The 57,671-nt window shown below is 42.7% G+C and carries 49 protein-coding genes and 1 other RNA gene (1 of these 50 running past the window's edge); 29 read left to right on the top strand and 21 right to left on the bottom strand.

Features of this window, described 5'->3' with window-relative positions; genetic code table 11:
- Positions 1 to 405 carry the 5' portion of a two-component system response regulator gene (locus tag B6N13_RS20325; RefSeq protein ID WP_169460426.1) on the bottom strand. 591 nt of this gene lie to the left of the window's left edge, so 405 of the gene's 996 nt are visible here — the first part of the coding sequence; its start codon is at positions 403 to 405; its stop codon lies beyond the left edge, outside the window.
- Positions 402 to 3,767, bottom strand: coding sequence for an MHYT domain-containing protein (locus tag B6N13_RS20320; protein WP_169460425.1), 3,366 nt, complete (start codon positions 3,765 to 3,767; stop codon positions 402 to 404). Before B6N13_RS20320 ends, B6N13_RS20325 begins: the two co-directional genes overlap by 4 nt.
- A gap of 246 nt (positions 3,768 to 4,013) precedes the next feature.
- On the opposite strand from B6N13_RS20320, the gene xylB reads away from it, so the two are divergent.
- On the top strand, positions 4,014 to 5,501 hold the full coding sequence (xylB, locus tag B6N13_RS20315; protein WP_169460424.1) for a xylulokinase: 1,488 nt from the start codon (positions 4,014 to 4,016) through the stop codon (positions 5,499 to 5,501).
- Positions 5,502 to 5,572: 71 nt separating this feature from the next.
- On the opposite strand, the gene B6N13_RS20310 is transcribed toward xylB, so the two are convergent.
- The 6 genes from B6N13_RS20310 to B6N13_RS20285 form a co-directional block, all read right to left on the bottom strand.
- Positions 5,573 to 6,469, bottom strand: a complete 897-nt coding sequence (locus tag B6N13_RS20310) for an AraC family transcriptional regulator (protein WP_169460423.1) — start codon at positions 6,467 to 6,469, stop codon at positions 5,573 to 5,575.
- Positions 6,470 to 6,608: 139 nt separating this feature from the next.
- Entirely contained in the window at positions 6,609 to 8,039 is a 1,431-nt protein-coding gene (locus B6N13_RS20305; protein WP_169460422.1) for a mannitol dehydrogenase family protein, read from the bottom strand.
- A gap of 1 nt (position 8,040) precedes the next feature.
- Entirely contained in the window at positions 8,041 to 9,135 is a 1,095-nt protein-coding gene (gene ugpC, locus B6N13_RS20300) for a sn-glycerol-3-phosphate ABC transporter ATP-binding protein UgpC (RefSeq protein WP_169460421.1), read from the bottom strand.
- A gap of 18 nt (positions 9,136 to 9,153) precedes the next feature.
- Positions 9,154 to 9,984 carry a carbohydrate ABC transporter permease gene (locus B6N13_RS20295; RefSeq protein WP_012068809.1) on the bottom strand — a complete coding sequence of 277 codons (831 nt, stop codon included), beginning with the start codon at positions 9,982 to 9,984 and terminating at the stop codon, positions 9,154 to 9,156.
- 10 nt (positions 9,985 to 9,994) lie between these two features.
- Positions 9,995 to 10,855 carry a sugar ABC transporter permease gene (locus tag B6N13_RS20290; protein WP_012068810.1) on the bottom strand — a complete coding sequence of 287 codons (861 nt, stop codon included), beginning with the start codon at positions 10,853 to 10,855 and terminating at the stop codon, positions 9,995 to 9,997.
- A 105-nt stretch (positions 10,856 to 10,960) separates the two neighbouring features.
- Positions 10,961 to 12,280, bottom strand: a complete 1,320-nt coding sequence (locus B6N13_RS20285) for a sugar ABC transporter substrate-binding protein (RefSeq protein ID WP_012068811.1) — start codon at positions 12,278 to 12,280, stop codon at positions 10,961 to 10,963.
- Positions 12,281 to 12,603: 323 nt separating this feature from the next.
- Here B6N13_RS20285 and B6N13_RS20280 point away from each other — a divergent pair, with 323 nt between their 5' ends.
- Positions 12,604 to 12,879 carry a succinate dehydrogenase assembly factor 2 gene (locus B6N13_RS20280; RefSeq protein ID WP_169460420.1) on the top strand — a complete coding sequence of 92 codons (276 nt, stop codon included), beginning with the start codon at positions 12,604 to 12,606 and terminating at the stop codon, positions 12,877 to 12,879.
- A 40-nt stretch (positions 12,880 to 12,919) separates the two neighbouring features.
- Positions 12,920 to 13,309 (top strand): hypothetical protein, encoded by a 390-nt coding sequence (locus tag B6N13_RS20275; RefSeq protein WP_169460419.1) that lies wholly within the window; start codon positions 12,920 to 12,922, stop codon positions 13,307 to 13,309.
- A 40-nt stretch (positions 13,310 to 13,349) separates the two neighbouring features.
- Here B6N13_RS20275 and nadB read toward each other — a convergent pair whose 3' ends face one another.
- The gene (gene nadB, locus B6N13_RS20270; protein ID WP_012068814.1) at positions 13,350 to 14,945 is read right to left on the bottom strand and encodes an L-aspartate oxidase; all 1,596 of its coding nucleotides are present in this window, start codon (positions 14,943 to 14,945) and stop codon (positions 13,350 to 13,352) included.
- 234 nt (positions 14,946 to 15,179) lie between these two features.
- Here nadB and rpoE point away from each other — a divergent pair, with 234 nt between their 5' ends.
- The 5 genes from rpoE to B6N13_RS20245 all read left to right on the top strand — a co-directional run bounded on the left by rpoE (position 15,180) and on the right by B6N13_RS20245 (position 19,360).
- On the top strand, positions 15,180 to 15,767 hold the full coding sequence (rpoE, locus tag B6N13_RS20265; RefSeq protein WP_048813931.1) for an RNA polymerase sigma factor RpoE: 588 nt from the start codon (positions 15,180 to 15,182) through the stop codon (positions 15,765 to 15,767).
- Between the two features lie 2 nt (positions 15,768 to 15,769).
- Positions 15,770 to 16,453: a sigma-E factor negative regulatory protein gene (locus tag B6N13_RS20260; RefSeq protein WP_012068816.1), complete on the top strand. Its 684-nt coding sequence runs from the start codon at positions 15,770 to 15,772 to the stop codon at positions 16,451 to 16,453.
- 3 nt (positions 16,454 to 16,456) lie between these two features.
- Positions 16,457 to 17,422, top strand: a complete 966-nt coding sequence (locus tag B6N13_RS20255; protein ID WP_012068817.1) for a MucB/RseB C-terminal domain-containing protein — start codon at positions 16,457 to 16,459, stop codon at positions 17,420 to 17,422.
- A complete protein-coding gene (locus B6N13_RS20250) occupies positions 17,422 to 17,889 on the top strand; it encodes a SoxR reducing system RseC family protein (protein WP_012068818.1) in 468 nt (155 codons plus the stop codon). The genes B6N13_RS20255 and B6N13_RS20250 overlap by 1 nt, the downstream gene beginning before the upstream one ends.
- 61 nt (positions 17,890 to 17,950) lie before the next feature.
- Positions 17,951 to 19,360, top strand: a complete 1,410-nt coding sequence (locus B6N13_RS20245) for a DegQ family serine endoprotease (protein ID WP_169460418.1) — start codon at positions 17,951 to 17,953, stop codon at positions 19,358 to 19,360.
- 98 nt (positions 19,361 to 19,458) lie between these two features.
- On the opposite strand, the gene argA is transcribed toward B6N13_RS20245, so the two are convergent.
- Both argA and argE read right to left on the bottom strand, forming a co-directional pair.
- Positions 19,459 to 20,781, bottom strand: coding sequence for an amino-acid N-acetyltransferase (gene argA / locus B6N13_RS20240; protein ID WP_012068820.1), 1,323 nt, complete (start codon positions 20,779 to 20,781; stop codon positions 19,459 to 19,461).
- Positions 20,771 to 21,946, bottom strand: coding sequence for an acetylornithine deacetylase (gene argE / locus B6N13_RS20235; RefSeq protein ID WP_169460417.1), 1,176 nt, complete (start codon positions 21,944 to 21,946; stop codon positions 20,771 to 20,773). Before argE ends, argA begins: the two co-directional genes overlap by 11 nt.
- Positions 21,947 to 22,078: 132 nt before the next feature.
- Between argE and B6N13_RS20230 the strand changes: the two genes are divergently transcribed.
- The 3 genes from B6N13_RS20230 to B6N13_RS20220 all read left to right on the top strand — a co-directional run bounded on the left by B6N13_RS20230 (position 22,079) and on the right by B6N13_RS20220 (position 26,325).
- Positions 22,079 to 23,026 carry a CYTH domain-containing protein gene (locus tag B6N13_RS20230; RefSeq protein WP_169460416.1) on the top strand — a complete coding sequence of 316 codons (948 nt, stop codon included), beginning with the start codon at positions 22,079 to 22,081 and terminating at the stop codon, positions 23,024 to 23,026.
- A gap of 43 nt (positions 23,027 to 23,069) precedes the next feature.
- A complete protein-coding gene (gene glnE, locus B6N13_RS20225; protein WP_169460415.1) occupies positions 23,070 to 26,000 on the top strand; it encodes a bifunctional [glutamate--ammonia ligase]-adenylyl-L-tyrosine phosphorylase/[glutamate--ammonia-ligase] adenylyltransferase in 2,931 nt (976 codons plus the stop codon).
- A gap of 115 nt (positions 26,001 to 26,115) precedes the next feature.
- Positions 26,116 to 26,325 carry a hypothetical protein gene (locus B6N13_RS20220; protein WP_072839518.1) on the top strand — a complete coding sequence of 70 codons (210 nt, stop codon included), beginning with the start codon at positions 26,116 to 26,118 and terminating at the stop codon, positions 26,323 to 26,325.
- A 110-nt stretch (positions 26,326 to 26,435) separates the two neighbouring features.
- Here B6N13_RS20220 and sbmA read toward each other — a convergent pair whose 3' ends face one another.
- Positions 26,436 to 27,710 (bottom strand): peptide antibiotic transporter SbmA, encoded by a 1,275-nt coding sequence (gene sbmA, locus B6N13_RS20215; protein WP_169460414.1) that lies wholly within the window; start codon positions 27,708 to 27,710, stop codon positions 26,436 to 26,438.
- A gap of 214 nt (positions 27,711 to 27,924) precedes the next feature.
- Between sbmA and B6N13_RS20210 the strand changes: the two genes are divergently transcribed.
- Complete coding sequence (locus B6N13_RS20210) at positions 27,925 to 28,788, top strand: PhzF family phenazine biosynthesis protein (RefSeq protein WP_169460413.1); 864 nt, start codon at positions 27,925 to 27,927, stop codon at positions 28,786 to 28,788.
- A gap of 55 nt (positions 28,789 to 28,843) precedes the next feature.
- Here the strand turns inward: B6N13_RS20210 and B6N13_RS20205 are convergent, their stop codons facing one another.
- Positions 28,844 to 30,067 (bottom strand): aspartate aminotransferase family protein, encoded by a 1,224-nt coding sequence (locus B6N13_RS20205; protein WP_348981559.1) that lies wholly within the window; start codon positions 30,065 to 30,067, stop codon positions 28,844 to 28,846.
- 66 nt (positions 30,068 to 30,133) lie between these two features.
- Entirely contained in the window at positions 30,134 to 34,951 is a 4,818-nt protein-coding gene (locus B6N13_RS20200; RefSeq protein ID WP_012068827.1) for an NAD-glutamate dehydrogenase, read from the bottom strand.
- Between the two features lie 295 nt (positions 34,952 to 35,246).
- On the opposite strand from B6N13_RS20200, the gene B6N13_RS20195 reads away from it, so the two are divergent.
- The 5 genes from B6N13_RS20195 to B6N13_RS20175 all read left to right on the top strand — a co-directional run bounded on the left by B6N13_RS20195 (position 35,247) and on the right by B6N13_RS20175 (position 39,500).
- On the top strand, positions 35,247 to 36,266 hold the full coding sequence (locus tag B6N13_RS20195) for a GlxA family transcriptional regulator (RefSeq protein ID WP_169460412.1): 1,020 nt from the start codon (positions 35,247 to 35,249) through the stop codon (positions 36,264 to 36,266).
- 153 nt (positions 36,267 to 36,419) lie between these two features.
- On the top strand, positions 36,420 to 37,187 hold the full coding sequence (locus B6N13_RS20190) for an ATP-binding cassette domain-containing protein (protein WP_169460411.1): 768 nt from the start codon (positions 36,420 to 36,422) through the stop codon (positions 37,185 to 37,187).
- Between the two features lie 76 nt (positions 37,188 to 37,263).
- Entirely contained in the window at positions 37,264 to 38,022 is a 759-nt protein-coding gene (locus B6N13_RS20185; protein WP_012068830.1) for a transporter substrate-binding domain-containing protein, read from the top strand.
- Positions 38,023 to 38,096: 74 nt separating this feature from the next.
- Entirely contained in the window at positions 38,097 to 38,786 is a 690-nt protein-coding gene (locus tag B6N13_RS20180) for an ABC transporter permease (RefSeq protein WP_012068831.1), read from the top strand.
- 3 nt (positions 38,787 to 38,789) lie between these two features.
- Positions 38,790 to 39,500, top strand: coding sequence for an ABC transporter permease subunit (locus tag B6N13_RS20175; protein WP_012068832.1), 711 nt, complete (start codon positions 38,790 to 38,792; stop codon positions 39,498 to 39,500).
- An 89-nt stretch (positions 39,501 to 39,589) separates the two neighbouring features.
- On the opposite strand, the gene B6N13_RS20170 is transcribed toward B6N13_RS20175, so the two are convergent.
- Positions 39,590 to 39,928, bottom strand: coding sequence for a P-II family nitrogen regulator (locus B6N13_RS20170; RefSeq protein ID WP_012068833.1), 339 nt, complete (start codon positions 39,926 to 39,928; stop codon positions 39,590 to 39,592).
- Positions 39,929 to 40,106: 178 nt separating this feature from the next.
- Between B6N13_RS20170 and B6N13_RS20165 the strand changes: the two genes are divergently transcribed.
- On the top strand, positions 40,107 to 40,475 hold the full coding sequence (locus B6N13_RS20165; protein ID WP_169460410.1) for a hypothetical protein: 369 nt from the start codon (positions 40,107 to 40,109) through the stop codon (positions 40,473 to 40,475).
- A 70-nt stretch (positions 40,476 to 40,545) separates the two neighbouring features.
- On the opposite strand, the gene hemE is transcribed toward B6N13_RS20165, so the two are convergent.
- The 3 genes from hemE to B6N13_RS20150 form a co-directional block, all read right to left on the bottom strand.
- Positions 40,546 to 41,646 (bottom strand): uroporphyrinogen decarboxylase, encoded by a 1,101-nt coding sequence (gene hemE / locus B6N13_RS20160; protein WP_012068835.1) that lies wholly within the window; start codon positions 41,644 to 41,646, stop codon positions 40,546 to 40,548.
- 154 nt (positions 41,647 to 41,800) lie between these two features.
- On the bottom strand, positions 41,801 to 42,613 hold the full coding sequence (locus B6N13_RS20155) for a DUF2927 domain-containing protein (RefSeq protein WP_248280395.1): 813 nt from the start codon (positions 42,611 to 42,613) through the stop codon (positions 41,801 to 41,803).
- A complete protein-coding gene (locus B6N13_RS20150; RefSeq protein ID WP_012068837.1) occupies positions 42,570 to 43,106 on the bottom strand; it encodes an NUDIX domain-containing protein in 537 nt (178 codons plus the stop codon). Before B6N13_RS20150 ends, B6N13_RS20155 begins: the two co-directional genes overlap by 44 nt.
- Before the next feature lie 274 nt (positions 43,107 to 43,380).
- Here B6N13_RS20150 and astE point away from each other — a divergent pair, with 274 nt between their 5' ends.
- The 8 genes from astE (at position 43,381) to traF (B6N13_RS20110) (ending at position 51,961) form a co-directional block, all read left to right on the top strand.
- A complete protein-coding gene (gene astE, locus B6N13_RS20145) occupies positions 43,381 to 44,397 on the top strand; it encodes a succinylglutamate desuccinylase (RefSeq protein ID WP_169460409.1) in 1,017 nt (338 codons plus the stop codon).
- Positions 44,398 to 44,504: 107 nt separating this feature from the next.
- Positions 44,505 to 45,509: a zinc ABC transporter substrate-binding protein ZnuA gene (znuA, locus tag B6N13_RS20140; RefSeq protein WP_169460408.1), complete on the top strand. Its 1,005-nt coding sequence runs from the start codon at positions 44,505 to 44,507 to the stop codon at positions 45,507 to 45,509.
- Positions 45,510 to 45,624: 115 nt separating this feature from the next.
- Entirely contained in the window at positions 45,625 to 46,611 is a 987-nt protein-coding gene (locus tag B6N13_RS20135; protein ID WP_211172954.1) for a KpsF/GutQ family sugar-phosphate isomerase, read from the top strand.
- Positions 46,612 to 46,685: 74 nt separating this feature from the next.
- Positions 46,686 to 47,552 carry a 3-deoxy-8-phosphooctulonate synthase gene (kdsA, locus tag B6N13_RS20130; protein WP_169460407.1) on the top strand — a complete coding sequence of 289 codons (867 nt, stop codon included), beginning with the start codon at positions 46,686 to 46,688 and terminating at the stop codon, positions 47,550 to 47,552.
- A 3-nt stretch (positions 47,553 to 47,555) separates the two neighbouring features.
- On the top strand, positions 47,556 to 48,137 hold the full coding sequence (locus B6N13_RS20125; protein ID WP_169460406.1) for an HAD-IIIA family hydrolase: 582 nt from the start codon (positions 47,556 to 47,558) through the stop codon (positions 48,135 to 48,137).
- Positions 48,137 to 48,931 (top strand): 3-deoxy-manno-octulosonate cytidylyltransferase, encoded by a 795-nt coding sequence (gene kdsB, locus B6N13_RS20120; protein WP_012068843.1) that lies wholly within the window; start codon positions 48,137 to 48,139, stop codon positions 48,929 to 48,931. Before B6N13_RS20125 ends, kdsB begins: the two co-directional genes overlap by 1 nt.
- A 205-nt stretch (positions 48,932 to 49,136) precedes the next feature.
- Positions 49,137 to 50,408, top strand: a complete 1,272-nt coding sequence (traF, locus tag B6N13_RS20115; protein WP_169460405.1) for a conjugal transfer protein TraF — start codon at positions 49,137 to 49,139, stop codon at positions 50,406 to 50,408.
- 104 nt (positions 50,409 to 50,512) lie between these two features.
- Positions 50,513 to 51,961, top strand: a complete 1,449-nt coding sequence (gene traF, locus B6N13_RS20110) for a conjugal transfer protein TraF (protein WP_048813936.1) — start codon at positions 50,513 to 50,515, stop codon at positions 51,959 to 51,961.
- A gap of 85 nt (positions 51,962 to 52,046) precedes the next feature.
- On the opposite strand, the gene B6N13_RS20105 is transcribed toward traF (B6N13_RS20110), so the two are convergent.
- From B6N13_RS20105 to B6N13_RS20095, 3 genes are all read right to left on the bottom strand, one after another.
- Positions 52,047 to 52,631 carry a 5-formyltetrahydrofolate cyclo-ligase gene (locus B6N13_RS20105; protein WP_169460404.1) on the bottom strand — a complete coding sequence of 195 codons (585 nt, stop codon included), beginning with the start codon at positions 52,629 to 52,631 and terminating at the stop codon, positions 52,047 to 52,049.
- A 4-nt stretch (positions 52,632 to 52,635) separates the two neighbouring features.
- A non-coding RNA gene (gene ssrS / locus B6N13_RS20100) (6S RNA) lies at positions 52,636 to 52,813 on the bottom strand.
- A gap of 129 nt (positions 52,814 to 52,942) precedes the next feature.
- A complete protein-coding gene (locus tag B6N13_RS20095; RefSeq protein WP_012068846.1) occupies positions 52,943 to 53,242 on the bottom strand; it encodes a cell division protein ZapA in 300 nt (99 codons plus the stop codon).
- 144 nt (positions 53,243 to 53,386) lie between these two features.
- Here B6N13_RS20095 and prfB point away from each other — a divergent pair.
- From prfB to hisC, 3 genes are all read left to right on the top strand, one after another.
- Positions 53,387 to 54,482, top strand: a protein-coding gene (gene prfB, locus B6N13_RS20090) for a peptide chain release factor 2 (protein WP_157035939.1) whose coding sequence is annotated in 2 segments (ribosomal slippage) — positions 53,387 to 53,458 and positions 53,460 to 54,482 — 1,095 coding nt in all. Because the reading frame shifts where the segments join, the coding sequence is not laid out codon by codon here.
- 48 nt (positions 54,483 to 54,530) lie between these two features.
- Positions 54,531 to 56,033, top strand: a complete 1,503-nt coding sequence (lysS, locus tag B6N13_RS20085) for a lysine--tRNA ligase (RefSeq protein ID WP_012068847.1) — start codon at positions 54,531 to 54,533, stop codon at positions 56,031 to 56,033.
- Between the two features lie 108 nt (positions 56,034 to 56,141).
- Positions 56,142 to 57,203, top strand: coding sequence for a histidinol-phosphate transaminase (hisC, locus tag B6N13_RS20080; RefSeq protein ID WP_169460403.1), 1,062 nt, complete (start codon positions 56,142 to 56,144; stop codon positions 57,201 to 57,203).
- The last annotated feature ends 468 nt before the right edge of the window (positions 57,204 to 57,671 follow it).

The following is a 57,671-nucleotide window of genomic DNA, read 5'->3' as shown; positions in this document are numbered from 1 at the left end:
TAGCAACTCATCCGCTCTAATTAATGACAGGTGTGTTTTAACACGAGCTAAGACAATAGCTGGTATGATGGGCTTGACGATGTAATCAACTGCACCAATTTCAAAGCCTTTTGCTTCATCGATACTGTCTTTCAATGCTGTTACAAATATCACCGGAATATGAGCGGTTGCGGGGTTTTGTTTTAGACGTTCGCAGACTTCTAAGCCCGTCATATTTGGCATCATGATATCGAGTAATATGAGGTCTACCGGCTCTTTTTCTACCAATTTTAATGCGTCTTGTCCTGATCGAGCAAAAGATAAACGGTATCGAGCGGCTTGTAATACTTGCCTTAGAACTCGTAAGTTTGACGGCTCGTCATCAACCAATAGGATGCGAGGTGCAGGTTTACTTCCGATTCTCATTTGGTCGGCTCCTGTATCATCAATGCTTTTAGGTTGGTAAGGCTGTTTATAGCGCTATCGAATTCAAAATTTGAGATAGCCTTACTCGCTGCAATGGCTTGTGTTTTCATGTATTGAGGGGCGTTGCTAATAAGTAAAGCGATGTTTTCGTCATCTACTTCGCCTGAGTTCGCGGACAGAATAAGCGCTTCGATAAGCGCTATTAATTGTGTGGTAGAAAATTCATTTTGGGTGCAGGCATCTGATATCTCGGAGTGAATACTGTATTTTTCTATTAACAACTGTAACTCTTCAAAAAAGTAAGCTAATAAAGAAGCTAAACACTGCACGTTTTTTGAGAATTGATCATGGTCTTTTGTTTGTGCGGCACGCTCTATACTCGCCATGCGATTAGATATATTTAACAATGCAAGATTACCTGAAGAGCCTTTTATAGCATGAGCTAAAGCGTAAGCCTCTTGGTATTCTTGGTTGTCTAAATGAGTTGTTAGTCTATTGACTAAATTTGCGTTAGTTTCTGCAAACCTAGATAGCTCTGTAATGTAAACAGGCAGGTCGTTCCACAGTGATAGCCCTTTATCCATGTGGATTTGCGGATTTTTATGATTAACTTTCTGATGATCAAGTCTTTTCAGATCAATCTGTATGGGAACTTCATTTAAAACTCTTGCCATTTCAGTAATCAAAGCCTGAATATCAATGGGTTTATTGGCAAAGCCATCCATCCCGGCTTGCTGGGCATCTAATTTATCTTCGATTAGTACGTTTGCAGTCAAGGCAATGATCGGAGTGTGAATAAGTTGGTTTTCTTTTTCATAGCTGCGGATAATTTGAGTGGCAGTTAAGCCATCCATCTTCGGCATCTGAATGTCCATTAGAATGATGTCAGGTTTGATCATTTTAAATTGTTCAACAGCATCAATACCGTCTTTTGCAAAAAATATGGCATGGCCATGTCGTTTAAGCAAAATAGTCAGCAGCGTTAGATTTTGTTCAACATCATCTGCTAGTAGTATTTTTTTGGGAGTGATAATAGACAGTTGAGATGTTTTTGTATCGGATGGCGCTTCAGTTTCAGTGAGAGGTAGGTCAAAAAAGAAGCAACTGCCCACTCCTGCTTCGCTAGTTACATGGATTTGGCCGCCCATTAGAGTCACTAATTGCTTAGATATGCTGGTGCCTAAGCCTGTGCCGCCAAAACGACGACTCATGGAAGCATCTGCTTGTGTAAATGGATCAAAAATGTGAGTTAAACGTTCTTCTGGTATGCCTATTCCTGAGTCTGTAACTGAAAAGCGTATTTTGCCATCTTGTAGTTTCAATACATTTAAAGTCACGTGACCTTTTTCAGTGAATTTGACTGCATTGCCTAAAATATTCATAAGCACTTGGCGGATACGATCTTCGGCGCCTAAATACGCTACGGCAACATCTTTTTCTATATTAAAGTTTAGCTCTAGACCTTTATTTCTGGCTTGTAGCCACAGAGTTGAAATAACTGTATCTACAGAGTTGGCAAGTACAAAAGGTTGTATGTCTAATTCAAGTTTGTTTTTTTCTAATTTAGCACTGTCGAGTATATCGTTAAGGAGGTGCAACAGAGAACGAGCGGATTTACTAATTATTGATAAATGTTTTTTGTTTTCACCTGAGATTTCTGATTCTAATAAAATATCGGAAAAGCCAATGATAGCGTTCATTGGTGTGCGAATCTCATGGCTCATGTTAGCCAAAAAAGAAGCCTTACTTTCTACGGAAGCTTCAGCTTTTGCTTTGGCTTGACGAAGCTCGTCTTCCATTTCAACACGTTGTGAAATATCCAATATAACACCATCAATCCATTCAGGTTTACTGTGTTTGTTTAGAATAACCGAACCGTTTTCTAACACCCAAACATAATGACCATCCTTGTGTCTCAAGCGATATTCTAATTTATAGCTTTTACGTGTGTTCGTTGCCTCTTTTATGGTGGAAGCAACGTTTTCCTCATCATCTGGATGAACAAGTTTGGCAAAAGAAATTGTTTTACTATAAAACTCAGATGTACTCCACCCAGTCACATCGTAAATAGCATCACTCACGAAGATAGTCGTCCAATGTTCGTCCATTAAACAGCGAAAAGAGGCACCGGGAATATTTTTGATCAAAGAGCTAAATTGTTTCTCGCTTTTTTTGATGGTTTCTTCCAGCGACTTTCGAGTTGAAATATCGGTGATAAAACCAACAAATAATGTGTCGCTGTCAGGAATATCAACTTTTCCAACACCTAGTCTAATGGGGAAGATATGCCCCGTTTTGTTGATTGCATGAATTTCTCTTTCTGTTCCAGCAATGGTAACTTCGCCTGTATTGCGAAATGCGGCTAAAGAACGATTAAATTCGTCTGTGTATTTTTGAGGAAATAAGGCCCCAAAGTGCTGATTGATAATTTCTTCTTCCTGCCAGCCAAAAATTTTTGTGGCTGCCTTATTAAACTCTTTAATGATGCCTAAACTGTCTATGGAGATGATGCCATCTACAGCTGTGTCTAAAGTTGTTTTTAGACGTACTTCACTGGCTGTTTTTTCCAATAACAGTTGGCGGTAACGTAATTGCGAAGCGATGTTTGCAGCTAGAATGGAGAGTAATAAAGTGATGATTGCCACAACGAACGAAAGCTCATCGTTAGTACTGTCTTGTATGTGATGCATTTCAGCTTTGCCGGATGAAATGAACCTTGCCCCTGCCATGCCCGCATAGTGCATACCAGAAATAGCGGCCCCCATAATAAGCGCGCTGATGCAGCTGACCCATTTAGTACTCAAATTAGCCCAAACTTTTCTGACATAGTAATGAGTCGATAAGGCAATAAAAGCGAGAACAACGGCAATGACTAGTGATGCTAAGAACCACGCTGGGTCATATTTCAGTTCAACGTCCATTTTCATGGCTGCCATGCCAATATAATGCATTGCGCCAATCCCTCCACCGACAAGCACACCATTAATGAGTAGTTGCCAGATACTTAGGTCACTTCTAATAAATCGTTTCAGAGTGATATAAGACGCTAAAATAGCGGGTATCAGAGAGATGGCTGTTAACAATGGGTCATAAGAAATTCCATGTCCCATATTAAATGCCAGCATGCCGACAAAGTGCATGCTCCAAATGCCACCAGCCATGATGAAAGAGCCTGAGACAAGCGCAATACTTTTGTATTTTTCAATAACAATATGTTGTGCAATGGACGCAAAATGTAACGCAAAAAAAGAAGCCACCGAGGCGAGCAATATAGAAAGAGCAACAAGTAGGTAGTTGTAGTCACCCATAGCCAGATGAGCGTTATCTATATTGGTGACAAAAAAACTATTTAGTGAATACATTAACTCTACTTCTTTCCTGAATTAGGTCACGGGGCCGTGAGAAAACATTAAGGTTGTTTATTTTGCCATCTACGCGTCAAAAACTAACGATTTTTATTCTCTAATTGTACTAAAAAGGCCAATTCTCAGAATTGTATTGACACTATTCTCTATTGTTTCGAGTATAAAAAGTAATGGTTAGAATGGTGTAGCATGCCATATAAAAAATAAAACAAAACGCTATTTTTAAAGAAGAAGAGTAACAAAATGTATTTAGGTCTTGATCTTGGAACCTCAGGTTTAAAAGGCGTCGTTATAGACGATAAAGGTAACGTTTTGGCGCAGGAGTCTTTGCCGTTAACGGTTGATAGCCCACAGGCTACTTGGTCGGAGCAGGACCCCTTGTCATGGTGGCAGGCTTGTAAAGACGTTGTTGAGCAATTGCAGCAACGCTTGGATTTAAGCAAGCTCAAAGCACTGGGGCTTTCAGGGCAAATGCATGGAGCAACGCTATTGGATGCTAAAGGCCAAGTATTACGACCTTGTATCTTATGGAATGATGGCCGGAGTCAAGCACAGTGTGAAGCCATGATGACGCAGTTTCCTGACTTGATCGAACGTTCAGGCAACCTATTTATGCCAGGTTTTACCGCTCCTAAAATCCGTTGGGTAGAAGAGAATGAGCCAGAGGTATTTGCTCAATTAGCTTATGTTTTGTTGCCAAAAGATTATTTGGCTTATCGACTCACGGGAAGTATGTCGACCGATTGCTCAGATGCAGCAGGAACCCTTTGGTTAAATCCTGAAACCCGTCAATGGGATGATGCATTATTAGCAGCAACGGGTTTAACACAGGCCAATATGCCTAAAGTGCATGAAGGCTGTGATGTAGTTGGTGTTTTATCTGAAGAGATTGCTCTGGAATTAGGTCTTTCTAAGCTGCCAGTGGTGGCGGGCGCTGGTGACAATGCGGCGGGGGCTGTGGGAATGGGAGTCACCAACCCAGGACAAGGCTTTATTTCGTTAGGTACGTCTGGTGTGTATTTTACTGTGAGTGAATCTCATAAGGCGAGCCCACAGAATACCGTGCATGCTTTTTGTCATGCTTTGCCGAATCGCTGGCATCAAATGGGAGTGACTTTGAGTGCCGCGAATTCTTTAGCTTGGTTTGCCAAGCTGGTGGATAAGTCCGTTGCCGAATTATTGGATGCCCTTGAAGACAGTGAGATCGAGCAAACAACCGTCTTGTTTTTGCCCTACCTTAGTGGCGAGAGAACCCCGCACAATGACCCATTCGCCAACGGACAATTTGTTGGTTTAAGCAATACGACGAACGTTGAAGCCATGACCTTGGCAATATTGGAGGGTGTGGCGTTCTCTTTGTTGGACTGCCAAAACGCCTTAGACAGTGCGAAGAGTCGAGTCGACGAGCTGTCACTGATTGGCGGTGGTGCTCGTTCTGCTCTGTGGCGTCAGATCATTGCCAACGTCTTGAATAAGCGTTTGATTTATCGTGATGGTGGAGATGTTGGGCCGGGTTTAGGCGCAGCACGTTTGGCGCTATTAGGAGAGCAACAAAGCCAAGGCCGAAACATTGAGTCGCTGATTGAAGAATATTGCACCATGCCAGAGGTATTGGCCGTACACGAACCAGACGACAGGTTAAGATCTTATTATCAGAATAAGTACGATGTGTACCAATCTTTCTATCAATCAACAAAAGCCTTGAATCAAAAGCTGATGCAACTTTCTTAAAGGTCGTACAACGTCATAAAAAACGCCGCGAGATAAACTGGCGGCGTTTTTTATGGTAGGACGTGTTGGCTTTATGAAACGGGCGCCATTCCTTCGATATGGACATTGCTTTGGGTGCGAAAGTCTCTTGGTGTTACCCCTTTTAGCTCATGAAATCTGCGGTTAAAGTTAGCGACATTATTGAAACCAACCTGAAAACAAATAGTGGCGATTTGTTGATCGGTCTCCGTCAGCAGGCTGCACGCGCGACTCACACGCACTCGATTCACAAATTCGATAAAACGGTTACCTGTCGCTTTTTTAAAGAAGCGTGAAAAATGGCTGTCTGACATGCCGATCAAACTTGCCACGCTCGATAGCGTAATGTCTTGGCTGTAATTCTGAGACACGTAATCGACCACGGTATTGATTTTGCGTTGCAAGGTTTCGCTGGATTTTAAGTCGATTTGTACCGTAGAAAGTAAGCGGTAACTCCGGCTCTGGGCCAGTTTTTGCAATAAAGGAAGCGCTAGGATGAGCCTTGATAAACCAGTGGAATCACGAACTTTTTGAAATACGTCTTTCAGGTACTCATGATCCTGATCATAAAATTCAATGCCAGACTTTGCCCTTGCCAGCATAGGTAGAATCTCGGCGAGCTCGGGGATTATTTTCATGCCATTGGAAAAGGATTCGTGATCAAAACGAATGACCATGTCTCGTAGTTGAACCTCTTCCTGATCTTTTTGGCATATCCAATTATGGGGGAGGCGAGGGCCAGTTAAAATGAGTTGGCCAGGTGAGTAATTACCTATGTAATCTCCCACAAAGACTTTTCCCGAAGTGGCGACGATAAAATGCAGTTCATAGTCATCGTGAGCGTGCCAACGAATGAGATCGCACGGATAGCCGTGCTCTAGATAACGAATGGTTTCGTTGTCTTCAACAATTTCATATTCTGGCGTGATGCGTTTGGCTGTGTTTTGCATAATCTTCTCGCTCAGCAGATAACAGTATCACTCACTGCTTGTTATTATTTTTAATAAAATATACTCAAGAAACCAAGGAAGAGACAGCTTTCTTCCCCTTGCTTTCTTGAGTTTAGCCCTCTCATTGAGAGATCACCATCTAAGCATAGTTTGCCATAGTCGTTTGAATGGCTTTGGTTAGCTCGGTCACAAAGTCGGGATACTCTGTTGGCACATTGCCCCATAAAAAACGATCGGTCGCAAAAGCCTGAATGCCAGCCTCATCATTACTAAAAGCCGTTAACGACGCTTTATTGGGCTCATGATAAGGTGTCTTTAGCTTGCCTTGATTCGACAGTTGGATAAAGACAAACCATCCAGCGATACCTTGTATCGTTTTTTTTGGTATGCGTCCGTTACGGTAAGCACCTTCCAATGTCGGGAAAACAAAGATCGGAAATTTCGCATAGCCATCGGTGCAAATACGCTCCACAGTATCACCAATATTGGCGTTGCTAAAGCGCTGGGCAATAATGTCAAAATAGGCAGGCAGATCAACCACAGAATCCCCAATGGCAGGAATCGAATCTTGCAGAATGAAGTCGGTGAAATACTGCTTTAATTCCTCGTCACGCATGGCTTCATCAAAGTAGGTGAGACCTTTCAATGCCGCTTGGTAGGTAACACAGGTATGACCGGCGTTTAGAATGCGAATTTTCGCTTCTTCAAAAGGTACAACATCTTGCACGAATTGCACGCCAACCAGATCAAGAGACGGTTTTTTACCGGCAAATTTGTCTTCAACTACCCATTGAATGAAGTCTTCGCCCATGACAGTCATATGGTCATCGATACCGAAGCGAGAGCGAACATCGTCTACATGTTTCTGACTGGGTTTGGGAGTAATTCTGTCTACCATAGAGCAAGGGAAAGACACGTTTTGTCTTACCCACTGCGCTAGAACTGAATCTTGTTTAGCCTCTAAAAACTGCATTAGGCCAGTTTCGAGTAGTTCACCGTTATGACGCAAGTTATCACAGCATAATAAGGTGATTTTGGCTTTGGATGTTTCGCTACGTAATTTAAGCCCAGCGTACAAAAAAGCGTAAAGCGTATTGCGAGCCCCTGCGATATCCGCTTTGATGGCTGGATGCTCAAGCATCAAACGGCGGTTTTCATCTAGGTAATAACCGCCTTCCGTAACGGTGGATGTCACCAACTGTGTTTTAGCGTCGGCGAGGGTGGAGTCCACCTTTTCAGGTTCTTGTGCGCCATCAATCTGTTGAACGATAGAACGAATATGCTCGTATTTTGTCTCCCCATCGGCGGCCATGGTTTTTAAAACATATTCGCCTTTTTGTTCAACAAAACGCGCAAAGGCTTGACTGTCTTGTGGGCGAATATTGACGCCAGTGATGCCCCAGTTTTGTTGTCCATCATGCGCAAGCAAACGGTCAATATACACAGCTTGGTGAGCGCGATGGAAAGCGCCTACTCCCAAATGGACAATGCCAGCTTCAATCGTTTCTTTTGAGTAATCTTGAACAGATAATTGCTCCCTATTTGAGGAAGCTTGTAAGTAATTAGCCATATTACACTTCCTCTGGAATCACAGAGATGACGCGATCATTTTTGTTGAACAAAATCATTTCAGAAATATCAATTTTCAAACTGACTTCTTGTCCGTCTTTGAGTTCTGTTCGAGCTGGCGCTTTAATGATAATGGTTTGATCACTAGATAATTGCAGATGGGCGTATGCTTCAGAGCCCAGGTGTTCAACTAACTCGATGCGTCCAGTTAAGTCACCACCACTTTCGACTAAGGACATATGCTCTGGGCGAATGCCGACAACAACAGAATCGGGCAATGGCCCTTTTAAACGATTGGCAGGGAAGTGAATTTGTTGACCAAGTAATTCAATGGCGAGAGTCTCTTCTTGGCGAATAATTTTATTTGCCGCAATTAAGTTCATTTTTGGCGTGCCAATAAACTCGGCAACAAAACGGCTGTTTGGTTGACGATAAAGTTCCAGTGGCGTGCCTACTTGTTCAATCTGACCAGCATTCAAAATGACCACGCGATCAGCCAAGGTCATGGCTTCAACCTGATCGTGGGTTACGTAAATCATGGTTGTACCGAGTTTTTTGTGAAGGCGAGCGAGCTCTAAACGCATTTGTACACGAAGCGCGGCGTCTAGGTTGGATAGCGGCTCATCGAACAAGAAGACTTTCGGTTGACGCACAATGGCGCGACCAATGGCAACACGTTGGCGTTGACCACCAGACAGTTCTTTTGGTTTACGTTCTAATAAGGCGTCAAGTTGTAAAGACGCCGAAACTGAACGTACTTTTTCTTTGATTTCAGCATCAGATACTTTCGCAAGACGAAGGGCGAAGGAAAGGTTATCGGCCACCGTCATGTGTGGATACAAAGCATAAGACTGGAACACCATAGCAAGGTCGCGTTTTGACGACGCCACTTCGGTAATGTCTCTGCCGTCTAGTTCTATGCTTCCGCCAGTGCTGGATTCTAAGCCTGCAATAGTCCGTAGTAATGTGGATTTACCACAGCCAGATGGCCCAACGAATACGACGAATTCACCTTCAGTAATACTTAGATTAATGCCGCGCAATGCGTGGTAGCTGTCGTAATGTTTTTGTAGATCTGTGATCGCTAAGTAAGTCATAAAAAAACTTCCTAATAATTATTTTACGGCGCCGAACGTTAAGCCTTGGACCAATTGTTTTTGACAGAACCAACCGAAAATAACGATTGGCGCGCAAGCGAGTGTGGATGCGGCGGACAATTTTGCCCAAAACAGACCCTCAGGGCTGGAATAAGAGGCAATCATCGCGGTTAATGGCGCAGCATCGGATGCGGTTAGATTGAGAGACCAAAAAGCCTCGTTCCAACAAAGCACGATAGATAAAAGAGCCGTTGACGAAATGGCGCCAACAGAAAGTGGCAATACAACTTTGACCACTTCATCCCAAGGCGTGGCGCCATCCATTCTCGCGGCTTCGAGGATTTCTTTTGGCAAATCTTTGAAGTAGGAAAACAGCATCCACACGATAATAGGCAAATTCATCAGAGTGAAAATGATCACCAGAGCGGTTTTAGAATCCAACAATCCATAGTCTCGGCACAGGATATAAATAGGCACTAATACACCTACTGCTGGTAGCATCTTTGTAGAGAGCATCCAAAGCAAAATGTCTTTTGTGCGCTTTCCTGGGAAAAACGCCATGGAATAGGCCGCCGGAATGGCAATCACCAGAGCGATTATGGTTGAGCCAAAGGACGTGACGACTGAGTTCCATGCATGATGGATATAGTCACTACGTTCTTGAACGATTCTGAAGTTATCCAGCGTCGGCTCAAAAAACAGTGATGGTGGTACGGATATCGCCTGCAATTCAGTTTTGAACGAAGTGATAAACATCCAAAAAATCGGGAAAAATAACACCAAGGCTACCGTCCATGCGAACAGTCCGGTAAGTATGGTTTTGAGTTTGCGTTGTTGATTAAGAGTCATCGTATTCACCTCACACCGTTAAGTTTTTGCCAACGGCACGAATTAAGAAAAAGGCCACGATATTGGCAAGCAACACGGCAAACAAACCACCGGCAGATGCCACACCAACGTCATATTGCAGAAGCGCTTGGTTATAAATTAGATACGCCAAGTTAGTACTGTCGTAACCTGGGCCACCACCAGTGGAAACGAAAATCTCAGCAAAAACGGCCAGTAAGAAGATGGTTTCTATCATCACGACCACGGCGATTGGGCGTGCAAGATGCGGGATAGTTAAATAGCGGAAGATATGCCAGCCTGTTGCGCCGTCCATTTGAGCCGCTTCTTTCTGCTCTGTGTCTTGGGATTGCAGAGCAGTGACAAATACTAAAATAGCAAAGGGAAGCCATTGCCAGCTAACCATAATAATGACAGACATAAGCGGATAACTAGAGAGCCAATCTATTGGCTCAAAGCCAAGTGATTCTGATATCCACGCAAAAATGCCGTAGACCGGATTCATCATCATGTTTTTCCAAATCAAAGCATTGACTGTTGGCATGATGAAAAATGGAGAAATCAGCAATACTCGCACAATGCCTTGGCCGAAAAACGGCTTATCAATCAAAGCGGAGAGCATCACACCTAAAACTACCGTGATGATCAGGACAGAAAGTAACAGAATTAAGGTGTTCGATACCGCAGGGATAAAACCAGGGTCGGTAATAAAGAATTCAAAGTTCATCAAACCGACGAAGTTATTCTGACCTGGGTACAATAAGTTGTAACGGATGGTGGAAAAATAAATGGTCATGGATAATGGGATGATCATCCAAACCAAAAGCATGATGACTGATGGTGCCATTAATAAGCGAGTGATTGAGCGCTTCATGTTGAGTTTCTCTTATTATAAGCAGGGGAATCTGTTCTTAAATAGAACGAATCAAAAGTAAGAAATAGGGCGAAGCCCTATTTCTTTGTAGAGCTTAATAGATAGTTAGTAATAACCCGCTTGACGCATTTGACGATCTGCAGAGGTGTTTGCAGACTTCAAAGCTTGATCGACAGTCATAGAGCCAGACAATGCACCTGAGATCATTTGCCCTGTTGTAGTACCAATTGCTTGGAACTCAGGAATGGCAGCAAACTGAACACCAACATAAGGAGAAGGTTTTAATGTGCTGTCATTTGGATCAGCGGAGTTGATGGCTTTTAATTCCGCATCAGCAAAGACTGCAGCTTTTTGGAACTTAGGGTTGGCGTAAGTGCTGGCTCTTGTACCAGTTGGTACCGCTGCCCAGCCATTTTTTTCACCTACTAGCTTGATGTATTCTTTGGAAGTAGCCCAACGTACGAATTTTTGCGCAGCGTCGGCGTTTTTAGTCGCAGCCGGAATGCCCAATGCCCATGACCAAAGCCAGTTCGCCCCTTTTTCAGTCACCGCATAAGGTGATTGGGCAAAGCCGACTTTGTCAGCAACTTTACTCTGTTTAGGGTCAGTAACGAAAGAAGCTGCGATAGTGGCATCAATCCACATGCCGCATTTACCTTCATTGAATAACGCTAGGTTTTCATTGAAGCTATTACTGCTTGCGCCTGGAGGTCCGTATTTATTAAGTAGATCAACATAGAAGTTAACGGCATTTTTCCATTCAGCCGTTTCTAGCTGAGGCTTCCAATTTTCATCAAACCAGCGAGCACCAAAAGAGTTTGCCATGGCAGTCATGAATGCCATGTTGTCCCCCCAGCCGGCTTTGCCACGTAAGCAAATACCGTAAATGCCTTTCTCTGGATTATTGACGGCAGCAGCCACATCACGAATGTGTTCCCAGCTGTCTCTATCGTGGATTTCCATACCAGCCGCTTTTACTAAGTCCTTGCGATACATGACCATGGAGCTTTCACCGTAGAATGGCGCCGCATACATAGTGCCTTTGTAAGACAAACCGCCACGAATGGACGGAAGAATGTCTTTTACATCATAGCTACCACTGGTGTCGACGGCTTGCAACCAACCACGTTCACCCCAAATTGGCGCTTCATACATACCAATGGTCATGACGTCATAAAGACCGCTTTTGTTGGCAATATCTTGAGTCACGTTTTGACGAAGAACACCTTCTTCCAAAGTCACCCATTTAACTTTGATGTCTGGATTGGCTTTTTCAAATTCAGGTGTAAGTTTTTGCATTTCGATCATGTGGCCATTATTTACAGTAGCCACTGTGATCTGAGTTGCTGAGAAGGCGCTAGCAGCAGTCATAGCTGCTGTGATAGATACCGCATAAGTTAGGGTATTCTTGGTAAAGCGTTTCATAGGTTTCCCCCAGTTTGGAGTTTCTTTGTTTTTATAGTCGTACCTAATTCTCGATAATTGCTCATCAAGTGATCATTAATATAGGCTATGTGATAATTGACCTGTTAATACATAAATTGCCAATAAATGTACTATTTTGTTTCATTTTTTGATTATTGTTAGAAAATGAGTCAATTTAATACTCTTCTGCAGGCTTTTAACTGGCGCTATGTCTATGTCTAATAAGGTTTTGCGTGATAAATGTCAGTGAATGATGCTAAGGCATTTTCGTTTTTTTTGTATAAGTGGCTATAATGGCGGCATTCTAAATCAAGGGTAATATCATGACTGAAACGAAAGATTCATTGAGTTTTAAACGCCTTAAAATGCAGTGTCGCCGTGGCATGTTGGAGCTTGATGTTCTACTAGAGCCTTTTTTGGCGGAAGTGTATTTGACATTGGAGGAGGAAGATAAACAGCGTTTTGTTAATTTGCTGGCGCTTGAAGATCAGGACCTTTTCCCATGGTTTATGCAAAGTGCTGTGCCTGAGGACCCAGATCATGCGCGCATTGTTAATATTATTTTGACCCGTGTTCAGCCTGAAAACTACCGAGCTTAAGTGCTCATGGATCGGCATCGGGCTTTGGCTATTTGTGGTCGTGGCTTATGTTGCTCTATTGCAGATTTATTGGATGCCTGCCTTTTGGCGGGTATTGCTTTATCTGAGTGTTGGCTTAGGTGGATTGGTGCTACTCATTCGTATGTTTCGCCAACCTTCACGACAGATAAGCATCGATGAGCAAGGCACTTTTCTGTTTGATCGAGGGAGCTATGAAAGGTTGCTTTTCATCCGCGCTAATGGCGTTCAGCTTATCGCTAAAGTGGATCGAGGACAGACTTTTTTGGATAGAATTTGGCCCAAATATCGAGTGATATATCGAGATAGTATGCCGAGGAATCAATACAAAATACTGCGTTCATATGCAGCACAGCAAATTTTGCTGCGCCGCAGTGAAGAAGCTAAAAAGCACTCTGCCTCAAAAGCTTAGCGTTAAAAATTTATAGGCTCTAGCTATTTAAAAACGCAGCTTAGTCGGTGTTTTTTGGTGTCAGTATTGTCGGGTAACTCGTAGTTAGTTTGTCTGGGTAATCTAATGTGAAGTGCAAACCACGACTTTCTTTTCGAGACATGGCTGAACGTATAATTAAATCTGCTACCACTGCGAGATTTCTTAGTTCGAGCAAGTCATTAGAAATTTTATAGTTAGCATAAAATTCTTGGATTTCTGACTGCAGTAAATCAACCCGGTGTTTGGCTCTTAAGAGGCGTTTATCTGTTCTCACTATGCCAACATAATCCCACATAAAGCGTCGTAATTCTTGCCAGTTATGGGTAATTACTACGTCTTCATCTGAGTTTGTTACTTTGCTTTCATCCCAGTCAGGAATCTCTATGTTATTGGTATGTAAATGGTTTTTAGTGATATGACGAGCTGCAGAACGAGCAAAAACAATACATTCCAATAAAGAGTTACTCGCAAGGCGATTTGCTCCATGCAGTCCAGTATAAGCGGTTTCACCAATGGCATAAAGGTTCTCAATATCGGTTGTGCTATGACGATTAACAACCACACCGCCACAAGTATAATGTGCAGCTGGGACGACAGGGATTGGGCCTTTTGTCATGTCATGACCGTATTCTAAACAGCGTTTATAAATCGTTGGAAAATGATCTTTAATGAACTCAGGGTCCTTGTGAGAAATATCCAGCAATACATGATGAATCCCGAGGCGTTTCATTTCGTGGTCAATTGCGCGGGCAACAATATCTCGAGGTGCTAATTCTTCTCTCTTATCAAATTTCGCCATAAAGCGTGTGCCATCAGGTAATAAGAGTTTACCGCCTTCGCCACGAACAGCTTCTGAAATCAAAAAGGTTTTGGCTTTGGCGTCGTAAAGACAAGTAGGATGAAATTGATTGAATTCCATATTTGCGACTCGACAACCAGCTCGCCACGCCATAGCAATACCATCGCCAGATGCGGTATCTGGATTGCTTGTATAAAGGTAAACCTTGCTGCTGCCGCCGCATGCTAATGATATAAAGCGGCCATGAAATACTTCAATCACATCATCGTCTAGATTTAAAGCATAAACACCAACCGCTCTATTTGGACCTGTGATACCGAGTTTTTTAGTCGTAACGACATCAATGGCCACACGATCTGGGAAAAATTCGATATTTGGGTGATTGCTTGCGTTCTTAATGAGCGTTTTGGAAATCGCCAACCCTGTTGCATCGGCGCTATGAATAATGCGTCTGTGGCTATGACCGCCTTCTTTTGTTAAATGGTATTCCTCGCTTTCACCATAACGGGTGAAAGGAACGCCTTGATCGATTAGCCAATCAATACTTTCTTTAGAATGTTCAACAGTAAAGCGAATGGCTTCCGGATCACCAAGTTCGACCCCTGCGTCTATGGTGTCGTTAATGTGCGAATCAATTGTGTCTTTATCCGACAATACAGCAGCGACACCGCCTTGAGCATATAAAGTGGATCCTTCGCGTATATCTGCTTTTGTCAAAATTGCTACGCGGAACTTATCTGCCAGCTCAAGAGCAAGCGTTAGCCCCGCGGCTCCCGCGCCAATAATGACGATGTCGTGTTTATAATGTCGGCTCATGTTATTGATCTAATTATGTCTAAAAAATTAATGTTACTATTGTTGTCAACAAATAGTGAACACTTTCTGAGATCACATTTTAAATATTCATCATAATTCATTATTTAGAGTGTGTTGTTATTCCTCTAAATAGACGATTTGATAATGAAAGATGGGAACTCGCTGGATTGAATGTTGTCTTCTCTTGTAAGTAAGCAAGGGCGCAGACGAATAAGGTTTTTATATGAGGTGCCTATGCAGCACGAAACGTCTTCTGATCAGGCGTTAGTTGAGAAAGTACAGCAGGGTGACAAGCGGGCATTTGATCTGCTTGTTATCAAATATCAATATAAGGTCATTGGTTTAATTGGACGTTATGTACAAGATAGAAGTGAAGTACTGGATGTAGCTCAAGATAGCTTTATTAAGGCGTATCGTGCGATAGGGAGTTTTCGTGGGGAAAGTGCTTTTTATACTTGGTTGTATCGCATTGCGGTAAATACAGCGAAAAATTATCTAGTGAGTCGTTCTCGTCGCCCTCCAGAATCAGATGTTGAACTGGACAATGAAGAGGTATTCAGCGTGTATGAATCCTTAGCGGATATAGACACGCCTGAAGCAAAGCTAAATAGTGATCGTCTTGAAAAAGCGATTCATTATGCAATCCAACATTTGCCGGAAGAATTGCGGAGTGCATTAACATTACGCGAATTCGATGGTCTGAGTTACGAAGATATTTCATTGATCATGGACTGCCCAGTTGGAACAGTTCGATCACGTATTTTTCGCGCTAGAGAGGCGGTAGAAAAACACATACGTCCATTGATGGATACAGGAGAGTAAATATGACAGCTTTAAACGGCAGTTTCCCAAAAAATGATTGCTCCCGAGAAAATGACAGTACTCGAGAAAACGATAGCTTCAACGAAAACGACAGTTCCCAAGCTATGCTTTCTAGCTTGTCGGCTATGTTTGATGGTGAAGCAACAGAACAAGATCTAGAGCTCCTAATAGATGGAGATAGTGCTGAGTTAAGTCGTCAGCTAGAGGCTTATCATTTAATCCAGCAGGCGCTTCATAAAGATTCATCCGTTGCGGTTGGGCTTGAAGATAGTTTGATGTTACGAATCCGTGCTGGAATCGATGTTGATGCTTCATTTCCAGAAGAGCAAAACACAAACAATTTACTGCCTTTTGTTTTACCAAGTGAAAACAATATTGCTCGTCCAGTGTGGCGCGTAGCCTTATCTAGCGTTGCTGTGGCTGCGAGTGTTGCATTTGTGGTGATCTTTGGCGGTAATGCGCTATTAACCCCTGATGCAACTGCACCTAATTTAGTTGCGGAGGTTCGCTCTTCATCAAGCAATATGGCTGTAACTCCATTGGCTGAATTGGATAAAGATGCTTTGCAGATAGATAACGTTAGATTGCAGCATTATCTTCGACAACACGCTGAGCAAGCGGCAATGACGGTTGGGCAGGGAATGATACCTATGGCTCGAGTCGTTAGTTATCCCGTAAAAGAGTAATTTATGAGATTATTTTCGCCATTACATATTTTTTTCACACTAGTATGCCTTACTATTTCAGGTATAAGCGTAGCCAGTAACACGACGCCTGATGCATTGCATTTACTAAGAAGTATGACACAGTCGTTTTCTACACTGAGTTACGATGGTGTGTTTGTGCACTCTGAAGCAATGAATATGAATAGCATGCGTGTTCGTCATGATTTGATGGGCGGAGTAGAATATGAAAGTCTGGTGGATTTAGACGGTGACAAGATTGAAGTCTTGCGTATTGATGACAAAATCATTTCTGTCTATCCAAATGCGCTTGTTGCGAATATGCGAGCTCCATTGGTACCGCCTTTTAAGCGCTTTAAAGATGTAGAAAGTGATCGGCTTATTAAAGGCTACGATATGATAGTCGATGACCATACAAGCCGAATTGCGGGCCGTAAAGTTATTTCCGTGAAGCTTGTTCCAAAGGATCAATATCGATATGGGCATCAATTTTGGTTAGACGAAGAAAATCACTTTCTTTTAAAACATGACATGATGAAAACCGATGGTAAATTATTGGAGCGAATTCAATTTGCCTCTGTTAATTTTGCTCCTGACTTGAAAGATAAAGATTTTGTCCCAAAAGAAGGTAGTTACGCTGAACCTGTTGTTGAAACTCAGCCAAGACGAGTTAAAAATCTTTGGCAATTCGACTGGTTACCGGAAGGTTTCTCTCTGGTTTGGCCTGAAGCTAGATCTTTAAATCACGGTACCAGTATGTTGCTGTTATCTGATGGAATGGCGACCGTATCTATTTTTGTTGAGCCGACGATGAAGTCCAAAACAATGTCCATTTTAAATATGGGCGCGACCATCGCTGGTGAACGTAGTATAAAAGTAAAAGATCAGTTGTATTTGTTGACTATGGTTGGCGAAGTGCCAGAACCTACCATCGAAAAACTGATGACTGTATTTATGCCAAGGCAAGATTAATGATTGAAGAAACTGGAAGAGTATTATCCATAGAAGATGGCTTCGCTAACGTAGAAACGATACGTACTAGCAGCTGCACTTCGTGCCGGGCTCGTCATGGCTGTGGGCATCATGCTATTGCTCAAGTGTCTTCCTCTAATCGAATGCGTATGCGAGCCATTGATCCCTTGTCTGTTGAAGTTGGACAAAGTGTTGTCGTTGGAATTCCTGAAGATACTTTATTACAAGCTTCTGTTTGGATGTATCTGATTCCATTACTTGGTCTGGTTGGTGGCGCTGTTATTCCGTCTTTGTGGGGCGGTGAATCAGGCATTGCAGTTATTTTTTCTATTATTGGTTTTGTTGGTGGTTTGTTATTAGCAAGAAACAAGTCAAAACAAGAAATGAACAATCTTGATTATTATCCCAAGATTTTAAGAATTGAATCGCTTAACGATGATCATATCCCTTTGGTTGCGACATCTTAAGCGTCTAAATGTCTTCACCTGGCACTGTAATGAATTTGGTACGTCTTAAGGAGACCAATCAATGAACAGATTGCTTAAACAAGTTAGCATGGTTGTCGTTAGTAGTTTTATGATGGCTTCGATGCTTACTCATGCGGCTTCACTCCCTGACTTTACTGAGTTAGTGGAAAAAGCCTCCCCCGCTGTTGTGAATATCAGTACGGAACAAACTGTTACCACAAAAACGGCTAACGAAGGTGGTCAGCAATTAGGGCCAAATAGTGAAGAACTCAATGAGTTCTTTAAACACTTCTTTGGTCAACAGCCTTTCGGTCAACAAGCACCGCCACAGCAGGGACAGCGTAGTTCATTGGGATCGGGTTTTATCATTTCCCATGATGGTTATGTGTTAACCAATAATCACGTTATTGATGGCGCGGATGTGATTCATGTTCGCCTTAATGATAGACGTGAATATGTCGCAAAATTGGTTGGTACGGATCCTAGAACCGATTTAGCTCTACTTAAAATCGAGGCGGATGACCTGCCTATTGTCAAAATGGGTGATTCAGACAAGCTTAAGCCGGGTCAGTGGGTATTAGCGATTGGTTCTCCATTCGGCTTTGACTACACGGTGACCGCAGGTATCGTCAGTGCAACAGGACGAAGCTTACCATCTGATAACTATGTACCATTTATCCAAACGGACGTAGCGATCAATCCAGGTAACTCTGGTGGTCCTTTGTTCAACCTAGACGGTGAAGTCGTTGGTATTAACTCACAAATTTACACTCGTTCTGGTGGTTTTATGGGCGTGTCGTTTGCGATTCCCTCTAAAGTTGCCATGTCGGTTGTGGATCAACTGAAGAGCGATGGTAAAGTATCTCGCGCTTGGCTGGGTGTGTTGATTCAGGATGTAAACAATGAGTTGGCTGAGTCATTTGGCTTAGATAGATCAAATGGTGCATTGATAAGCCGTGTATTACCTGATTCTCCAGCTGAAAAAGCAGGCCTAAAGTCAGGCGATATTATCCTAGAGTTCAACGGACAATCCATTGCCCATTCTGGTGAGCTGCCTTATATAGTTGGGCAAATGAAAGCGGATGAAAAAGTGGATGCTAAAGTGTATCGAGATGGTAAAGAGCAAACCATTTCTGTGACGCTAGAGGCACGGCCAAATGACCCGAAAGTAGTCGCTCAATCTCAGCAGGATCAAAACCGTTTAGGTATGATTGTAGGAGAAGTGCCTGCGGACATGGCGAAAAAATTTGAAATTGACAATGGTGTTGTGATCGAGCAAGTACTTGGCGGTACAGCGGCCCGTAATGGTTTGCAGCAAGGTGATGTGATCACCATGTTAAATGGCAAGCGCATTACCAGTGTTGCGGAGTTTGCCAAAATTGCCAAAGATATTCCAAGTGGTCGTTCAGTACCAATGCGAGTCATTAGACAGGGCTACCCAATGTTTATTCCATTCAAAATAATGGATTAATCATTAGAAATTGAAACAAGTGAAATGAAAAAATGAAAAAAGCGACCATTTGGTCGCTTTTTTCATTTTAATTACAGGTGTGCATCACAAGCGAATATCTAAAGCTGCTTTGAGAAGATTTTAGAGTTACGTTGGTAGTTGTACAGCGCTTGCTTTTGCGTTGGTAAACTTGCCAATGTTGTTTCGCTAAATCCTCGTTCAATAAACCAATGAGCAGTTCGTGTGGTTAACAAGAAAAGCATGGTTAGATTTTGACGCTTGGCGGCTTGTTCTATACCTTTTAGTAAGCGTTCACCACGGTTAGAGCCCCTATAATCTGGCGAGACAGCCAAACAAGCTAGTTCACCAGAGTTCTCTTGTTCAAATGGATAAAGTGCCGCGCAAGCGACAATAGCACCATCACGTTCGATGACAATAAAGCGGTCTATCTCGTTCTCTAGAAGTTCGCGAGATCGTCTTACTAAGACCCCTTTTTCTTCCAGCGGAGCTAATAGCGCCATCATGCCGCCTACATCATCAATGTGGGCTGGTCGCAATTGCTCATAGCTGTCTTCATTAATCATGGTACCGGAACCTTCACGAGTGAAGAGTTCTTGTAGTAGACCGCCATTTTCATTGTAAGAAATGATATGCGCTCTCGGCACACCCTGACGAACGGCTTGGACACAAGCGTCTAATGCGGCGTGAGTAATGGTAGATAGCGTTTTCTCTTTGAGAATAGCTTCGGCGTCTTTGGTTAATAACTCAGAATAGAGTTCACCATTACTTGTGAAAACGCCTTCTTCTTCCGAGAAAATAACCAGTTTGTCCGCTTTAAGTTGTATGGCTGCTTGAATGGCAACGTCTTCGCTTTTTAGGTTGAATACTTCACCTGTAGGTGAAAAGCCAAGGTGAGGCAAAAGCACCATATTGTCATCTTCAAGTAATCGAAAAATTGCTTCGGTATCGATTCGGCGCACTTCACCTGTGTGACCATAATCTATGCCATCCACTACACCTAAAGGTCTGGCGATAACATAATTCCCGCTACATACTTTTAATCTAGCGCCATCCATTGGGGTATTCGATAGTCCCATAGATAGTTGAGCTTCAAGTTGGACTCGCACTGCCGCAGACGCTTGGATAATATCCAGTAGCTGATCTTGTGGCGTGACACGATAATCGTCCTCAACGCGGCTGGTTAAATGTCTATTGGTTAATACTCGACTAATTTGTGGGCGGGCGCCTTGTACTAAGACAAGACGAATTCCTAATGAGTCCAGCAAGGCAAGGTCGTGAATAATGCTTGAAAAGTGAGCGCACTCTACCGCCTCACCTGGAATCAATATGACAAAGGTTTTTCCCCTGTGGGCATTAATATAGGGGGAAGAATGGCGGAACCAGTCCACATAATTGAATTCTTCTGTCACGCTATTCCTCATTTTTTTGCTCGTTTAATTTAAGGCAAAAACGCTCGATTAGACCGCGAATTACCTCTTGCATAGGTTGAATTTGATCTAGCGCCATAAATTCATTTGGTTGATGGGCTTGATCTATAGAGCCAGGCCCTAAAATTAAGGTTTCCATACCCATTTGATTCAGAAAAGAACCTTCTGTTGCAAATGCTACAGTACTCGCTTGGCGATTAGTTAAGGCTTCACAGGCTTTTATGATATCCGATTCGACTGGCGTATAAAAAGACGGAACATCAGGAAATAAACTATTTAGTTGTATTATTGTGCCAGTTTTTTCTTCGATACGCGGCAATATCTGAGCAATTTCCGCCATTAATGCTTGGTTGCTCATACCTGGAAGTGCTCGTAAATCAAACTCCAGCTCACAGCGTCCGCAAATACGGTTTGGGTTGTCTCCGCCATGAATGCAGCCGAAGTTCATCGTCGGGTAGTCAATAACAAAGCTGGCATCGCGATAGTTTGCTTTAAGTTGCTGACGAAATGCCATTAATTCTGACATTACATCATGCATAGCATCCAGTGCGTTGTTTCCTAATGACGGGTTTGAAGAATGACCAGATTGCCCCGTAACCTGAATTCGCTCCATCATAATGCCCTTATGAGCATAAATTGGTGTCAAAGACGTTGGCTCGCCAATTAACGCATACCGAGCTTTTAATGCGCCTCTTTCAACCAAGGCTCTTGCACCAGACATGGAGCTTTCTTCATCAGCGGTCGCAAGAATGATGAGTGGTTGCTTGAGATCCGATAATTGCATTTGTCGAATGGTATCGAGCACAATAGCGAAAAAGCCTTTCATATCACAGCTACCGAGCCCGTATAGTTTGTGATCTCTTTCTTCCAATTTAAACGGGTCTGATTGCCAACGGCCTTTATCGTAAGGAACCGTATCAGTGTGACCTGAAAGTACTAAACCACCATCACCAGTTCCGAGTGTCGCAATCAGATTGAACTTGTGTGGTTGATCTGGCAAAGGCATCACTTCGCACTGAAAACCTTGCGAGCTTAGCCAACTTTCGAGTAATTCAATCACACCTTTATTTGACTGATCCCAATGGGCTTGACTACAACTGATAGAAGGAGAGGCAATAAGTTGAGACATCATACTGATAAGAGAGGGAAGTGCGGGCATAAAGGATATTCCTTGAATCCGAGTTATTTTCGAATATTACTACTGTAAGATAGGCATCTGGTACACTTGCTCGCACATTATTTTTTTCTTTGTTGTTTGCTCAACAGCAAAGGTTTTAGAGGTTCGTATATTATGGCTACCGAGCTAGAGCTAAAGTTAATGCTTCATTCAGAGTATCTCAAGTCCGCAAGTGATTTTCTTGATGAAATTTGTGCATCTTCTGACACTGATGAACAATCTCGTCAGCCTACGTTGGCTTTGATGAATGCGTATTTTGATACGCAAAGCGCAGATCTCATGCAAGGTGGTATGGCGCTGCGAATTCGTGCTGTTAACAATACGTTTATTCAAACCGTAAAAACGCGAGGCAGTAACCGCGTCGGCATGCATGCTCGTGGTGAATGGGAGTGGTTTGTGCCTAGCGATCAATTGGATTTGTCTTTATTAAGTGACGTCCCTTTGCCCGAATCATTACAAGATATGTCTTGGTGTAGCAAGCTGATTGAAGTCTATCGTACGGACTTTGAGAGACAAGTTTGGAACATCAAATCTCAAGAAACCAAAATGGAAGTGGTTTGCGATCAAGGTTTGGTAACCTCTCCTTATGGTGAGGATGCGATTTGTGAGTTAGAACTGGAGCTGAAAGAGGGCGACGAGGCGGGTTTGTATCAGTTTGCGTTGCAGCTTGCAGAGCGTGTCCCAGTTCAGGTTAGTATTGTTTCAAAGGCGCAAAAAGGTGTGCGTTTAAAATACGGGCAGATTGAATTTCCTAACAAGCCTGTTAATACTTCTAATTCACTTGAATTAGCCGCATATTGGTATGAAGTGTGGTTGGTTTATTGGGAAGCGATGTATTTTATGAAAGACGAAGCGCTCATGCAGCCTTTGCGTCATTCTATGGCTCAATTAAAAGCTTGTTTGCCCAACGAATTAGCACAAGGATTAGAACGCTTAGATGGTGAACTGGAACAGCAACTTGTTGAGGAAGAAGATTTGTTGCTGAAAAAACTCGCAGGCATGAATCAAATTGGCATTACCATGTTGACAGTTGGGCAATGGTTAAACCAGCAAGCTATGTAAAAAAATAAAAAGTCTCAAAAAGAATATTTTGTAAGGAAGCCCAGTGACCCCTCCGCATTTGAACCCGAACTATGTGAAATTTTGTGAACAGTCCTCGTCTCGTGCTTTGTTGTTGGAGCATGTGCAAGACGCTCGAGAAAGACACGGGCTTGATTCATTAAACCAAGAACAAATTGATATATTAGAACCCTTGTGGATCTTGAGTGATTATTTACATCAACAATTTACTCGTTTTCCTCACTGGTTAGATGATTTGTTGGCGCTTAAAAAGCTACCTGAAAAGCCGTCTAAAGAAGCCTTGATGGCTGGCGAAGCATTTTTTTCATGTGAAGCGGGTTCTTGTCCGACCGAGTCGTTAGCGCCATTAGATGAAGCCGGCTTTATCAAGCGTTTGCGTTTGTATCGACAGTGGTGGATGGTACGGTTGATAGCTTTAGACATTCAGCAGCAGCTTTCATTGACCGAGCTAACGTCACGTTTAAGCGCTTTAGCGGATGCTTGTGTGAATGCCAGCCTTCAATGGACAACGCAGTACTATCTTGCCTTGTACGGTCAGGCATTGGACAGTAAGGGCTTGCCACAGTCGATGATTGTCATTGGCATGGGGAAATTGGGTGGTAACGAACTTAATTTGTCTTCTGATATCGATTTGATTTTTGCTTTTCGTGAGCACGGCGACACCCAAGGTGGCAAAAAAAGTCTGTCTCATCAAGAGTACTTTACCAAGCTTGGTCAAAAACTGATTCAACATTTGGATCAAGTCAGCGCTGATGGCTTTGTTTTTCGAGTTGATATGCGTTTACGGCCTTTTGGGCAGTCTGGTGCTTTGGTATTAAACATGGATTCGTTGGAAAATTATTACCAAGATCAAGGTCGAGACTGGGAACGTTACGCCATGATCAAGGCTCGTGTCATGTCTGGTAACACCTTGGATGTGCGCGAATTTGAAGCATTACGTAAGCCTTTTGTGTATCGCAAATATCTCGATTTTGGGGCGATAGGTGCATTGCGTGACTTGAAACAAATGATTGCTAAAGAGGTGCGTCGCAAAGGCATTGAGCACAATATTAAATTAGGCGAGGGGGGAATTCGTGAAGTTGAATTTATTGCCCAAGCTTTGCAGATATTACACGGTGGTCGAGATCAGGGCTTGCAAACGCCAGCCTTGTTGAAAGTGTTACCTTACCTTGCTCAACAGGATTATTTGCCTGTTGAGGAAATGGATCAATTGCGTGAGGCGTATTTACTTTTACGTCGCACCGAGCATGCATTGCAGGCGGTGAATGACGAGCAAACGCAGCTATTGCCAGAAGATGATCGAGCACGCACGCGCATTGCATTAATTGTTGGTTTCCCTTCTTGGGAGGCATTGGATAAACGTCTTTGGGAAGTGCGCAAAAATGTACATCGTTCTTTTGTAGCTTTAATTGATGATGGCCATGAAAGTACCGAAGAAGTGAAGAACCAAGAAACTTGGCGTTTATTAATTAAGCACCCAGAAGATCGAGAAGCGATACAAGATGCTATCTCACTGATATCATGGCAGGACCAAGAGGCAAGTATTACACGCATTTCTCAGCTGCTTAGTTCCCGTACGGTTGTTTTTATGCAGCCTATTGGTCATGAGCGGCTTGCGGTCTTTTTGGCCGCCTTAATCTCTAAATTAACGGACGAAGCTAATCCTGATTTGGTTTTGGAGCGCGTATTTCCAATCTTGGAAGCTGTCTTGCGGCGTACTGCTTATTTGGTTCTCCTTTCCGAAAACCAAACCGCACTGACGCATCTTATTCGATTGTGTCGAGAAAGTGTGTGGTTTACCGAAGCGATTTCGACGACGCCAGCATTGCTGGACGAACTGCTAGACGCCAATACGCTATTTTCACCGCCAGATAAAGCCATGCTAGCGGAAGAGCTTCAGCAAATATTATTGCGTTTGCCAGAAGACGATGAAGAAGCGCAGATGGACGCTATGCGTCGCTTCAGACGTTCCATTATTTTACGTATTGCCGCTTGCGACATAACAGAAATATTGCCTGTGATGAAAGTGAGTGATCACTTAACCTGGTTGGCAGAAGTACTTTTAGATCAGGTGTTGCAACAGTCTTGGCAATATTTAACGAAAAAACATGGTTTTCCTGTAAGCCAAGGTGAAGTTGCTTTCACACCTCAATTAGCCATTATTGGCTATGGTAAATCTGGTGGATGGGAGCTTGGCTACGATTCTGATCTCGATCTTGTATTTATTCACGATGCACAGGCCAACGGAAGTACAGACGGCGATCGCAGTATCGATAATCTCACTTTCTATACTCGTCTAGGTCAGCGTTTAATTCACATGATTACCAGCTTTACTGCCGCGGGTCGCTTATACGAAGTGGATATGCGTCTGCGTCCTTCGGGTAATTCCGGTTTGTTGGTGTCTAGTTTGGAAGCGTTTAAAGATTATCAGCAAAAAGAAGCTTGGGTGTGGGAGCACCAAGCCCTGACTCGTTCCCGTGGATTGGCGGGGGAGTCTCAATTACTTGCGAAATTTGAAGCTTGCCGTAAAGAGATTATTGCTTCAGCGCGAGATCGCAATGAACTTAAAGCTGAAGTCATCAAGATGCGCGAGAAGATGCGTGCTCATCTTGATACTGGTGGCAAAGAGCAAGGTTTTGATCTTAAGCAAGGTGCTGGTGGCATCATTGATATTGAATTCATGGTGCAATACATGGTGTTGGCTTGGTCATGTAAATACCCTGAGCTGATGCGATTCTCCGACAATGTTCGCCAGCTAGAAGCCGCTGCTTTAGTTGGCTTGATTGGTGCTGAGCAGGCTGAAAAAATGACCGATACCTATACTCTTTATAGGTCTCTTACTCATAGGTTGAGCTTGCAACAACAGGGCCGAGTGGTTCAAAAGGATATGCTAGTTGATAACCAGAACTTGGTGAGTCAGTATTGGGATAGTTTTGTTAATGATGACAAAATCTAAACTCTGTTTGCTTCCATGTTACAAAAAGGTGTTCGTAAATTAGCCAATCACCCGCTATACTTTGGCCATTGATCAGTTTTTTTCGATCTACCATTCACAATTGATAGGAGGAAGAATGCCAAGTATTAATGGTGTTAGTAGTCCTGCGATGGATTATGCGAGTGAAGTCTATAGCGCTAATTTAGCCAAGGCTGCTCAGCAACAAAAAGCGGAACAAAATCTTGCCTTATTGGCCGAAGCCGCAAAAAACGTTACGCCAGCGGCAAGCAGTGGATCACATACCACGACAGATAACTTAGGGCAAAACATCAATATTAACGTTTGAGTCTAAGTAGTTATCTTATTGATTTAAAAAGTAAAAAACAATTAAAAGCCCCGCCAGATGTTATCTGACGGGGCTTTTAATTTAAACAGAATTAAGTTGTTACTTTAATCTTATGTTTCCATAAAATTTTGATCTTCCGTTGGTAAAGGTTGGTTATCAATAGCCGCTTCAAAAGCTTTAAGACGTTTGTAGATAGAGAGCAGTTCAACGATGGTTGTCCAAGAATTCACTAAATATTGGAACGAATTTTCTACTTGATTGAAGGCATTGTTAATTTGTTGAAATAGACCAAAAGTAATAACGCCAGCAACTATGGATGGGCCAAGTGCTATTAATGGCACAAGAACACCTGCTTGAAGGTAGCCATAGCGAACCACGTTGAAATATAGATAATTAAAATAGAGTGTGAAGTAGTTCTTACGGACGTGATTGAATAGCTCGTTTAATGTTGGCGGCTCCGCTCTGTTTTCATTGTCCTCTCCATATACTAACTCTTTCCGGTAAGCTGCTTCTACTCGTTGATTTTTAAACTCTAGTCCTGGTAATTTAATTCCAGCTACTGCGAGTAAGGTGGTACCAATAATAGACCAGAATAATGCTGTGAAAACGAGTGCTTGAGGAACTTCCCCAATAAAAGGTAGCTCTTTTACATAGGAAGAAAGACCCCAGAGAACAGGTAAAAAGGCGAGCAAAGTCATCACAGAGCTAATAAGGCGAACTCCCAGACCTTCCATTATGCTAGCAAAGCGCATGGTGTCTTCTTGTATCCGTTGAGACGCCCCTTCTATGTGTCTAACCTGTTGCCATTTAGAGGAATAGTACTCTGTCATAGAGGTCCTCCAGCGAAATACGTAATGACTTACAAAGAAGTTTTTGAGTACAGCAACAGTTATACTGATTGCGGCAATACTTGAAAAAGTGTAAAGCTGTGAAAAGTATTCACCTATTGTAATTGAATTCGGCGCAGATAAGGCTTTTTGAATAAGGTTATAAAAACTACCGTACCAATCATTTATCATGACGCTAAGTTGCACACTAAACCAAGTGGTAAATATGATAACCCCAGACCCTAAAACAGACCATCTGCCCCATTTTTGGCCACCATATATCATCCATATTCCAATAAATATGCCATAACAAGCAGCCATATATTGGTATAGCCATACAGTTAGGGCTGTTTCTTGGGCGCTTTGGAAGGCAGCTTGTGCGGCTGCATCAGCACCTTCAGCTAATGTTTCTGGAAAATGAACGCCAAATAGAGATCCTAGGCTTAACATGTTGCCTAGGTCTTGAGCGGCTAGATACCAGCCAAGGACACAAACAAGTGCCCACAGGGTAAAACTAAGAAAAAATAATTTAGGTTTGGGAAAGAAAGATTGAAACACGGTTTAGTTTCTCTATAAGTTGAATACTTCATAAGCCATTGATTTACGCTGGGTTGTTTAATGGCGCTTTACCGGAGCTTAAACCAGTAAAGTGATAATCACAATCAAACTGCCCTTAAGGAATCAGCAAAAAAGACGATAATCGATTATGGTGACTGTATAATAAAGGTAATTGAGGGGGGAAGTGACACAATGAGAGCAATGGGAGTGTTATATGGCACAGGTTGATGTGTATTTAGTCCGAGCTTTTTCTATTTCAGGGCAAGGAGGAAACTTAGCTGGTGTAGTTTTACATGCTGATGCGCTAACAGATTTGCAAAAGCAATCTATTGCTAAGCAAGTTGGTGTGTCTGAAACCGCTTTTGTTGGTCAAAGTGATAAAGCCGATTTCAAGCTATCTTTCTTTACTCCCACGGTAGAAGTAGATTTTTGTGGTCATGCTACCTTAAGTGCATTTTGGCTATTGCGCCATTTACAGCACATTTCGGCAGGAAGTTATCAACAGGAAACAAAGGCGGGAATCTTAGCCGTTGAAGTGGCATTAAATGGTGATGTGTTGATGAGTCAAAGTTTGCCTGTATGGTCTACAAAATTTAGTGCAGCAGAGATTGCCCCTATGTTAGGCCTTCAGCCGCAGCTTATTACTCAATCTGGTTTGCCTATTCAAGCTGTATCTACTGGGTTGGTTGATGTGATGATTCCTGTACCCTATGGCGTATTGGATTGTCTTGAGGTTGATAATGATGCTATAACGCGTTTTTGTCAGCAGCATCAATATGTTGGGTTTCATGTTTTTGAAATGAACCCGCCAGAGGTCGTCTATACGGCAAGTTGTCGAAATTTCGCTCCAGCGGTTGGTATTCCAGAAGAATCCGCGACAGGTAGCTCGAATGGAGCGCTTGCTTGTTATTTAAATCGACACTTTGGCTATCAGCAGGCGATTTTTGAGCAAGGACGAGCAATGAACATGTCATCACGTATATTGACTCAATTAACAAAAGATAATGGAGAGTTAATACAGGTTCAAGTTGGAGGCGAAGGGACGTTCAATAAGCTTATTTCTATCAGTATTGATTAAATAAAAAATCGGACCTAAGTCCGATTTTTAAACATTCTATCAAGTGCTTAATTGCTTACGCAGCTTTGTTATTAGCTATCACTGTAGCGATGGCTTTATCAAGTCGAGCAAGGCCATCTGCAATGTCTTGTTCGGTGATAATCAAAGATGGCGCTAAACGTAAAACGTTTGGACCTGCAACAAGTACAAATAGGCCTTCTTCAGCGGACGCTTTAACAATCTCACCAGCTTTGCCTGCAAGGCTGTCAATCACTTCGGCACCGATTAGAAGTCCCATGCCTCGAATATCTTTAAAGACATGGTGCTTTTCGTTTATGGCTTTTAAACCTTCAACGAATAGGTCGTGACGTTTCGCCACACCGCCCAACACTTCAGGTGTGTCGACAATGTCAATAACTGCTTCAGCGATGGCACAAGCCATTGGATTACCACCATAAGTACTGCCATGAGTACCGAAAGCTAAGCTTCTTGCTGCCTTTTCAGTCGCTAGCATTGCACTTACTGGGAAACCATTACCTAGTGCTTTAGCGGTCGTTAGTACATCAGGTTTTACGCCAAGTTGTTCGTAAGCGTATAGTGTGCCTGTGCGGCCTACACCAGATTGCACTTCGTCATACACCAATAGCGCATTGTATTGATCGCACAATTCACGTACTTGTTTGGCAAATTCAATGTCAGCCGGAATGATTCCGCCTTCACCTTGAATTGGTTCCATTACAACGGCACAGGTTTTATCGCTAATAATCGCTTTAAGCTGCTCAATGTCGTTGTAATCGCAATGTTTGATTCCACCAGGAGTCGGCTCAAAACCTTCTTTGTATTTTGCTTGTCCGCCTACAGAAACGGTAAACAAAGTACGGCCGTGGAAGGACTTATAAAAAGCGATAATTTCGTGTTTTTCTGGACCAAAATGATCGAACGCGTAACGGCGAGCAAGTTTGAAAGCTGCTTCATTAGCTTCTGCACCACTGTTTGCAAAGAATACTCGATCAGCAAAGGTCTTTTCAGTCAACTTTTTAGCTAATCGTAGTGCCGGCTCGTTGGTCATAGTATTTGATAAATGCCAAAGTTGCCCAGCTTGCTCACGCATGACGTTGACTAAAGTAGGATTAGAATGCCCCAATGCAGTTACGGCAATGCCGCCTGCAAAATCGACGTATTCTTTGCCTTCTTTGTCCCATATGCGAGAGCCTTCACCACGTACTGGAATAACCGCAGAAGGTGCGTAGTTAGGAACCATTACTTCGTCAAAGGTTGCTCTCGTTACTTGTTGTGTCACTTTTCTATCCATCTCGAAAAAAGGCCTCTTAAAAATAGGTGGCCGCAATGGCGACCACCCATAGGTTTATATCAGATTTCTCAACTCACGAATAGCGACAGTTACCATAGCAAGTGTTAATTCGCTTTCGGCTTTTATTTCACTAAAAGTCGCACGGTAATGCTTGATACTGTCACTATTTGATTCGCGCCAATGAGTCAGACGTTGTTCCAGTTTCTTGATATCGACACTAGACTGAATGACCTCTTGGGTGAGGGTTCTTAAACTATTATCTACTTCGTCGCCTAGACCTGCTTTTGCACGACGTTGCCACATATCGTCAGCCGATAACTCACTAACTTTATGGCGCAACCAATGTAACTCTAAGTCCATTTCAAGCGCGAAGTAAGTTTGAGCGACATCTAATACTTCGGTCTCGGTATTTGCCGCGACACGAATGATGTCTAATCCGTAGAACAGGTAATGAAGAGACGATAGTCTTTCCGCTACTTCTACTGGGATATTTTGCTCGACAAGGCTTGCCGCAATATCGGCCAGATGTGCTTGGCTAGACTCCGTCAAAATCGCCTGCATGTTGGCTCTAATGACTTCAACACCTGGTTTATAAGTGTCTTTTAAGCGTTGAATAGACAAGCTTTCGCGAGTATTGCGCAATAGCCAAAGTGTCGCACGTTCTAGCAATCCTTGAATGCGAATTAGTAAACCGTTTAATACAGAGTTAGCTACTGTGAAGTCTAAACCGTTAATCGCATCCCAAAGTGCTGGAATGCCAAAGATGTCTTCTGCAGCCATGTAAGCTCGAACGACATTCAAAGAAGATGCGCCGGTTTCTTCTTGCATATAGGTGCTGAACGTTGGCCCCATACGGTTGCCGACGTTGTTGGTCACATGGCCTGCAATGATTTCTTGAATCAAAGGATGCGATGCCATTTGGCCGCCAAAGTGTTTGGTCAATTGAGTAGGGAAGTACTCATTGATTTGAGTAGTCAAATCGACATCTTCACCGATACCGTCTTCTACCAATTGCTCAGACAATTTGATTTTCGAATAAGCCAGTAGTACAGAAATTTCAGGACGAGTTAAGCCTTGACCTTTGTTTAAGCGCTTTTTGATTTGCGTATCACTAGGCAAGTACTCGATTTCACGATTCAAACGGCCCTCACGGACCAGAGATTGAATCAAGCGCCAATGATCTGCTAGACGTTCCGGTGCTTGTGCATTTGCTAAGGACAACACATGACTCTGGCCACGATTATGGCGCAATACTAGGTTGCCCACTTCGTCGGTCATTTCAGCAAGCAAGCTGTTACGTTGCTTCTCAGTTAAATCGCCATTTTCAACCACGCGGTTTAGTAGGATCTTGATGTTTACTTCGTGATCCGAGCTATCTACACCCGCAGAGTTATCGATTGCATCGGTACTGATTGAACCGCCTTTCTGGGCAAATTCAATACGGCCTAGTTGTGTTAAGCCTAGGTTGCCACCTTCACCAACAATCTTACAGCGTAGCTCTTTACCGTTTACGCGTAGACCGTTGTTAGCACTGTCGCCTGCGTCTGCGTGGGACTCTCCTTCAGATTTAACGTAGGTTCCGATACCACCGTTCCACAGTAGATCAACAGGCGCTTTTAAAATGGCATTGATCAAATCCGTTGGGGCCATAGATTTAATATTGCCTTCAATGCCTAGGGCTTTACGAATATCAGCATTGATTGGGATAGACTTCGCAGAGCGATTGAAAATACCGCCGCCTTTCGAAATAAGCTCTTTGTTGTAATCTTCCCAAGAAGAGCGAGGCAGTTTGAACATGCGCTCACGTTCAGCAAAAGACGTCGCCGCATCGGGAGTTGGGTCGATAAAGATATGCATATGGTTAAACGCTGCGATTAGGCAAGTGTGCTTCGATAACAGCATGCCGTTACCAAATACGTCGCCTGCCATGTCGCCTATACCAACCGTGGTGAAGTCAGTAGTTTGACAATCGATGCCGATTTCTTTGAATTGACGTTTAACGGATTCCCAAGCGCCGCGAGCTGTGATGCCCATTTTCTTATGGTCATAACCATTAGAGCCACCGGAAGCAAAAGCATCGCCTAACCAGAAACCATATTTCGCAGAAATACTGTTCGCCAAGTCTGAGAAAGTTGCTGTGCCTTTGTCTGCTGCTACTACCAAGTATGGGTCGTCTTCGTCGTAACGAAGTACAGAAAGCGGTGGAACCACTTGGTTTTGTACTAGATTGTCAGTAATGTCTAACAAGCCACTAATAAAAGTAGTGTAGCAATGGATAACTTCGGCTTGAACTTCTTCGCGTGAAGCATTCTTTTTCAATTGTTTAGCAACAAAGCCGCCTTTTGCTCCTGATGGTACAATAACGGCGTTTTTCACCATTTGCGCTTTCACAAGGCCAAGTACTTCGGTACGGAAATCTTCCATGCGGTCAGACCAGCGTAAACCACCACGGGCTACTTTGCCGCCGCGCATGTGGATACCTTCTACCCAAGGCGCATAAACGAAAATTTCGAATTTCGGTCTTGGTAGTGGTACTGCTGGAATCAGTGTTGGATCAAGTTTGAAAGAGACGTAATCTTTAACTCCACCTTCAATGCCTGCTTGGTAGAAGTTAGTTCGTAGCATTGCCTGAATCACAGAAAGGTAGTGTTTCAGAATGCGGTCTTCGTCCAAGTTAGCAACTTGATCTAATTCTAGGTCGATTTTCTCAAGCAGCTTTTGAACTTTCTCGTCACGTTTTGCTTCTTGGCTAGGGTCGAAACGTTGTTCGAATAGTTGAACCAATAGGCGAGCGATGCCAGCATTTTTCTCTAGAGTTTGTTGCATGTACTGCAAGGAGAAAGGTACTTGTAATTGCATCAAGTACTTGGTCAATGCACGTAACATGGTGACTTGACGCCACGTTAAGGAAGCACTTAGTACCAAAGCGTTAAAGCGGTCGTTTTCAACTCTACGGCTGAAGACTTGATTGAACGCATCTTGGAAAGCTTCACGCTGTGAATTCTTATCAAGATTAATATCAGCGTCCACGCTGATGGCAAACTCAACTACCCAAGTGTTTGCTGTACCGTCACCATTTTGGTCTAGCTCATATGGGCGAGCTTCTAGTACTCGTAGCCCCATACATTCCAAAATAGGTAATACATCGGACAAGATAAGCGTTGTACCCGCGCCATATACTTTGAAAAAGTAGTTGTTTTTGGTCTGACCAACCTGACGGTATATATGTGTTGAAATATCACCTTCGCCAGCGAGTTGCCCTAAACGTTCGATGTCTAGAACAGCGGCGTTTGGAGAGAAATCTTCACGGTAAGCCGCTGGCAAATAAGGTGCATAGCTGTTGAAAAGAATGTTGCCATTTTCTTCGCCATGGCTTTTATGTAGCGCCGTTAAGAGTTTATCTTCCCATGAACTCATCGCATCTTGCATCTTACGCTGAATGTCTTCAGCATCGATAGTCGGGCTTTGTTTAGGGTCTGCAATTTGAATAGTAAAGTTAACGCGGGCTAAAACAAGTTGCGAGAATTGTACGTTGAATTCAGAGCTGGTTCCGTTACAAGCGCTCATTAAGATGTCTTGCATCTTCATACGCAGTTCCGTGTTGTAGCGATCGCGAGGCACGTAAACCAAGGCGTTCAGGAAGCGGCCATAGATGTCTTTGCGAAGGAAAACGCGTAATTGGCGGCGTTCTTGAATGGCAAGGATGCTTTCGATGGTGCCAAAAAGCTCATCAACTGGAGCTTGCAGCATCTCATCACGAGGGTAACTGTTTAGGATATGTTTTAGATTTTTGCCCTTGTGGCTGTTTGGATCCACATTGGCTTTTTCAACAATGACATTAAGTTTTTTGCGTAATAATGGAATATCTTGTAAACGAGCGATATAAGCCGCAGATGAATACAAACCAAAGAAGCGCCATTCGCCGATGACATTGCCTTTTTTATCAAAGCGTTTTACACCAAGGTAATCAAGGTGGACAGGACGATGTACAGTGGAGACCGCTGTGGACTTGGTTAAAACAAGGATGTTACTAGGGTCTACTGCTAATTTAGCTAGGTTGTCTTGTAAAACGATATCGCGTTTTACTTTCTTATCGTTGATGTCGCGGAAGGTTCCTAGACCTGAGCCTTCGACCAGTTTAAGGTGTGTTTCATCGCCTTCGATTGCAAGATCATAAGCTCGGAAGCCGATAAAAGTGAAGTGGTCATTGGCTACCCAGCGTAAGAAATCAAGAATTTCCTGATGTTCTTCGTTCTTTTTCAGATGCGCAAGTTGTTCAGATTCGCTGATAATGTCGCTTAGTTTGGCTTTCATTGTAGGCCAGTCTGCGACAGTTTTCTTCACATCGACTAAGCTATTAAGCAGCTCTTCTTTAATTTCATCCAGCAAGTTGATGTCGGACAAACGATCGATTTCAAAGCGCATCAAGGCTTCGTGTGATTTTGAAGATGAATTGATGCCTTGTAGTTCACCTTTTTTATTACGATCAACTGGTACGACTGGGTGTGCTGTTAGGTGAATTGTGTGGCCAAGACGAACCAGTGCCATATTGAAAGATGAGACAAGGAAAGGCATGTCATCCGTTAAAATTTCGATAACGGTATGAGTAGATTGCCAGCTGTGCTCTTCGTAGTTCGGATTGTAGACACGAACCTTGGGTTGGTTTACGGGGCGTTGCTGTAAGAAATCCCATAAGCAGATAATTGTGCCATATAGATTCTCTATAGACTCATTGACCAAATCTTCCGTTAAAGAGTCCTGGAAGTAGAGGTGGGCAAGTTGAATCAAGTTGTTCGCTTCTGCAGTGCTAAAGTTTTCGTTTATTTCTACTTCAACACGTTCGATTAATTCGTTTTTTTTGTAATCAGTCATTAGAACTCATCCCTCGTGAGTGGTGTTCTTAATAAAACTAGTTGTTAATGCAATTTTACGAAAGTATTCGTTTTGGACTCTGAGTATGATTATTATGAAAAATTTGCTCCTTTGATAGTTGCTAACTTATCTAATAGCGACATATTGTTATGATGTCTGGTTAATCGGACTAAAAAAGCCTTGCTCAATACGAAAAAAACCTTTGTTATCCATTTTAAACGAAATAAACTCCTTTTTTGTCTATAGTTCGCAGGATAATATTTTGTACAAGACCGAATTCGCATCAAGAGAAATCATGCAGGCAAGTAAAAAGCCATTAAAATACGGCTTTTTGCTCTTGCCACACTATTCTATGTTGGGTTTTTCTTCTGCTATTGAAACATTGCATATGGCGAACTGGGTGGCAGGAAAAGAGCTTTACTCTTTTTGTACTATTAGCCATGAAGAAAGAGAAATCCCTTCAAGTACGGGGGTTACAACCGTTTCAGACTATCTAACAAGTGATGCGCCAAGTGATTTAGACGCGATTTTCGTATGTGGTGCATCGCCAGTGATAAAAAACGAAAGTCAGACTTTAGAAAATTGGATAAAAAAACAAGCCAAAAAGCAGGTTGGACTTGGTGGTGTATGCACAGGAAGCTATTTATTGGCGAAAGCCGGACTATTAGATGGCTACCGCGCCACGATTCACTGGCGCAGTCTTGCTAACTTGCGAGATGAATTTTTACAGACGATCGTTTCTAATCATCTTTTTGAAGTTGATAGAGACCGTTATACTTGCAGCGGTGGTACAGCAGCCATGGATATGATGCTTTTTCTTATAGGTAAACAGCATGGTATGACGCTTGCTAGCAGTATTTCTGAGCAATTTGTCTGTGAGCGCATTCGTACACATGAAGATCCGCAAAGAATTCCTCTTCAGGCTCGTATTGGTACAGGTCAACCTAAGCTTGTTGAAGCTGTTCAGCTAATGGAAGCAAATATTCAAGAGCCATTGTCATCTGATGATATTGCTTATCATGTTGGTGTTTCTAGGCGACATCTAGAGCGACTGTTTAAAGGTAATTTAGATATTGTACCGTCGCGTTATTATCTAGAGTTGCGTTTACAGCATGCTAGGCAATTGATTATTCAAACGGATAAAGCAATTACAGAGGTTGGTGTAGAGTGTGGATTTGGGTCTGCGCCTCATTTTAGTACAACCTATAAAGGTTTTTTTGGTGTTTCACCAAGAGAAGAACGTAATAAAATTCATAATAAAAGCGCTGCCCCTGTCCAAATGGACAAGAAAAAGAGGCGACTTTGGAAAAAGTAACTTAAAATACCAGTTACATTGTTCTTGGCGTGATTTTTGTATTCTACTTTATGGTGAATGTTGACTAAATTTATCGGTTAAAGAGTCCATTTAGTGTTGCGTTGTTATTACGGTAAAAATAATAAGTTCATAAAATAAAAGAAGGTATAAAACATGTCGAAAGTCCCGGCGTTAGAGCTCGTTGATATCCACAAAACGTTTGGTGATATTGAGGTGTTAAAGGGGATTTCCCTAAAAGCTTACGATGGTGACGTCATTTCAATTCTTGGTTCCAGTGGCTCAGGTAAAAGTACTTTTTTACGCTGTGTAAACCTGCTTGAAAACCCCACCCGAGGCGATATTCTTTTTAATGGAAATAAACTTGATTTGATTAAAGGTGAATCGGATTTAGTCGCCAACAACATGAAGCAACTTACTCAAATGCGTCAGCAAATTGGCTTTGTATTTCAAAGTTTTAATTTATGGCCTCATATGACGATTTTACAGAATGTGATGGAAGGACCGCTTCATGTTCTAAAACGTCCTAAGCAGGAAGTCGCAGAATACGCTGAGCATTTATTGCGGAAGGTCGGTATCGCAGAGAAAAAGGACATGTATCCTAATCAACTTTCTGGTGGTCAACAGCAACGTGTTGCTATCGCTAGAACATTGGCTATGGATCCTCAAGTAATTCTGTTTGATGAGCCGACATCAGCGCTAGATCCAGAGTTAGTAGGTGAAGTACTGACTGTTATGCGCAATTTGGCAGAAGAAGGGCGTACTATGCTTATCGTAACGCATGAAATGAACTTTGCCCGTGAAGTATCTAGTGAAGTTGTGTTTCTGCATCGGGGGGTGGTGGAAGAAAAAGGCACGCCTGATCAAGTGTTTGGCGCTCCAAAATCAGAACGCTGTAAGGCGTTTTTATCCAGCGTTTTTTAGGTAATATTTCGTTATTCAAGCTATAAACTCTAAAATATAAAATGATTAAATAAACAAATACACTAAGGGGATTACAATGAAATTGAAAAAAATGGTTTTGGGTTCAGCGTTGTTGTTAACGGCAGCATTGTCAGCTGTTTCCGTACAAGCTGCAGATAAAGTTCGTTTCGTAACGGAAGGGGCTTGGGCACCGTTTAACTTTATTGACGAAGCTGGCAAGCCACAAGGTTTTGACGTTGATATTGCTCGCGCATTGTGTGCAAAAATGGCAGCTGATTGTGAAATTCTAACTCAGGATTGGGACGGTTTGATTCCTGGGCTTAAAGTACGCAAATTTGATGCGATTATTGCGTCTATGTCTATCACTGAAGATCGTTTGAAAGTTGTCGATTTCACTAACAAATATTACTCAGGCGGTTTGCGTTTCATGGGGCGCGTTGGTGAAAAATTTGATCTTGCTAAGCTAGACGGAAAAACCATCGGTGCGCAGCGTGCTACTTTAGGTGCTCAATATCTTGAAGACAATTTTGCAGGTAAAGCCAACTTAAAATTCTATGATAACCAAGACAACGTTTATCTAGATCTTATTTCCGGTCGTTTGGATATCGTGTTATCCGATGAATTGCCAACTTATAACTGGTTGAAAACATCTGAGAGTGGTTCTAAATTTGAATTCAAAGGTGATGCTTTCATGAAAACAGATAACATTGCCATTGCTATTCGTAAGGGTGATGACAAGTTGAAAGCGAAGTTGAATAAAGCACTTGATGCCATTCTAGCTGACGGTACTTATCAGAAAATCAATGCTAAATACTTCCCGTTCTCTATCTACTAAGTGTAGATATTTCTTAGGTTTCTCGGCACTAACTTGCCGAGAAACCTACTTTAAGCTTACTCTGAGAAAAAACTATGATTGATCTTCATGGATTCGGTGATCAGCTGCTGCAAGGTGCTGTTGTTACCTTGGAGCTAGCGCTGTCTTCGCTGTTTGTTGGTTTGATTCTGGGATTATTAGGCGCTTCTGCCAAATTATCCTCTATCGCAGTTATCCGATGGATCGCTAATGGTTATACCACTATTATTCGTGGTATTCCTGAACTGCTAACTGTGCTTATTATTTATTTTGGTGCCACCAGTGTTTTGATGGCGATAGCGGGTTTATTTGGTTACGACGAATATATTGAAGTTGGTGCATTTGCAGCGGGTGTGACGGCACTTGGTTTGACGTTTGGTGCCTATGCAACAGAAGTGTTTCGTGGTGCTTTACAGTCTATTCCGAAAGGGCAACATGAGGCTGCAATCGCTCTAGGAATGGGGCCAATTCGAAAGTTCTACCGTATTATTTTGCCGCAGGTATGGCGAATTGCACTGCCTGGGCTAGGGAATTTATTTCTGGTTTTGCTAAAAGATACTGCTCTGGTGTCTGTTGTCGGGCTAGACGATATTATGCGTAAAGCCAATATCGCAGTGAGCAGCACCAAGCAAGCGTTTTTGTTTTATTTGGTTGCGGCATTTATGTATTTGGCTTTAACCATTATCTCTATGGTGTTCGTATCCTATATGGAAAAACGAGCGAGCCGTGGTTTGAATAGGGGATAATGTATGGATTTTTCGGTTGTTGTTGAATATTTTCCCCGTTTGCTCGAAGGCGCTTGGGTTAGCCTTCAGTTGGTGCTTATTTCTATCGTGTTGGGTGGTATTTTTGCCTTGCCGATTGCTTTAGCAAGGATTTCACCGGTTGCATGGATTCGAGCGATACCTTTTGCTTATATCTTTTTCTTTCGTGGAACACCGCTGCTGGTACAGATCTTTTTAGTGTATTACGGCGCATCACAATTTGATGCCGTTCGAGAAAGTTTCTTGTGGCCAATACTGAGAGAGCCGTATTGGTGTGCCATTATTGCCTTTACACTAAATACCTCTGCTTATACCGCTGAGATCTTCCGTGGCGCGATTCAGGCGATTCCGCAAGGGGAAGTGGAAGCATGTAAAGTGATTGGCATGACGAAGTTTCAGATGTACCGACGAGTCTTATTGCCTCGTGCCTTTGGCATCGTATTACCAGCTTATGGTAACGAGATTATTTTGATGTTAAAAGGCAGTGCATTGGCTAGTACCATTACCATTTTGGATTTAACGGGGATGGCGAGAACCATCATTGCTAGAACCTATACGCCGATGGAAATCTTCTTGGCGGCAGGTGCTATCTACTTGGTGATTAGTATTGTGATTATTGCAATCTTTCGTCAGATTGAGTTACGTCAAAATCGTTACTTGGGAACCCTGTCTATTAAGGTTCCTGATAAAGGTTAGCACCAACGATTTTGCAAAAATAAAAAAAGAGGCCTCGGCCTCTTTTTTTATTTCATAGCAATTAACTGCCCAAATTAGATGGCAATAGCTTAGATTGCTTCGGCACCGGTTTCACCAGTACGAATACGGATGATTTGTTCAAGTGCAGTAACGAAGATTTTGCCGTCACCAATTTTGCCTGTATTCGCACTGTGCTGGATAGCTTCAATTGCGCGTTCAACCATGTCTGTTTCGACGGCAAGTTCTAGTTTTACTTTTGGTAAGAAGTCGACGACATATTCTGCGCCACGGTAAAGTTCAGTATGGCCTCGCTGGCGCCCAAAACCCTTCACTTCTGTGACGGTAATGCCGTTAATCCCAATTTCAGAAAGTGCTTCACGCACCTCATCAAGTTTAAAAGGCTTAACAATGGCCGTAATTAGTTTCATTTCTTTTCTCCATACGAATTAAGAAATCCTAGCACAACTAAAGCGCTCGTCATGTCGTGTAAGAATTTCAAGGCATTATTTAGTCTAAAAATACCACTCTATTGTAAAAGTCGCTACAGGCTCGATGATTATGATCTACATTTAGTGAACATATCTTCATAGGAATGGAGTGCTTGAGATGAAAAAAATAACATCAAGCGAGTATTTTAGAGCAAATTCTGAGTCTTTTTTTAGAAACGTTGACGCTTTATTATCTCACCAAGCTGGTGTGAAATTATACAGTGTGTCTTTGCCTCAAAGTCTGGCATGTTACCAAGCTAAAGGCACGGGTAGTAATTTGCTACTGAGATTAGTGTTGATTCCGCTTGGCAGTGGTCGTTTATTAGGACGCTTATCTTGGTTGGATTGGCGTGGTGTTGATCACGTGTGTTGTTATGTGGATGAAGCATTTGACACTTTGGTAATGGCGTCAAATGGTGTTTGGAAGAAACAGAAGAAGAGCGCTGAAGATTTATGCTTGCAGGAATATGAGTCTTTAGTAGCTTAACCTTAATAGAATTTAGTCCTCTCGTTCTATTAAGGTTAGCGTTGATTGATGATGGCTTATAAATAAGCTCTTAAAGGCCGTTTAAAGCATCTAAGTCATCATATTTTGGTTCATGGTACTTTCGACCTAGTTCGTGAACCGCATCGATCAAATATTTTGGGTGATCAGGATTTACAAACTGGTGGATGCCGTGACCTAGGTTAAATACGTGGCCGCTGCCTGTGCCGAAGCCTGAAAGTACGTTTTCGACTTCATGTTCGATGACATCTTTGCCAGCATAAAGTACACAGGGATCAATATTGCCCTGTAGCGCTACTTTATCCCCAACGCGAGCACGTGCTTCTGCAATATCTGTTGTCCAATCTAAACCAAGTGCATCAGGTCCCGTTGCGGCCATGTTTTCTAGCCATTGCCCGCCATTTTTAGTGAATAAAATAACGGGAATTCTTTTACCTTCGTGCACACGGATAAGGCCGTCTAGAATTTGCTTCATATATAGCAAAGAGAACTGTTGGTACATTGGGCCACTTAATACACCACCCCAAGTATCAAAAATTTGCAGCGCTTGTGCGCCCGCTAATATTTGGCCGTTAAGATACGCTGTAACAGATTTAGCCAGTTTATCTAATAAGGCGTGTAGGGTCTCAGGTGAGCGATACATCATGGCTTTGATGTGACGGAAGTCCTTACTAGAACCACCTTCTACCATATAAGTCGCAAGTGTCCATGGGCTACCGGAAAAGCCAATCAACGGAACGTCACCATTTAAGGCATGACGGATCGTAGTAACGGCTTTCATTACGTAACCTAAGTCATTCGCTGTCGTTACTGGGATGGCATCAACATCGGCTTTGCTACGAATAGTGTGTCTGAACTTAGGGCCTTCGCCCGTTTCAAAATATAAACCTAGTCCCATAGCGTCGGGAATGGTGAGTATGTCAGAGAATAAAATTGCCGCGTCTAAGTCGTAGCGTTTTAGTGGTTGAAGTGTAACTTCGCAGGCGAACGCATCGTTTTTACAAAGGCTCAAAAAATCACCAGCTGTGGCGCGGCTGGCGCGGTATTCTGGTAAGTAGCGTCCAGCTTGTCTCATCATCCATACAGGGGTTGTATCGACAGGTTGTTTGAGTAATGCGCGCAAGAAGCGGTCATTTTTGAGTTCTGGAAACATTAGGACTCTCCGATATGAATTTTCAGTTGGCGCATTTTACCTAAGTTAGACAGGAAAAGCAGAGTGAATAAGCACAATTTATGAGATGGTTGTTGAAAAGGCTAATTATATTGATCTATGGCAGGGTTTACTGATTGATTTTTTACGAGGGAAGTTAGTCACCTAGGTAGGTTTTTAGACTGTATTTTTGGACACGCTGAGCTGCATTTTCTATGTCTTTATTGGCGTGGAGCTCTGCTAAGACTTTAGGAAAAGCTGCCTTTGTTTGCGCGACATCCATTCCAGGTTTGAGGTGCGTTGAGTAGAGAGCTTTAAGTAATAAATAATCCAGTGGACTAAGGTAGGTATCTACGCTGACATCATTAAATACAGATGGAAAAACATCATTGGAATCATTCGGGAGTCCCAGTAATTGGGTGATTTCTTCTACAATACAATCCAAAAAACGTGCTTTTCTGCGTGCATAGTCGACAGGGATAATAATACTTCCCTTGGTTATTTCGTATTTTCCATTACGACTAAAATTTCCTAGGCAAATGGCTTCGTTGAGCGCTGCGCGAATTTTTTCTGGGTCGCCAATATATTGTCTGACTTTGTTTTCAACATTGTCATAGGTGGTGAAAATAACAAAAATATTGGCTTGTTTCGGATCATTGGTGAAGTCAATTGATAGCCCAGTAATGTGAGCCAGATGTTGGGCATGGACACTAAGCAGTTCTTTTTGCAAGCTAGCATCACCGCTGTCGCTTTCAAAAAACAGTTTAATGGGTTTGTTCCAGCGGATTAATTTAGGGTATTTGGTTTCTTTGTATTCACGCTCCAAGGCAATTTTAATAAAACTATCTTGGATGTAGGCATCGTTTTGCCAGCGCTCCTCACTCAAAGCGAATGAGGAAAGAAAAAAAGTTAGTAGCCAAAAAGGCCTAAAGCGGATCATCAAACTGAGGCTGAGTAAGTTTATTTGCATAGTGCTGTAACGCACTTAACGAGTCTGGGGTAAATGGCAAATTGCCAGTGTTACTCAATATATCTTCAATGCTCATTTCATGTACTGAAGCGACTTCCTTGGGCTGTAAAGTCAGCTCACCATGTATTGCTGCATCATAGTAGCAAGTGAAAATTTTGCCCCATATTTTAAACCCTTCACCTTCGGTAAAAAACATACCTTGGCTTTCGAGGGGGGCGTCAAATCCAAGTTCTTCTTGTAGTTCTCTGTGAGCCGAATCGATATAAGATTCGCCTTTTTCAACCACGCCGCCAGTGGTTACACCGTAAAAGCTTGGGCAAAAAGCTTTATCGTCGGTTCTTTTTTGAATGAGTAAGTTTCCTGCCGGATTAAACACCAAAATATAAGTGACACGATGATAGTCTCTGCCAAAATTCATTAAGCGACGTGGCACATCGCCAATGATCTTGTTGTTTTTGTCGACTAAGATAATGACTTCGTCATTTTCGGGCATAAAATACTCTAATTTAAAAGTGAATCTGGTAGAAAGCAAAAGGGTATCGGCATTTGTCTTGAAAGAAAAGACTTCTTAGTCATTAAAGAAAAGTGATTAACTCAAGATAATAGGCTCACTAGAGAGCGTTAGGTGTCGAGAAAGCGACCTGTTTTTGCGTATTATGTACGGTTTGGCATTATTTGTCTTATTAATTGATGGAAAGCGGTATCATGAATGCTTATTTTTAGGTCGCATTTTGCAATGAAATTGATAGAGAAAGTTGGTAGGAAAAATGTCTATTTTGAACAATGATTTTTTAGCCTTAACACTCGCAAACCAAGATAGTATCGCACCTTTTCAATTTTCTTTTCCAAGTGGGGTTGGCTTTGTTGAAGACACTGGTATTTTGCGCCTTGAGCCTAAACAACCTAGTGCGATTAGTCTTGTTTTGTCTGTTGGCGTACATGGTAATGAGACCGGTCCTATTGAGCTTGTAAATCAATTGGTTACCGGCCTTCTAGAGGGTAAGGTTTCATTAAATATCCGCTTGTTAGTATTAATTGGTAACCCTGTAGCAGCAAATTTGGCAAAACGGTTTTGCGATGTGAACCTAAATCGCTTATTTCGTGGTGCTTGGCAAGAATACGATGGCTTTGAAGCTAATAGAGCACAGCGCCTAGAACAAGCAGTTTGTGACTTCTATTCGCTTACTGAGAATAAAACGGATCATATAAAACTGCATTACGATTTACACACTGCTATTCGTGGTTCCGTTCATGAAAAATTTGTCGTTTATCCCTATGTTGAAAATGCTATACATAACAAAGAGCAATTGGCGTTCTTGGCCGCAAGTGGCATTGACGCTGTTTTATTGTCGCATCAACCAACAACGACCTTTTCCTATTACAGCTATGCTGTACACAATGCTCATGCGTTTACGGTAGAACTTGGGAAAGTGTATCCGTTTGGCGAAAATGATTTGTCTCGCTTTGCAGATCTGGAGGACAGTTTGACTCTATTGTTGGAAAAGGGCGTTTTAGCACAAGCCTCTTTGTCTAATTTGTATGTATTTCGTGTATTGGACAGCTTGATAAAAGACGATGACAGTTATGAACTTCGTATTGCAAGCGATGTAAAAAATTTCACTCAGTTTGAAGAGGGCTATTGCATGGCTCATTCTGATAAAAGTGACTACTACATCAAGCAAACTGGTGATGCCATTGTCTTTCCTAATACCAATCTTCCCGTTGGACAGCGTGCCGGTTTGATGATTCGACCAGTAGAGCTTGTTGATTTACAGTTAAGTTAAGTCAAGCTTGCTACTTGTATAAAAAAGAGATTTAAGCTAAACCGCTTGAATCTCTTTTTTTAATATCGTATTGTTACGTTATAACATTAATTTGACGGTATTAAATAATGAATAAACTTATTTTGGCCTTGGGTGTTTCTGCCTTGTCCCCTCTAGCTTTGGCTAAACCAGTAATCGTTACCAGTATTAAGCCTGTTTCTATGGTTGTTGCGGCGATTGCAGGTGATAAAGCCGACATTGAACAGATCGTTTCTAGTACAGCATCACCCCATGATTTTGCTATGCGTCCTTCGGATCTGAAGAAAATCATTAATGCTGATACTGTCGTTTGGGTTGGTGAGTCACTAGAGCGCTTCTTGGAGAAGCCACTTGAAAATGCAGGCAAAGAAGAGTCGTCTATTGAATGGCTTGCTCTTGATGGCATGGCATTACATAATTTTGCCAAAGAACACCATCATGATGAGGATGAAGAAGATCATGATCACGAGGGTCATGACGACCACGACCACGACCACGACCACGACCATGAAGGTCATGACCATCATGTAGCAGATGGCAACCACGAAGAGCATGAAGGCCACGAAGGTCATCATCACGATGGTGTTGATCCGCACGTCTGGTTATCGCCGGATAATGTTAAAGTGTTGGCGAAAGCGGTAACGGCTCGTTTGGTGTCTTTAGATTCTGCCAATGCGGGGTATTACCAAGACAATTTAGCCGCTTTTGAAAAGGGATTGAGTGCGAAAGACGCAGAAATTCGCAAAGCGCTTAATAAGGTGAGCAAAGTGCCTTACATTGTGTTCCATGATGGTTATAGCTATTTCGAACAGCATTACGGCTTGAGTCACGCAGGTGAAATTACGGTGAGTCCAGAGCGCAAGCCTGGCGCGAAAAAAGTGGCTGAAATCCGTCATGAGATTCAAGAAAATAAAGTGCAGTGTGTTTTTAGTGAGCCGCAATTTAGCCCGGCGATAGTGAAAACTTTGCTGGAAGGGTCGGATGTGAAAACAGCACCTTTAGATCCATTGGGTAGCAAAGTGAAAATGGGCACAAATGCCTACTTCTCATTTTTAGACAATTTGAGCGGCCAATTCCTTAGCTGCTTAGGTTAATTTTTCCATACCTACCAAGAGTAAGTGATGAAAACTTGCTCTTTGGTAGGCGACCCGCTTCCTCCGCTGTATAATGATGCTACTTTACGATTATTACATTGAGCAGCGAGGCTTTATGAGCGATCTATTTAATTTGAGTGCCGATTCGAGTACCCATTCCGATATTCTTATTGACAGTGCTCGACGTACTTTATCAACTCAAGCTCAAGCCCTAGCCAATTTAGCTAATCAGGTTACCGAAGAATTCCCCAAAGCCGTCCGAATGATTCTTGCAAGCAAGGGTCGTACGATTATTTGTGGCATGGGGAAATCCGGTTTGATTGGTAAAAAAATTGCCGCCACATTAGCCTCGACAGGCACGCCAAGTTTCTTTCTTCATCCGGGTGAGGCCTTTCATGGCGATTTAGGTATGATCCAGCCTGAAGATGTCTTAGTGCTGATTAGTTTTTCTGGTGAAACAGAAGAACTGATGCGTTTACTGCCTTCTCTAAAAAGTTTCGGAAATCCAAGTATTGCCATGGTAGGAAACATTGATTCTACCTTGGCGAAACATTGCGATTGCGTACTGGATCTTTCTATCGATAAAGAAACTTGTCCAAATAATCTAGCGCCAACCACATCGACGACGATGACAACCGCTATGGGCGATGCTTTAGCCGTGGCTTTGATGGAGTGTCGCAATTTTCAACCACAAGATTTTGCCCGTTTTCACCCTGGTGGCAGCCTAGGTCGTAAACTATTAACTCGTGTTAAAGACCTAATGCACAAAGATAATCTTCCTATTTGCACCCCAGAAACCACATTAAAAGACGCTATTTCCGTCATGACTCATGGCAGAATGGGGGTTGTATTAATTCAAGAAGCGGGAAAGTTGCTGGGTATCTTTACCGATGGAGATTTGCGCCGTGCGATGCTCAAAGAAAGTGAAGGCATGATACATAAAACCATGGCAAGTTTGATGACAGCGAATCCAAAAACTATCAATGAGAATGTGATGATAGTGCAAGCCGAAGAGCAAATGCTACGCGATAAAATCACCTTGCTGGTAGTCGTAGATGATGCGCAAAACTTGTCTGGAATTTTAGAAATTTACGATCGATAAAAAAATATTCAAAAATTTTATGCTGCTTTAGACACGTTTAGAGTGGGCAAATCTAGATTAAAAATGGAGTTCTCATGATTCAGTCATCTCAAGAGTCAAAAATTATTAAAATTGGTAATAAGATTGAAGTCGCTAACCACCTTCCTTTTGTTTTGTTCAGTGGGGTGAATGTATTGGAGTCTCGCGATTTGGCAATGCGGGTTGCGGAAGAACACGTGAAAGTGACGGAAGCGTTAGGTATTCCTTATGTATTTAAAGGCTCTTTTGATAAGGCGAATCGTTCGTCTATCAATTCTTTCCGTGGCCCAGGCATGGAAGAAGGTCTGAAAATCCTACAAGAGATTAAAGACACCTTTGATGTGCCAGTGATTACCGACGTACATGAAGCTTACCAATGCGCTCCAGTGGCTGAAGTAGCTGAGGTTATTCAATTGCCTGCGTTCTTATCTCGTCAAACCGATTTAGTGATCGCGATGGCGAAAACAGGCGCCGTGATTAACATTAAAAAAGCGCAGTTCCTAGCACCTCATGAAATGAAACATATTCTTACCAAATGTGAAGAAGCGGGTAACAATAACCTAATGCTTTGTGAACGCGGCACCATGATGGGTTATAACAATTTGGTGGTAGACATGCTTGGCTTTGGTGAAATGAAAAAATTTGGTTACCCAGTGATGTTCGACGTAACTCATTCTTTGCAGCGCCCTGGTGGTCGAGAAGATTCTGCAGACGGCCGTCGTGCGCAAGTAACCGAATTGGCTCGTGCGGGTATGTCACTTGGCTTATCTAGCTTATTTTTAGAAACACATCCAGATCCTGATAGTGCAAAATGTGATGGTCCATGTGCTTTGCCTTTGGGTAAATTAGCGCCATTCCTTAAGCAAATGAAACAGCTTGATGAATTGGTTAAAACATTTGAAGTATTAGATACGAGCGTTTAATACATGGATGCGGCTTTTCTTTCTTCTTATCCTGCGCTAGATAATGATCAAGGTTTGCTTGCTAAGCTGCAAGCCTTGAAATTGGTAGTTTTTGATGTTGATGGCGTACTAACCGATGGTCGTCTGCTTTATACCGAGCAAGGCGAAACCATAAAACGCTTTAATGTAAAAGATGGCGTGGCAATGAAGCTGCTGCCAAAGTGGGGCGTTCAGGTTGCGGTGATCACCGCGAAAGACTCTGTACCATTAAGGCAGCGGATGAAAGAGCTAAAAGTAGAGCATTTTTATCCCGGTTGTCATAACAAAGCCGAAGCGTTTGATGAGTTGGTCGAGCGTTTAGGAATTACACCAGACCAAGCCGCATATGTGGGTGATGATGTGATTGACCTTCAGGTTATGCCTAAGGTTGGCGTTGCTTTATGTCCCGCTGATGCGCATATTTTATTGCAACGTCATTGTCCGATTATACTCAGTAAAGCTGCCGGTGAAGGTGTCGCTAGAGAAGTCGCTGACATGGTGTTAGCCTCTCGAATGTCCTTAGAACACGCTTATGAATTGGCTCAAAAGCCGGAGTTTGAAAAATAATGACCACTCAATCCTTACCTGATTTCCACATAGTCATTCCAGCTCGTTACGCTTCTCAGCGTTTTCCGCAAAAACTTATGGCTGATCTAGGTGGCAAACCTGTTCTGCAGTGGGTTTATGAGTTGGCATTAAAAGCCGGCGCACAATCGGTGACGATTGCCACGGATCATCAGCTCATAGAAAAAGCGGCAATAGGTTTTGGTGCTTCAGTGGTGATGACTCGTGATGACCATGAAAATGGCACAGAGCGCCTTGCAGAAGTCGCCGCAAAAATGGACTGGCAGGGCGATGAGATTGTTGTCAACGTGCAAGGTGACGAGCCATTTTTGCCTGTGAACTTAATTCATTCGAGTGTAATTGCATTAAACCAAGATAAAGAAGCCGAAATGGCAACGGTCGCTTGCGCTATTGATCAAGTCGAAGATTTCTTTAACCCCAACGTGGTGAAAGTGGTTTGTGATGAAAAGCAGCGTGCGCTGTATTTTAGTCGTTCGCCTATGCCTTGGGATAGAGATGGCTTTGCCAGTAATCCTGATAGAACAGGTTTGTTGCCAGTAGGATTTCCTGCACTGCGTCATATTGGTTTGTATGTTTATCGAGCTAGTTTGTTGGCGAAATATGCGGATTTACCTATGTCGCCATTAGAACGTTGGGAAAAACTTGAGCAATTACGCTTTTTGCATCAAGGCATTAAAGTGCAAGTGGCACTGGCGGATGGTTTGCCAACTCATGGTGTCGACACACCGGAAGATTTGGAAAAACTTAGGTATCAGCTTTCTTTGGATAGTATTTAGTAAGTTAATCTAGATAGTTACTCTTCTCTAATTAAAATAATAAAAAACGATAAACCTAATTAGGCTTATCGTTTTTTTTATTATTAGTGCTCTTCTACATATTCTAAGATGATAAATGTGTAATTAAAGTGTATGGAAATAGTGATTTTTTGGTTCTTTTTTGCTATTTTTTTACATAGTTTTTATCTTATTAGAGGGAGTTTCTATGAAAAAAATCGTACTTGCTTCAGGTTGTTTATTTAGTTCTACAATTTTTGCCGCGATGCCCGTTAATCATCCGGTAGGCTCCAGCTTTACTTTAAGCAATGCGCCAAATATCAGGGCGTTATCGACTGTACTTGGAAATCCAGCTGCGCCTTTTTTGATGGTAAATCAGGAAGATAACGACAGTTTTCGTTTTGGTATTTTAGGTCCACTAAGTGTGGGTGTTGAAATGGGCGATGTGAGTGATCTTGATGACCGTGCAGAAGAGTTAGAGGATCTCATTGATAACTCGAATGCTGGAAACGCTGCCACAAATAAAGCTCGTGCCGATAAAATACTTTCCGAGATAGGCGAAACCGCCTATGTAAAGACGTCGGCAAGCCTGCAAGTTCCTTTTATGCCATTGATCTATAAAACTAAAAAAAATGGAGCTTTTATCTTTGATGTTAGTATCTCGGGGGTTGCTAGAGCGAATGTTATATCTGATGAGATTACAAATACGGGAACAGAGTTAACAACAGACACCTCATTCCAAGCTAAAACCGCAACAGATTTGCAAATCGGCTTGGGTTATAGCCAAGCAATGTGGAAAAACGATCATGGTATGTTGATTGGTGGAGTAAAAGCCAGTCTACATGATATTTCAATGGGACGAGCACTAGTCTCTTTAAGTGATAAAAATGATAACGCTGACGATGCTATATCCGATGCCATTTCAGATGATGCCGTCAGTAGTACTGGTGTTGGTATTGATTTAGGTGCAGTTTGGGTCTCTAACAATTATCAGGTAGGGATCACGTTTGCCAATATTAATGAGCCAGAATTTGACGGCGCGCCTATTAATCAAAGTTGTGCTACTGAAAGTTGCGCCGCTGCGGGACGATTAGTTAATAAAGGTAAATTAACGGCCACAGAAGATTATGTCATGGAAATGCAAACAACAATCGATGCGGCTGTATCCACTAAAGGCAAACAAGTAACTTTGGGGTTGTCCTACGATACCAATGAAGTAAAAGATGCTGTGGGTGATGAATATCAATGGGCAGCTGCCTCTTTGTCTTACTACGGTGATTCACATTACCTACCAGGCATTCGTGTTGGCTATCGTCAGAATATGGTCGGCACTGAGCTTAGTTATGGCACATTTGGTCTGACTTTTCTTAAGCGTTTAAATGTTGACCTTGGAGTTGCATTAGAAACAGTTGAAGATGAGGATGGTGATGAATTGCCGCGTAGTGCTTATTTGTCAATTGGCTACGATACAGCGTTTTAAAATGTAAAGAATTGATAAAGAAAGCCGATAGCTTTATAAGTTATCGGTTTTTTTTATGGTCTGGTTTATGCCAGCATTGCTGTATTGATGGAAAAGAGTGACGCATGAGAAAGAGTTGGGTAATTTTTAACATGGGTTTAGTGATGGGGCTGGCCGCTTTTAGTTCTATAGCAATGGCCTCTATGTACGTTTATCAACCTATTGGCTCAAGTACTGTGTTAGGGAGTTATGGAAATCGTCACGCGTTGTCGACTGCGGCTGGTAATCCTGCGTCTTCTTATTTGATGGCTAATCTACAGGGCTTCCGAGTTGGCTTTTTAGGACCGATAGGAATCGGTGTTGAAGGTGGTGGAGTCAATGGTATCAACGATAGAGTTGATCGACTTGAAGCTATTTTCGATGAAAACTTTACTTCTAGTATTGATGTTGATGCTATTAAAACGGAAGCTCAAGCGATTTATGATGATCAAGGGCAGGCCGCTGCTGATGCGTTTGTGGTCGCGAAAATTGACGAAGTGCTAGCGGATATTAATAATTCTCTTGATTCAGCTGATGTGGTTATTTCAGATATTAGTCGAACTACATATGCAAAATTTTCGACCACAGTGCAAGGACCTTTTTTACCTATTATTTATAAAACCAGACGTCGTGGTGTTTTTATGTTAGATGCCAGTGCGTCCTTGGTTGGACGAGCCGATGTATTGGCGGATAATTTGACTCTAACTGGTGTGGATGAGTTAGACGCTGTTACCAGTACCTCTGAGCTTGATGGTGTAGATGTAAGTGGTGCAGGTATTGAGTCAGATACCTCCGTATATATGAAAAGAGCGTCGGATCTCCGTTTTAGCTTGGGTTACAGCGAGATGGTGTCTCGATCTGAAACGAGTGCATTGATTATCGGTGGTCGATTGAATTTTCATCGACTTGCTTTAGATCAAAAGTTAACTGTATTAAACGAAGATGACGACTCTAGTATTTCCTATAGTGATTTTTTCTTAAGTCGAGACTCTGTTTCATCAGGCGTTTCGCTTGATTTAGGGCTTATTTTGACAGGCCGAAACTTTCAATTAGGTGCCTCTGTAGCGAACGTAAACGAGCCGGAATTTGATTACAAGGGGTTAGTTAGTGATTGTGCCGGATTAACCGGAGCTGATAAGACCAGTTGTGAAGCTGCTATTAGATTTGCTGGAAAAGGTGTTTTCTCATTAAATGAGACGTATAAGATGGAAGCGCAGATGACACTTGATGCTGCTATTAAAAGCAAAGATCAGCATTATTCATTAGCAGGATCTTATGATGTAAATTCGATAGCAGACCCATTGGGTGACGAATATCAGTGGGCGACAGTATCACTATCCTATTACACTGATAGCTGGGTTTTACCGGGTATGCGTATCGGTTACAGGAAAAACTTGGTTGGTAGCGAGTTAAACTATTTCACTGCGGGTCTAACATTTTATCGGCGTTTAGATGTCGATGTTGCTTATGCGCCTGAAAATGATGATGGTAATAGTGGGGCTTATGTATCAGTTGGCTATAGCTTTGTATATTAGCTTTTAGATTGAAGAAGCTATATACAAAAAATTAGAAAGAAAGAGCAGATGACAAGAATGCTCTTTCTATCAGATGTGGCTTTACTTACACCTTAATGGATTTTGTTGGAGTAATAATTGCTTGCAATGGCACATCCCAGCCTTCAACCGGTAGGCTTTTCACTTCTTGGCAGTCGTGCGCTAGCCCAATAAGTAATGGCTTTTGATCGGCTCTTTTATTTTCGAATGTTCTATCATAAAAACCACCCCCCATACCAAGTCTTCCGCCTTTTGAATCAAATCCGACTAACGGTAATAGAACTATATCTAGCTCATTACCTGCTACATACTCTGACGTTAGGGGTTCTTTGATGCCGAATTGGTTTTCTTGCCAGATCGTTGCAGAGCTGTAGCAAGCAAATGTGAGTTGTTTACCCTGTACAACGGGAAGGTATGTTTCAATCTGTTGCTGCCAGAAATATTCGCAAAGTAGATGAGGGGATATCTCGCCATCATTGCTTAAATACAAAGCAACACGTTTAGGAGGCGGGATAGAGAGTTGCTCAAGAATTTCGTTGTAGCTATGTATTAGAGAGTCTGCAGCCTTTAGTTGTTCTTCAGAAGAAAGATTTCTTCTGCTTTGACGTAGCTGACGACGGAGGGTTTGTCGAGGATCGAGATGTGAGGTCATAAAAGAGTTTCCCAAGTTGCCGTTTCGGCTATTGGCCTTGAACCCAGTGGTTCAAGGTGGAAAGAACTGTGATTCTTTAGGCTTTCCGACGCACGGACATGCACACCAAACCAACAGGCTCTTTCCGGGGTATTACTCATAGGCTCAAGGGCGTTAAGCCGCTTCGAACAACCCAGGAAACGAATTCCAGTATAAAGTAACTCACTGTAGAAATCACTCAATAGCACAAATCGTTTTCTGCGTTGTATGAAGAAAATTCGTGTTCTACGCTTGCAATCAAAAAAGTAGATCAAGAAATAAACCATGAATGTTTATTCATTAACCAGTTTTGTTTCATGCGCTAATGCTGCATCTAGCTGCGACGTCAGTTCTCGCAACTGTTGCTCGTTAGAACGGGCGTATTTTCGATTATTAAGCATGTCGTGAGTAATATTCAATGCCGCAAGTACCGCTATTTTTTCTAGGCCGACGATTTTGCCGCTGGCTTTGATTTCGCGCATTTGATTGTTCAAATACTCGGCAGCTTCTTTCAAATCTGCTTCGTGTCCTTTAGGACAATTTATCTTATAATTTTGTCCCAGTATGGCGACAGAAACTGTTGGTTTATCCATATTGACTCCATTTGATAGCAAGGCCCACAAAAAATGGTCTGTTTTTCCATCATTGGGTAGCGAATGGCATTTTATGCTGCGACTAAATTCGTTACAATTCCGAATCACATTTATCCACACTGTTTATAGCAAATTGACGCCAATATGGAAATAAACCCGATACTTTCTAAGATAAAAGACCTTTCTGCTCGTGCTTTAACCCTTCGGGGGTATCTTTGACTACGAGTCAAAGAAAGAACGCTTAGAGGAAGTTAACCGTGAACTGGAAGATCCAGCTATTTGGAACGACCCAGAATACGCCCAAAAACTTGGCAAAGAGCGTGCTGCGCTTGAAGCCGTTGTTGAAACCCTAGACAGCATGGAATCAGGTCTTAATGATTCCAAAGAGTTGTTAGATATCGCTGTAGAAGAAAACGATGAAGATTCCGTAGAAGCGGTTGAACTTGAACTAGAAGAGCTAGAAGCTCTGTTAGCTAAGTTAGAGTTCCGTCGCATGTTTTCCAAAGAAATGGACGAAAACAGTGCTTTCTTGGATATTCAGTCTGGTTCCGGTGGAACAGAAGCTCAGGATTGGGCCAACATTCTATTGCGCATGTATTTGCGTTGGGGTGAGGACAAAGGCTTTAAAGTTGAACTGATGGAAGTATCTGCAGGCGATGTGGCGGGAATCAAATCCGCGACCATTCGTTTTGAGGGAGATTATGCGTTTGGTTGGTTACGTACCGAAACAGGCGTACATCGACTGGTTCGTAAGTCTCCATTTGACTCTGGCAATCGCCGTCATACGTCGTTTGCGTCTGTCTTTGTTTCGCCTGAGATCGATGATAACGTCGATATTGAAATTAATCCGGCGGATATTCGTACCGATACTTACCGTTCATCCGGTGCCGGTGGTCAGCACGTAAACACCACAGATTCTGCGGTGCGTATTACCCACGTTCCTACGGGTATCGTGGTTCAATGTCAAAACCAGCGTTCTCAGCACGCTAACCGTGACTTTGCCATGAAACAACTTCGTGCCAAATTGTACGAGTTTGAAATGATGAAGCGTACCGAAGCGGCGCAAGCTGTGGAAGACAGCAAATCTGATATTGGTTGGGGGAGTCAAATTCGCTCTTACGTATTGGATGCGTCGCGTATTAAGGATTTGCGTACAGGAGTGGAAACTTCCAATACTGGTGCTGTGCTAGATGGCAATTTAGACCAGTTTATCATTGCAAGTTTAAAACAAGGCCTATAAAGCGCCGTTCCTTATTTAGAACATTTAAAAAGAGTAGATAGCAAAATCATGGCTAACGAAAATAACACAGAATCCACAGCACAATCTGACGACAATCGATTAGTAGCGGAACGTCGCGGCAAATTGGCTGCTATTCGTGCAGAGCGAAATGCTTACCCAAATACATTTCGTCCAAACGCTTATGCAGCAGACCTTCAAGCAGAATTCGGTGAACTAGAAAAAACTGAGTTAGAAGAGAAAGATCATAAAGTTAGCATCGCTGGTCGTATTATTCGTAACCGTGGCGCTTTTATGTTGCTACAAGACATGACAGGTCAAATCCAAGCTTATGTGAATCGTAAAGTCTTGAGTCCTGAGCTATTAGCAGATCAAAAAACATGGGATCTGGGGGATATCATCGGCATTTCTGGTCCTGTGCACAAGTCAGGTAAAGGGGATTTGTACATTGATATGCACGAAGCGCAATTACTAACCAAGTCTCTACGTCCGTTGCCAGATAAGCATCACGGTTTGTCTGATATGGAAATGCGCTACCGTCAGCGTTACGTTGATTTGATCGTAAATGAAGAGTCTCGCGAGACTTTCCAAATGCGTTCAAAAATCATCTCTACGATTCGTCGCTTCCTAGAAGATCGTCGTTTCATGGAAGTTGAAACGCCAATGCTACAAACTATTCCAGGTGGTGCATCAGCTCGTCCATTTATTACGCATCACAATGCGATGGATATGAGCATGTACTTGCGTATTGCGCCAGAGCTTTATTTGAAGCGTTTGGTTGTAGGTGGTTTTGAGCGTGTATTCGAGATTAATCGTAACTTCCGTAACGAAGGGACATCCACACGTCATAATCCAGAATTCACCATGATCGAATTCTACCAAGCGTATGCAGACTACAAAGATTTAATGGATCTGACTGAAGATATGTTGCGTACAGTCGCTGAAAAAGTGTTGGGCACAACGACAGTCACTTACCAAGGTTCTGAATATGACTTTGGCGCGCCGTTTGTTCGCATGAGTATGCTGGATTCGATTTTGCACTACAACCCAGAATTAACTGCGGCAGATCTAGAAACGCTGGAAGGCGCGACAGCTGTTGCGAAGAAACTAAAAATCGACGTGAAACCAATTTGGGGCTTGGGTAAACTTTGGACAGAAATCTTCGAAGAAACCGCAGAGCATAAATTGGATCAACCGACTTTCATTACGGAATACCCAGCAGAAGTGTCTCCACTGGCGCGTCGTAATGATGATAATGATTTCATTACAGACCGTTTTGAATTCTTCGTTGGTGGTCGTGAAATTGCTAACGGTTTCTCGGAGCTTAATGATCCAGAAGACCAAGCTGAGCGCTTCATGCGTCAGGTTGCAGAAAAAGACGCAGGTGACGATGAAGCTATGCATTACGATGCAGACTACATTAATGCGTTAGAATATGGCCTACCACCAACCGCTGGTGAAGGTATTGGTATCGACCGTTTGGTGATGTTGTTCACCGATGCGCCTTCGATCCGCGACGTATTATTGTTCCCACATATGAAGCCTCAGGACTGATCCTCGGCCGGATAGTCACTGATACTTAGTAATGTATTTATAAGGCCTCAATAGAGGCCTTATTTTGTTTCCATACTCTATTTTTGATGACGTACAACGGAGCATTCCATGAGTCGTTTTTGGACAGATAAAATTGCTTCTCTTGACCCTTATGTGCCAGGCGAGCAACCACAAGACAAAAAGTACATCAAGCTAAATACTAACGAAAGCCCATACTCGCCATCACCTAAAGCGATAGAAGCGATGGCTCTAGAAGTCAGTGAGCGCTTACGTCTGTACCCAGACCCAAACTGCGCTACGCTGAAAAACGCCTTGGCAAAAAGTTATAAGCTAGACGCTAGTCAAGTGTTTGTTGGCAACGGCTCGGATGAAGTGTTGGCCTTGGCTTTCATGGGGTATTTTGCTGGTGGCAAACCATTGGCTTTTGCTGACATCACTTATAGCTTTTATAAAGTGTACGCCGGTTTATATGGCATCGAGCCAAAGCTAATTCCGCTTAATGATGATTTCGACATCATTCCTGCGGATTACGAAAACCTAGACGTGTCAGGTGTGGTTATCACCAACCCGAATGCACCGACGGGCAAAGCCTTACCTTTAGCTGATATTGAAGCAATTCTAAAAGCGAACCCAGATGTGGTCGTCTTAGTGGATGAAGCCTACGTGGACTTCGGCGCACAAAGTGCGGTGTCTTTGATTAACCAATACCCAAATCTATTGGTTGTGCAAACATTGTCTAAATCTCGTGCTTTAGCTGGGATTCGCGTTGGCTACGCATTAGGTCATGCAGATCTAATCGAAGGACTAGAGCGTTTAAAAAACTCTTTTAACTCCTACCCAATTGATCGTGTTGCCCTAGTTGGTGCTACGGCTGCGGTTGAAGATGAAGCGTATCTAAAAGAGATTTGCGACAAAACTATCGCCACACGCGAGCAATCTGTTAAAGATCTTGAAGCATTGGGGTTCAGCATCATTCCTTCCGCGACCAACTTTGTCTTCGCGACCCATCCAGAAAAGAATGCTGAACAAATTTACCTTACGCTAAAAGAGCAGGGCATTCTCGTGCGTTTCTTTGGTAGCGATAAACCCCGTATTGGCAACTACCTACGCATTACCATTGGTACTGACGAAGAAATGGCTGCGCTAACGGCTGCGTTGAAAACCTTGTAATAGTCTATTTATAGTTTGTACTAAACGCTATATTCTAAAACCGCTCACTAATGAGCGGTTTTTTTGTTTGCCCAGCGAAGCTGGCAAACCCGTCAGGTTGTAAGAAACCTGTCTCACCCCGACTGGGGGGAAGAGAATCCGAATCGCAAGGGCGTTGCTGGCCAACGGCAGGGTCTGAAGGAAGCGATAGGAAGTTAACAGTACACAACGCAAGTGAACCTGCTTCGGCAGTTTAGGTGGGTAAGCGTGCAAAATAGCGCAAAGCCCGATACTCAGTCAGACCTAGGCTGTGTTTGAGGGTGGCATTGTTAACAGGGCGTCAGTGCAGTAACTGGGGAAGCCTGGCATCCAATCCGGTCTTGAATTGGAAGCATGCGTTCGAGGTGTGAGCCAAGGCGTGTGTTGGTGTGAGGTGGCAGATGAATCCGTAGTAGTGAGTAAAGCTCAGCCAATGAAACCCAGTAATGG

This window comes from Marinomonas sp. UCMA 3892 (genome assembly GCF_012726345.1).
Classification (GTDB): domain Bacteria; phylum Pseudomonadota; class Gammaproteobacteria; order Pseudomonadales; family Marinomonadaceae; genus Marinomonas.
Note: the sequence above shows the minus strand (reverse complement) of the source record. Positions and strands in the feature narration are given on the sequence as shown.

Coding starts and splice junctions, on each gene's coding strand:
- B6N13_RS20320 (WP_169460425.1), bottom strand. CDS start 3,767: ATGTATTCACTAAATAGTTTTTTTGTCACCAATATAGATAACGCTCAT.
- xylB (WP_169460424.1), top strand. CDS start 4,014: ATGTATTTAGGTCTTGATCTTGGAACCTCAGGTTTAAAAGGCGTCGTT.
- B6N13_RS20310 (WP_169460423.1), bottom strand. CDS start 6,469: ATGCAAAACACAGCCAAACGCATCACGCCAGAATATGAAATTGTTGAA.
- B6N13_RS20305 (WP_169460422.1), bottom strand. CDS start 8,039: ATGGCTAATTACTTACAAGCTTCCTCAAATAGGGAGCAATTATCTGTT.
- ugpC (WP_169460421.1), bottom strand. CDS start 9,135: ATGACTTACTTAGCGATCACAGATCTACAAAAACATTACGACAGCTAC.
- B6N13_RS20295 (WP_012068809.1), bottom strand. CDS start 9,984: ATGACTCTTAATCAACAACGCAAACTCAAAACCATACTTACCGGACTG.
- B6N13_RS20290 (WP_012068810.1), bottom strand. CDS start 10,855: ATGAAGCGCTCAATCACTCGCTTATTAATGGCACCATCAGTCATCATG.
- B6N13_RS20285 (WP_012068811.1), bottom strand. CDS start 12,280: ATGAAACGCTTTACCAAGAATACCCTAACTTATGCGGTATCTATCACA.
- B6N13_RS20280 (WP_169460420.1), top strand. CDS start 12,604: ATGACTGAAACGAAAGATTCATTGAGTTTTAAACGCCTTAAAATGCAG.
- nadB (WP_012068814.1), bottom strand. CDS start 14,945: ATGAGCCGACATTATAAACACGACATCGTCATTATTGGCGCGGGAGCC.
- rpoE (WP_048813931.1), top strand. CDS start 15,180: ATGCAGCACGAAACGTCTTCTGATCAGGCGTTAGTTGAGAAAGTACAG.
- B6N13_RS20260 (WP_012068816.1), top strand. CDS start 15,770: ATGACAGCTTTAAACGGCAGTTTCCCAAAAAATGATTGCTCCCGAGAA.
- B6N13_RS20255 (WP_012068817.1), top strand. CDS start 16,457: ATGAGATTATTTTCGCCATTACATATTTTTTTCACACTAGTATGCCTT.
- B6N13_RS20250 (WP_012068818.1), top strand. CDS start 17,422: ATGATTGAAGAAACTGGAAGAGTATTATCCATAGAAGATGGCTTCGCT.
- B6N13_RS20245 (WP_169460418.1), top strand. CDS start 17,951: ATGAACAGATTGCTTAAACAAGTTAGCATGGTTGTCGTTAGTAGTTTT.
- argA (WP_012068820.1), bottom strand. CDS start 20,781: ATGAGGAATAGCGTGACAGAAGAATTCAATTATGTGGACTGGTTCCGC.
- argE (WP_169460417.1), bottom strand. CDS start 21,946: ATGCCCGCACTTCCCTCTCTTATCAGTATGATGTCTCAACTTATTGCC.
- B6N13_RS20230 (WP_169460416.1), top strand. CDS start 22,079: ATGGCTACCGAGCTAGAGCTAAAGTTAATGCTTCATTCAGAGTATCTC.
- B6N13_RS20220 (WP_072839518.1), top strand. CDS start 26,116: ATGCCAAGTATTAATGGTGTTAGTAGTCCTGCGATGGATTATGCGAGT.
- B6N13_RS20210 (WP_169460413.1), top strand. CDS start 27,925: ATGGCACAGGTTGATGTGTATTTAGTCCGAGCTTTTTCTATTTCAGGG.
- B6N13_RS20200 (WP_012068827.1), bottom strand. CDS start 34,951: ATGACTGATTACAAAAAAAACGAATTAATCGAACGTGTTGAAGTAGAA.
- B6N13_RS20195 (WP_169460412.1), top strand. CDS start 35,247: ATGCAGGCAAGTAAAAAGCCATTAAAATACGGCTTTTTGCTCTTGCCA.
- B6N13_RS20190 (WP_169460411.1), top strand. CDS start 36,420: ATGTCGAAAGTCCCGGCGTTAGAGCTCGTTGATATCCACAAAACGTTT.
- B6N13_RS20185 (WP_012068830.1), top strand. CDS start 37,264: ATGAAATTGAAAAAAATGGTTTTGGGTTCAGCGTTGTTGTTAACGGCA.
- B6N13_RS20180 (WP_012068831.1), top strand. CDS start 38,097: ATGATTGATCTTCATGGATTCGGTGATCAGCTGCTGCAAGGTGCTGTT.
- B6N13_RS20175 (WP_012068832.1), top strand. CDS start 38,790: ATGGATTTTTCGGTTGTTGTTGAATATTTTCCCCGTTTGCTCGAAGGC.
- B6N13_RS20170 (WP_012068833.1), bottom strand. CDS start 39,928: ATGAAACTAATTACGGCCATTGTTAAGCCTTTTAAACTTGATGAGGTG.
- B6N13_RS20165 (WP_169460410.1), top strand. CDS start 40,107: ATGAAAAAAATAACATCAAGCGAGTATTTTAGAGCAAATTCTGAGTCT.
- hemE (WP_012068835.1), bottom strand. CDS start 41,646: ATGTTTCCAGAACTCAAAAATGACCGCTTCTTGCGCGCATTACTCAAA.
- B6N13_RS20155 (WP_248280395.1), bottom strand. CDS start 42,613: ATGCAAATAAACTTACTCAGCCTCAGTTTGATGATCCGCTTTAGGCCT.
- B6N13_RS20150 (WP_012068837.1), bottom strand. CDS start 43,106: ATGCCCGAAAATGACGAAGTCATTATCTTAGTCGACAAAAACAACAAG.
- astE (WP_169460409.1), top strand. CDS start 43,381: ATGTCTATTTTGAACAATGATTTTTTAGCCTTAACACTCGCAAACCAA.
- znuA (WP_169460408.1), top strand. CDS start 44,505: ATGAATAAACTTATTTTGGCCTTGGGTGTTTCTGCCTTGTCCCCTCTA.
- B6N13_RS20135 (WP_211172954.1), top strand. CDS start 45,625: ATGAGCGATCTATTTAATTTGAGTGCCGATTCGAGTACCCATTCCGAT.
- kdsA (WP_169460407.1), top strand. CDS start 46,686: ATGATTCAGTCATCTCAAGAGTCAAAAATTATTAAAATTGGTAATAAG.
- B6N13_RS20125 (WP_169460406.1), top strand. CDS start 47,556: ATGGATGCGGCTTTTCTTTCTTCTTATCCTGCGCTAGATAATGATCAA.
- kdsB (WP_012068843.1), top strand. CDS start 48,137: ATGACCACTCAATCCTTACCTGATTTCCACATAGTCATTCCAGCTCGT.
- traF (WP_169460405.1), top strand. CDS start 49,137: ATGAAAAAAATCGTACTTGCTTCAGGTTGTTTATTTAGTTCTACAATT.
- traF (WP_048813936.1), top strand. CDS start 50,513: ATGAGAAAGAGTTGGGTAATTTTTAACATGGGTTTAGTGATGGGGCTG.
- B6N13_RS20105 (WP_169460404.1), bottom strand. CDS start 52,631: ATGACCTCACATCTCGATCCTCGACAAACCCTCCGTCGTCAGCTACGT.
- B6N13_RS20095 (WP_012068846.1), bottom strand. CDS start 53,242: ATGGATAAACCAACAGTTTCTGTCGCCATACTGGGACAAAATTATAAG.
- lysS (WP_012068847.1), top strand. CDS start 54,531: ATGGCTAACGAAAATAACACAGAATCCACAGCACAATCTGACGACAAT.
- hisC (WP_169460403.1), top strand. CDS start 56,142: ATGAGTCGTTTTTGGACAGATAAAATTGCTTCTCTTGACCCTTATGTG.